The sequence below is a fragment of the Actinoplanes teichomyceticus ATCC 31121 genome (genome assembly GCF_003711105.1).
GTDB lineage: Bacteria > Actinomycetota > Actinomycetes > Mycobacteriales > Micromonosporaceae > Actinoplanes > Actinoplanes teichomyceticus.
Genome location: NZ_CP023865.1, coordinates 752258 through 809928 on the forward strand (window position 1 = coordinate 752258; position 57671 = coordinate 809928).

Consider the following 57671-nt stretch of genomic DNA (forward strand, 5'->3'; position numbering starts at 1 on the left):
GCCGGCCGCGGTGACCGTGCCGGCGTGCACCGCCTTGTACGGCGTGCCGTCCGGGGCGGCCAGGTCGATGCCGGCGTGCAGCTTGCCGAACCGCACGCCGAACGCCGAGGTGAACTCGTAGTCGTCGAGCGGCAGGAGGTAGACCTCGGAGGCGGCCACCGCTTCGTCGATCCGGGCGCCGGCCTTGGCGGCGGTGTCCCGGCTCTCGCTGCGCGACGCCCGGCCGGCGTCGTCCGAGCGGCTCTGCAGGGCGTCCGTGGCGACCTGGGAGGTCTTGTCCAGGCTCTGCAGGATGTCCGGGTTGACGGTCTTGGAGTCCGGGAGGTTCGACGCGGCGCCGAGGGCGACCACGCCGGCGCCGACGAAGGCGGAGGTGACGACTGCGGCGTAGCGGCTGCGCGGAGGGGTCGGTACGCGGCGTCGGCCGCGATAGCGATCGGGCTCAGACGACAAGCGCTGGCGCACGAAGGACCCTCCGTCGGTGGCATTGCGGCGGCAGGCGCGAGCTCCGCACAAAGCGGTTGACAGGTGCTGGCCGGGCGGTCGCTGGGGGGTGAACCTGTGCGACAGCCGTGGCCACGGTAACGAAACGGCAGCCGGGTCACAAGTCGCAGCGCCAATTCCGTGACAGTTCCGCGCCAGCATTGATCAGCTATTGTCCGAAATGGTGACGTTTCCAGGAAGGTGAGATATCAACGTTCTGTGATCGCTGATAAAGCGGAAAGTAATGTGACCGGCGCAACCATTCCGCGGCCGTGTCGCGGCGCGGGGACGCTACCCCGCGCCCGCCGCGGCGGGTTACCGTTCGTTCAGGTGGCCGGTCCGGAAGACCCGGGCCGGGCGCCCGGACACCGAGGTCCACAGCTCTAGAGGGGTCAGCATGCAAGCACGGATCAGGGTCGTCGTCGCGAAGCCCGGCCTGGACGGGCACGACCGAGGCGCCAAGGTGGTGGCCCGGGCGCTACGGGACGCCGGCATGGAGGTCATCTACACCGGACTGCACCAGACGCCCGAGCAGATCGTCGAGACGGCGATTCAGGAGGACGCCGACGCGGTCGGCCTCTCGGTTCTCTCCGGGGCGCACATGACGCTGTTCCGCCGGGTGCTGGAACTGCTCGCCGAGCGCGACGCGGCCGACATCGTGGTTTTCGGCGGCGGCATCATTCCGGAGGATGACATCGCGGAATTGGAATCACTCGGCGTAGCGAAGGTATTCACGCCGGGTGCGACCACCGCATCCATCATCGAATGGGTCCGCGCCAATGTAGCCACCCAGGTGGCCTGAGCATAGGGAAGGGCCGGACGCACCCCTCACACGTCCGGCCCTTCTATGCGCGATGCCCCGCCGCCACCCCTCGACCGACAGGGCATCGGCCGCTTCCTCGCCCGGCGCGCCCGGTAGCAGCGTGCCGACATCCCACTCAACGACGCCCTTCTCCGGCGGTTACGCGCGTCCGCGTGACTTTTTCGCCGGCGGTTGCGCGCGGCCCGCCCGGACATCGACGACCGGCGTCACCGGCGGTGCCGCCGGGCCCCGGCGGCCACCTGCGCCACACTCGTCCCGAGCGTCCCGGAGCTGCGTTTTCGTCCCTCTGGTGTGTGGTCTTGCACACCGTCTACCCGCGCGGGCGGGGATCCCGAATCGGTCGCTAGTCTGCGGGTGAGGGCCATTCGGCAGTTGCGGATGGCCGGACGATCCTCACGCTGGCGGCGCCACTGCGACGCGCCGCGCACACAACAGGTCGGGACGCAATGGTGCGGCTTGCCGGCGCTTGGCGTCGCGAGCGAAAGGAGACACGTGGACCTGTTCGAGTATCAGGGGCGCGACCTGTTCGAACGGCACGGGCTGCCCGTGCTGGGCGGCGGTGTCGCCGAGACCCCGCAGGAGGCCCGGGCGATCGCCGAGCGGCTGGGCGGCAAGGTTGTCGTCAAGGCGCAGGTCAAGGTCGGCGGCCGCGGCAAGGCCGGTGGCGTCAAGCTGGCCGACGGGCCGGACGAGGCGCAGGCCCGCGCGACCGACATCCTGGGTATGGACATCAAGGGCCACACGGTCGGCAAGGTGATGCTGGCCGAGACGGCCGACATCAAGGAGGAGTACTACTTCTCCTACCTGCTGGACCGGGCCAACCGGACGTTCCTCTGCATCGCCAGCGTCGCCGGCGGCATGGAGATCGAGACGGTCGCCGAGGAGGACCCGGAGCGGGTCGCCAAGATCGCGATCGACGCCAGCAAGGGCGTGGACGAGGCGAAGGCGCGCGAGATCGTCGCCGCCGCCAAGTTCCCGGCCGACGTCGCCGACCAGGTCGTCGACATCGCGGTCAAGCTGTGGCAGGCGTTCGTCGCCGAGGACGCCACGCTGGTCGAGGTCAACCCGCTGGCCAAGGTCGGCGACGGCCGGGTGCTGGCGCTGGACGCCAAGGTCACCCTGGACGAGAACGCGTCGTTCCGGCACCCCGACCACGAGGCGCTGGTCGACAAGTCCGCGGTCGACCCGATCGAGCAGGCCGCCAAGGCCAAGAACCTCAACTACGTCAAGCTCGACGGCGAGGTCGGCATCATCGGCAACGGCGCGGGCCTGGTCATGTCGACCCTCGACGTGGTGGCGTACGCCGGCGAGAAGCACGGCGCCGTCAAGCCGGCGAACTTCCTCGACATCGGTGGCGGCGCGAGCGCCCAGGTGATGGCCGACGGCCTGGAGATCGTCCTCGGCGACCCGTCGGTGAAGTCGGTCTTCGTGAACGTCTTCGGCGGCATCACCGCCTGCGACGCGGTGGCCAACGGCATCGTCCAGGCCCTCGCCCTGCTCGCCGAGCGCGGCGAGCAGGTCACCAAGCCGCTCGTGGTACGTCTCGACGGCAACAACGCCGAGGCCGGCCGTGCCATCCTCGACGGAGCGAACAACCCGCTGGTCGAGCGGGTGGACACGATGGACGGAGCGGCCGAGCGCGCCGCCGAGCTCGCGGCTGCGGGGAAGTGAACTAATGGCTATCTGGCTCACCAAGGACTCGAAGGTCATCGTCCAGGGCATCACCGGCTCGGAGGGCTCCAAGCACACCCGCCGGATGCTCGCCGCCGGCACCAACGTGGTCGGTGGCACCAACCCGCGCAAGGCCGGCACCAAGGTGGACTTCGACGGCACCGAGCTGCCGGTGTTCGCCACGGTCGGCGAGGCGATGAAGGAGACCGGCGCGGACGTCACGGTGATCTTCGTGCCGCCGGCCGGGACCAAGGCCGCGGTCATCGAGGCGATCGACGCCGGGATCCCGCTCGCCGTGGTGATCACCGAGGGCGTGCCGGTGCAGGACTCCGCCGCGTTCTGGGCGTACAACGTGGCCAAGGGCGGCAAGACCCGGATCATCGGCCCGAACTGCCCGGGCATCGCGTCGCCGGGCGCCTCCAACGCCGGGATCATCCCGGCCGACATCACCCCGCAGGGCCGGATCGGCCTGGTCAGCAAGAGCGGCACGCTGACCTACCAGCTCATGTACGAGCTGCGCGACTTCGGCTTCTCCACCTGCGTCGGCATCGGTGGCGACCCGGTCATCGGCACCACCCACATCGACGCGCTCAAGGCGTTCCAGGACGACCCGGACACCGACGCGATCGTGATGATCGGTGAGATCGGTGGCGACGCCGAGGAGCGGGCGGCCGAGTTCATCAAGGCCAACGTCACCAAGCCGGTGGTCGGTTACATCGCCGGCTTCACCGCCCCGCCCGGCAAGACCATGGGTCACGCCGGCGCGATCATCTCCGGCTCGGCCGGCACCGCCGACGCGAAGAAGGCGGCGCTGGAGGCGGCCGGCGTCAAGGTCGGCAAGACGCCGAGCGAGACCGCACGACTCATGCGCGAGGTCATGAGCTGAAGCAGCAACCGTACGAAACGGCGCGCCGCCGACCGGGTCACCGCGACCGATCGGCGGCGCGCCGCTGTTTCTGCATCGCCGTGAGCGCCGCGGCGTGACAAGGTAGTCGCGATGCCCAGCACAACCGACCGTCCCGGCGGCTCGGAGGACCCGTTCGCGGTCGCCGAGGCGCTGCAGTCCGTCGTGCGGGACACCGAGGCGCTGTCCGTCTCCGCCCCGCCACCCGCCGAGCCCGGCGAACCGGAGAACCGGGACACCGTCGTCGTCGACGACGCGGTGCTCGGCCGCCGGGAGACCGTCCAGGTTCCGGTCCAGCGCCGCCCGCCCGAGCGCCGAGGCGCGCCGCTGCCGGTGGCGGTGCTCTTCGCCACGCTCTGGGCGGCCCTGCTGACGTACCTTCCGGTCGCCGCGGTGCTCGGACTGGCCCGCACCCTGGAGGGCGCCGGCGGGCTGGCCGGGGCGGCGCGCGCCGGGGCGGCCGCGTGGCTGCTCGGCCACGGCGTGCCGATCGGCACCTCGATCGGCCCGCTCGCTCTGGCCCCGTTGCTGCTGACCGTGCTGGTGGTGAGCCGGCTGAACCGGGCCGGGCTGCACGTGACCCGGGCGATCGGCGCCCGGCGCTCCGGGTCGCTCGGTTCGGCGCTGCTCGTCGCGGTCTGCGTCGCGGTGGCGTACGCGATGGTCGGTGCCCTGACCGCCCACCTGACCGACGGTCGCGGCACCCAGGTCTCCACCGCCCGCGCCGCGTCGCACTTCCTGCTGCTGGGCCTGCTCGGCGCCGGGATCGGCGCGCTGCGCGGCAGCGACGCGGTGACCACGCTGGCCCGCCGGGTCCCGGCCGCGCTGCGGCACGGTGTCCGGACCGGCCTGGTCGCGGCGTTCCTGATGATCGGGGCCGGTGCGGCGGTCGGCGGGCTGTCGGTGGCGCTCGGCGGCGGTGACGCCGCGAAAATCATCTCCGCCTACCACACCGGGGTCGCCGGCCAGGCCGGGATCACCCTGATCAGCGTGGCCTACGCCGGAAACGCCGCGATCTGGGCCACCGCCTACCTGCTCGGGCCGGGTTTCGCGCTGGGCGCCGGCTCGGTGGTCCGGCTGACCGAGTTCTCGGTCGGCGACCTGCCCACCCTGCCGCTGCTCGCCGGCCTGCCGAACGGGCCGATGGGCGCGGCCGGCACGCTGCTGCTGGCGCTGCCGGTGCTCGCCGGTGGGGTGGCCGGCTGGGGGCTCACCCAGCGGCTGCGCTACGGCCGCGCGCACGCCTGGGGGCCGGGGCGCGGCTCCGGTGCGGACGGCCCGGAACCGCAGTGGCCGCTGCTGATCGGCGCGGGCCTGCTCGCCGGACCGGTGGCCGGCCTGGTCACCGCGGCGCTCGCCGGATTCTCCGGCGGGCCGGTCGGTGCCGGTCGGCTGGCCGAGATCGGCCCGGCGGCCGGCCCGGTGGGGCTGGTCGCGGCGCTGGTCGCGGCGATCTCGGTGATCGGTGGCGCGGCGGCGGCCCGCGCGTTCGGCGCCCCCCGCCGCCCGGCGAGCCGCAGACCGGCCGCCCGCAAGTAACCGGCCGCGCCGGAAGCGGGCCGTCCGAGGGAGCATCGCGCCCGGCAGGAGGCATCCCCGCCCGGCAGGGAGCATCGCGCCCGGCAGGAGGCATCCCCGCCCGGCAGGGAGCATCGCGCCCGGCAGGGAGCAGTCCGCCGGTTCGGGAGCATCCCGGCCCGTTCGGGTGAGCGCAGCCGGACGCCACCGCCCGCCGGTGCGGCAACCGCCCGATTTCGGTCAGCGTGGGCTGCCCGGATAGGGTGCGGAGGTGACTGACCCCGCGCCCGCCCGCCTGGTCGTCCTCATCTCCGGATCGGGCAGCAACCTGCAAGCTCTACTCGACGCGACCCGCGACCCGGCGTACGGCGCCGAGGTGGTCGCCGTCGGCGCGGACCGGGACGGCATCGCCGGTCTCGACCTCGCCGCCGCGGCCGGCGTCCCCACCTTCGTGGACTCGGTGAAGGCGTACGCGACCCGCGACGACTGGGACGCCGCGCTCACCGAGCACGTCGCCGCGTACCGCCCCGACCTGGTCATCTCGGCCGGCTTCCTGAAACTGGTCGGCAAGCAGTTCCTGGACGCCTTCGGCGACCGGTACATCAACACGCACAACGCGCTGCTGCCGTCGTTCCCGGGCATCCACGGGCCCCGCGACGCGCTCGACTACGGCGTGAAGATCGCCGGAGCGACGCTCTTCTTCGTCGACGCCGGCGTCGACACCGGACCGATCATCGCCCAGGTCAGCGTGCCCGTGCTCGACGACGACACGGAGCAGACGCTGACCGAGCGGATCAAGGTGGCCGAGCGGGCCCAGCTGGTCGAGTACGTCGGCCGCCTGGTCCGCGACGGCTGGACCATCGAGAACAGGAAGGTACGGATTCCGTGAGTAGCGAGGGTCGTCGTCCGATCAAGCGGGCGCTGCTGAGCGTGTGGGACAAGGCGGGGATCGTCGAGCTCGCCCAGGCGCTGCACGCCGCCGGGGTGGAGATCGTCTCGACCGGCTCCACCGCCACCACCGTGGAGAAGGCCGGTGTGCCGGTGACCCGGGTGGAGGATCTGACCGGCTTCCCGGAGATCCTCAGCGACCGGGTCAAGACGCTGCACCCGAAGGTGCACGGCGGCCTCCTCGCCGACCTGCGGCTGGACAGCCACGTGCGGGAGCTCGCCGAGCACGGCATCGAGCCGTTCGACCTGCTGGTCAGCAGCCTCTACCCGTTCAGCGAGACGGTGGCCTCCGGCGCCGGGGAGGAGGAGTGCATCGCCAAGATCGACATCGGTGGCCCGGCGATGGTCCGCGCGGCGGCCAAGAACCACGCCTCGGTCGCGGTGGTCGTGTCGACCGAGGGCTACCCGCTGATCCGCGAGGCGCTGGAGAACGGCGGCTTCACGCTCGCCCAGCGCAAACTGCTGGCGTCGAAGGCGTTCATCAACATCGCCGAGTACGACATCGCGGTCGCCAACTGGACCGCCACCACGCTGGTCTCGGAGAGCGACTGGCCGGAGTTCGCCGGTCTCGCCCTGCAGCGCGGGAACACCCTGCGGTACGGCGAGAACCCGCACCAGCGGGCCGCGCTCTACCTGGACCGGACCGCCCCCGCCGGGCTGGCCCAGGCGCGGCAGCTGCACGGCAAGGAGATGTCGTACAACAACTACGTCGACGCGGATGCCGCGTGGCGTACCGCGAACGACTTCGCCGAGCCGGCCGTGGCGATCATCAAGCACGCCAACCCCTGCGGTGTGGCGATCGGCGCCGATGTGGTGCAGGCGCACCGCCGGGCGCACGAGTGCGACCCGGTCTCCGCGTACGGCGGCGTGATCGCGGTCAACCAGGAGGTCTCGGTCGAGCTGGCCCGCCAGGTCGCGGAGATCTTCACCGAGGTGATCGTGGCCCCGGCGTTCGCGCCGGAGGCACTGGAGATCCTGCGCGAGAAGAAGAACCTGCGCGTGCTGGTCGCCCCGGCGTGGAACCCGCCGCCCACGGAGATCAAGCAGATCGGCGGCGGTGTGCTGGTGCAGACCGCCGACCGGATCGACGCCGACGGCGACGACCCGGCCGGCTGGACGCTGGCCACCGGCCCGGCGGCGTCCCCCGAGACCCTGCGTGACCTGGTCTTCGCCTGGCGGGCGGTGCGCGGCGTGAAGAGCAACGCGATCCTGCTGGCCCGTGACGGCGCCACGGTCGGCGTCGGGATGGGCCAGGTGAACCGGGTCGACTCGGCGAAGCTGGCGGTCGCCCGCGCCGGCGCCGAGCGGGCGGCCGGCAGTGTGGCCGCCTCGGACGCGTTCTTCCCGTTCCCGGACGGTCTGCAGGTGCTGATCGAGGCCGGGATCACGGCGGTGGTCCAGCCGGGCGGCTCGATCCGGGACAACCTGGTGATCGAGGCCGCGGAGAAGGCCGGTCTCACCGTCTACCTCACCGGGACCCGGCACTTCTACCACTGACGTACGCCAGGAACGGCCCCGGGTCCGCGGCCCGGGGCCGTTCGCGTTCGCGGGTTCGCAGCCGGTTCCCGGCCGCCGGGGGTTTCCGCCCGTGCGGTCACCGGCCGCCTGGGATGGTAGAGACAGATCACCAGTTCGGGGCCGCCCGGCGATCTTCAGCGGGCGGGCAGTACGCTCGTACTGCTAAGCGTGTGTTTCGGGAGAGGAGCGCCGGCCGATGGCGAAAATCAAGGTCAAGAACCCGGTCGTTGAGATCGACGGCGACGAGATGACCCGGATCATCTGGAAGCAGATCCGTGAGCAGCTGGTCCTGCCCTACCTCGACGTCAACCTCGAGTACTACGACCTGTCGATCCAGTACCGGGACGAGACCGACGACCAGGTGACGGTCGACGCCGCCAACGCCATCAAGCAGCACGGCGTGGGCGTCAAGTGCGCGACCATCACCCCGGACGAGGCCCGGGTCCAGGAGTTCGGCCTCAAGAAGATGTGGCGGTCGCCGAACGGCACCATCCGCAACATCCTGGGCGGCGTGGTCTTCCGTGAGCCGATCATCATGAAGAACGTGCCCCGCCTGGTGCCGGGCTGGACCAAGCCGATCATCATCGGCCGGCACGCGCACGGTGACCAGTACAAGGCCACCGACTTCGTCGTCCCGAAGGCCGGCAAGCTGACCGTCACCTTCACCCCGGAGGACGGCTCCGAGCCGATCGAGTTCCACGTCGCGGACTACCCCGAGGGTGGCGTGGCGATGGCGATGTACAACTTCGACGAGTCGATCCGGGACTTCGCCCGCGCCTCGTTCCGGTACGGCCTGGCCCGCAACTACCCGGTCTACCTGTCCACCAAGAACACCATCCTCAAGGCATACGACGGCCGGTTCAAGGACCTCTTCGCGGAGATCTTCGAGACCGAGTTCGCCGAGGAGTTCAAGGCGAAGGGCCTCACCTACGAGCACCGGCTGATCGACGACATGGTCGCCGCCGCGCTCAAGTGGGAGGGCGGCTACGTCTGGGCGTGCAAGAACTACGACGGTGACGTGCAGTCCGACACGGTCGCCCAGGGCTTCGGCTCGCTCGGCCTGATGACCTCGGTGCTGATGACCCCGGACGGCCGGACCGTCGAGGCCGAGGCCGCCCACGGCACCGTCACCCGGCACTACCGGCAGTGGCAGAAGGGCGAGAAGACCTCGACCAACCCGATCGCGTCGATCTTCGCGTGGACCGGCGGCCTCAAGCACCGCGGCAAGCTGGATGGGACGCCGGAGGTCACCCAGTTCGCCGAGACGCTGGAGCGGGTCTGCATCGAGACCGTCGAGAGCGGCCAGATGACCAAGGACCTCGCGCTGCTGATCAGCAAGGACTCGCCGTGGCTGTCCACCGACGAGTTCATGAACGCGCTGGACGAGAACCTGGCTCGTAAGCTGGCCTGATCCTCGTACCGGAAAGAGAAGCCCGTCGACCCGTGTCGGCGGGCTTCTCGCGTTTTCGGGACCTTCGGCCCGTACGACGGAGCCTTTGCGCCGCGTCCGCGGCGCGCCCCGCCCCGGAGGATGGACATGTCGGAGAGATCCGCCGACATACCCGAGGGGGAGATGACCGTGGGCGACATCCCGGCGATCGACGATCTGGTGCGAGGCGCGGAGAAGGCCCTGGCCGACTACGCGGACTTCACCCAGGAACAGGTCGATTACATCGTCGGCAAGGCTTCGGTGGCCGCGCTCGACAAGCATGGCGAGCTGGCTGCACTGGCGGTCGAGGAGACCGGCAGGGGCGTGTTCGAGGACAAAGCCGTCAAGAACATCTTTGCCTGTGAGCACGTCACGAACAGCATGGCCGGGATGAAGACGGTGGGCATCATCCACCGCGACGACGTCAACGGCATCACCGAGATCGCCGACCCGGTGGGCGTGGTCTGCGCCGTCACCCCGGTGACGAACCCGACCTCCACCACCATCTTCAAGGCGCTGCTCGCGCTGAAGACCCGTAACCCGATCGTCTTCGCCTTCCACCCGTCCGCACAGCGGTGCAGCTCGGAGGCGGCGCGGGTGGTCCGGGACGCGGCCATCGCGGCCGGCGCGCCGGAGAACTGCATCCAGTGGGTGGAGCAGCCGTCGATCGAGGCGACCGGCGCGCTGATGAACCACCCCGGTGTCGCCACCATCCTGGCGACCGGCGGCAACGCGATGGTGCGGGCCGCGTACTCGACCGGCAAGCCGGCGCTCGGCGTCGGCGCCGGCAACGTTCCGGCCTACGTGCACCCGACCGCGGACGTGGTCCGCGCCGCGCACGACATCGTGGTGTCGAAGACCTTCGACAACGGCATGATCTGCGCCTCCGAGCAGGCCGTCATCCTGGACAAGAAGATCGCCGGGCAGGCCATCCGGGAGTTCAAGCGGCTGCACGCCTACGTGGTGTCGGCCAAGGAGAAGAAGCTCCTGCAGGACTTCATCTTCCCGCCGGAGGGTGAGGGCAAGGACTGCGTCGGTGAGAAGCTGAACGCCGCGGTCGTCGGGCAGTCGCCCGCCTGGATCGCCGCGCAGGCCGGTTTCAGTGTGCCCGAGGACACCTCGATCCTGCTGGCCGAGATCACCGAGGTCGGCCCGAACGAGCCGCTGAGCCGGGAGAAGCTCTGCCCGGTGCTGGCCATGCTCAAGGCCGACGACGAGGAGCAGGGCATCCGGTACGCCGAGCAGATGGTCGAGTTCCACGGGCTCGGGCACAGCGCGGTCGTGCACGCCAAGGACGCGTCGCTCTCCGAGCGGTTCGGCAAGCGGATGAAGGCGGTCCGGATCATCTGGAACGCGCCCGCCTCGCAGGGCGGCATCGGCGACATCTACAACGGGTTCCGGCCCTCGCTGACCCTGGGCTGCGGCAGCTACGGGCACACCTCGGTCTCCGACAACGTGTCCGCCCTCAACCTGCTCAACATCAAGCGCATCGGCCGTAGGACTAACAACATGCAGTGGTTCAAGGTGCCGGCGAAGATGTACTTCGAGCCGCACGCCATCCGGTACTTCAAGGACATGCCGGACGTCTCGCGGATCACCATCGTCACCGACTCGACCATGACCCGTCTCGGCTACGTCGACCGGATCAGCAACGTGCTGCGCGAGCGGCCCGAGCCGGTGACCATCCAGGTGATCGACAGCGTGGAGCCGGAGCCCAGCATCGACACCGTGCAGAAGGGCGCGGCGCTGATGCGCTCGTTCCGCCCGGACACCATCATCGCGATCGGCGGCGGCTCGCCGATGGACGCGGCGAAGGTGATGTGGCTTCTCTACGAGCACCCGGACATCGAGTTCGGGGACATGAAGGAGAAGTTCTTCGACATCCGCAAGCGGGCCTTCAAGTTCCCGACCCTGGGCAAGCAGGCGAAGCTGGTCTGCGTGCCGACCACGTCCGGCACCGGCGCCGAGGTGACCCCGTTCGCGGTGATCACCGACACCGCCACCGGGCAGAAGTTCCCGCTGGCCGACTACGCGCTCACCCCGAGCGTGGCGATCATCGACCCGCACCTGACCAAGAACCTGCCCGCCGTGGTGACCGCGGACAGCGGCTTCGACGCGCTGACCCACGCCACCGAGGCATACGTCTCGGTCTACGCCAGCGACTACACCGACGGTCTGGCACTGCACGCGATCAAGCTGATCTTCAACAACCTCGAGCAGGCGGTCAAGGACGGCCCGAACAGCCCGCTCGCCCGGGAGAAGATGCACAACGCGGGCACCATCGCCGGCATGTCGTTCGGCAACGCGTTCCTGGGCATCGTGCACGCCATGGCCCACACCCTGGGCGCCACCTTCCACGTGGCGCACGGGCGGACCAACGCGATCCTGCTGCCGCACGTGATCCGGCACAACGGCACCGTGCCGGCCAAGCTGAACAGCTGGCCGAAGTACGAGCGCTACGTCGCGCCGGAGCGGTTCCAGGACATCGCGCGGCACCTCGGCCTGCCGGCCGAGACGCCGGAGGAGGGCGTGGAGTCCTACGCCCGGGCGGTCGAGCGCCTGCGGGAAGCGGTCGGGATCCCGTCCTCGTTCAAGGGCGCCGGCGTCGACGAGGCGGAGTTCGTGGCCGCGCTGCCGCAGCAGGCGATGAACGCCTACCTCGACCAGTGCGCCCCGGCCAACCCGCGGATGCCGATGCTCGCCGACCTCCGCCGGATCATGGAGAACGCTTACTACGGTCGCTGATCCGGTGCCCGCGCGGGTGTTCCCTCCACCCGCGCGGGCATCCCGGCAAACGGAAGCTCCGCCCCGTCGCCCCCAACGCGGCGGGGCTTCCGTTCGTCCCGGACCGGCGCGGGGCGGCGGTCGGCCCCGCCCAGAGACGGGTTGGGCGCTCGGTTCGTGCCGCACGCGGCGCTCCCGCCCGCCTCCGAGCCGGCTGCGCCCGTCCCCGCGATAACCGTCGTCAGCGCCGGCCGCACCGCCCCGGCCGGCGCCTGCCGTGGTCATCCAGCGCCTGCCGTGGTCATCGGCGCGCGATGGCCAGTGTCGTCACCAGCCGGGCGGCGGTTGGTGGCACGGTCGTCGGTCGCGGCGGATGCGCACGGGGAATCCTGCCGGAGCGCCGGTCGTGGAGTGGCGCGGTTCGGACCGGGGCGTTCGCCGAGGTACGGGGTCCGGGCGGCGCCTGTGGCCCGGTCCGGGCGCGAGCACGCTGCGGAGACACGCACGGGGCGTGGCGGCGGGCGGGAGGGGCAGGTCGTACCGGAAAGGGGGTGTTCGGGTTCGCCGCGCACGGCCTAACTTCGCAAAACGGATGTTTGGTACGTAACCGTCGTTATCCGGGGTCGTTTGACTCAGTGGTGCGGGTGGTGGGCTTGGGTACGCCGCTCGCCGTCCCCTTCAGCGGGGGCCTTGTCCCGGGCCCCCGCTGGTCCCCTTTCCGCCGCCCGCACCCTGACCAGGCGGGAGGTGCGCGGAGCCACCGCCCAGCCGGCCGGCGGTGTGCCTGTCCCGGCGGAACTCCTCGGCGGGATGGGCCCGGTGCTGCGCCCGGCGCGACGCCGCACAGCTGGGCCGGCACGGGCGGGTGCGCCTTTCCCGCCGGTGACGGCGGTGACGTACGCGTCGCTCACGCCGCCCGGCGCGGGTGCGTGCGTATATCGCTGCGCGGCGTGCGCTCGCTGCCGGGCGCTCCTCCTACCCGGCGTCCCGGAGCAGTTCCGCGGCCCTCTCCGGCACCACGTCGCTGACGAAGGCGCCCATCGCCGACTCCGAGCCCGCGAGGTACTTCAGCTTGTCCGCGGCGCGCCGGATGCTGAACAGTTGCAGGTGCAGATAGCCCAGCTCGCGGCCCTCGCCGACGACGGCCTGGTGCCAGGCCGAGATGTACGGCATCGGCTTGCCGAACAGGGCGTCGAACCGCCGCAGCACGTCGAGGTAGAGCGGGCCGAACGCGTCGCGCTCCTCGTCGCGGAGCGCGGGCAGGTCGGGAACCTGCCGGTGCGGCGCCAGCTGCACCTCGAACGGCCAGCGGGCGGCGGCCGGGACGTATGCCGTCCAGTGCTCGTTCGCCGCCACCACGCGCACCTTCGCGGACTGCTCGGCGGCCAGGACATCGGCGTACAGGTTGCGCCCGCCGGTCCGCTCGGCGTGCTTGGCGGCGGCCCGCAGCATCGCCGCGGTCCGCGGCGGCACCGTCGGGTACGCGTAGATCTGCCCGTGCGGGTGGTGCAGCGTCACGCCGATCTCGACGCCCCGGTTCTCGAACGGGAACACCTGGGCGACCCCAAGCAACCGCGACATCTCGGCGGTCCGGTCGGCGAGCGCGTCCACCACGGTGCGCACCCGGGAGGCCGGCAGCGCGCCGAACGAGCTGTTGTGGTCGCTGGTGAAGCAGACCACCTCGCACCGGCCGAGCCCCGGACGGACCGGAACCATGTCGGTGAGCTCGGTGATCTCGCCGCCCGGCACCTCGCGGTAGCTGAACGACGGGAACTGGTTCTCGAAGACCACCACGTCGTAGTCCGGCGCCGGGATCTCGCTGGCGAACCGCGACGTGGTCGGGCACAGCGGGCACGCGTCGGACGGCGGCAGGAAGGTGCGGGTCTGGCGGTGCGCGGCGACCGCGATCCACTCGTCGACCAGCGGGTCGTATCGCAGCTGGGAGGCCGGCGGGGGCGGCGGCAGTTCCCGGGTGTCCCGGTACGCCGCGCGGCCGGAGTCCGGCTTCTCGTCGAAGTAGATGAGTTCGCGGCCGTCGGAGAGCTGGACGGTGGAGCGAAGGGGTGTCACTGGGGATTCACCACCACGAGTTCGGGGACGGTTTCGGTGAGGAGGGTTCGCGTGGCGGTGTCCAGGCCGTCGTCGGTGATCAGCACGTCCGCGCGCTCCAGCGGCACGATCGAGGAGATGCCGACGGTGCCCCATTTGGTGCTGTCGGCGAGCACGACCAGACGTTCGGCCGCCTCCACCAGGGCGCGGTTGACGTCCGCCTCCATCAGGTTGGGCGTGGTGTAGCCGGCGCGCTCGCTCATCCCGTGCACGCCCAGGAAGAGCATGTCCAGGTGCAGGGTGCCGATCGCGGCCACCGCCACCGGCCCGACCAGCGCGTCCGACGGGGTGCGGGTGCCGCCGGTGAGCACCACGGTCTGATCCGGCCGGCCGGCGCGGTAGAACACGTCGGCGACCGGGATCGAGTTGGTCACCACGGTCAGCGACGGGACGTCGACCAGGCGCTGGGCCAGCACCGCCGTGGTGGTGCCGGCGGAGAGCGCGATGGCGTCGCCGGGGGAGACCAGGGCGGCCGCGCGGGCGGCGATCGCCGCCTTCTCGTCGCGCTGGCGCACCGACTTGGCGGCGAATCCGGGCTCGTGTGCGGAACCGGGGCTGACCGTGGTGGCGCCGCCGTGCACCTTCGCCAGCAGTCCGCGGTCGGCCAGCGCCTCCAGGTCGCGGCGGATGGTCATGTCGGAGACGCCGTACTCGGTGGCCAGCTCGCTGACCCGGACACCGCCGGTGGCCCGGACCCGGTCGAGGATCGCGGCCTGGCGCTGCTGCGCCAGCATCAGCAATGCACCGACTTCGGCCACTCTGCCAAAAACGATCGGGATTTCCGCACTATTTCGAACACACTTGAACACTACCGCCTGAGCTGGCATGCGCGGAAGAGTGACTTCAGATACCCCGCCCCCGCTTGTGCAGGGCCGACAGCACATTCTCCACCTTCACCGCGCCGGTCATCGCGGCCAGCGCGATCGCGGTGCGTGGCTCCCGCCAGTTCGCCCGCACCGCCTCCTTGCTGAACTGCCACGCCTGGCTACGGTTCCCGGACGCGGCCGACCAGCAGGCGAGCTGCCCGTACACCCGGGCGGCGCCGGGCCGGCAGCCACTGATCTCCGGGTGTCGCTGCATCATCCAGCGCAACGAGGAGATCTTGGTGGCGTACTCGTAGGCGTAGTGCGAGCTGCGCCCCCAGAGGACCTGCACCAGCGGCTCGTCCAGATGCACGATCGGCGCCCGGCGGGCCGCCCTGAGCAGAAGGTCCCAGTCCTCGTTCTGGCTGCCCGGCGCGTCCTCGGCGACCAGGCCGATGGCGTCCTCGGCGAGCGCCTCCCGCCGGATGAGGAACGACGACGAGTGCAGCATCGCCATCCGGGACCGGGCCAGATCCTCAACGGTCACCCGGCTGCGGCCGGCCAGCCGGGGCGTGGTGCGCCCCTCGAACTCCACCTCGATCGCGCACGTGGCGAACTCGGCCTCCGGCTCGGCCAGCAGCGCGGCCACCTGGCGGCGCAGCTTGTCCGGCAGCCAGCGGTCGTCGTCGTCGCAGAACGCCACCAGCTCGGTGTCCAGCGCCAGGATCCCGGTGTTGCGGGCGCCGGCCAGGCCGGCGGCCCGCCAGTTGGTCAGCACCCGCACCGGTACGTCGTCGGTGCGGGCGAGCAGGTCGTCCGGCTCGGCCTGGTCGTACACCACCACGATCTTGAGCTCGCCGGGGTAACGCTGGTTGCGCACCGCGGCGATCGATCGGCGAAGCAGTTCCGGGCGGTTGCGGGTGGGGATGACGACCCCGACGGTCGGCCAGTTCATCGCGCCTCCTGTGGGTTCAGCGGGTAGCCGTATGCCCGCAGCATCGGCCCGCACATCGCCCCGACCAGGCGGCGTTGCGCCGGCGGCAGCGCCCGCATCCAGGCGTCGTCGTGGCGCAGCGGCAGGCGGCCCACGGTGAAACGCATCGGGTTGCCGGCCGCGCTGTGCCCGACCCGCAGGTCGGCGTATCCGGGCCGGAGGAACTCCAGATCCTCCGGGCGCGGGGCGAGACCGGCGAAATCGGCGAGCCGGATGATCGCGGCGCGCGGGTCGGCCAGGAACTCCTCGTAGCGGATCCGGCGCACCGGCACACCGCGGCGGGCCAGCAGCCCGAACGCGGCGTTGTGCGCGTTCCACAGCAGCGCCGAGCGGCCGGGGGAGTAGCGGGTCATCTCGTCGGCGCCGTCGGTCTCCGGGCGGGCCACCCGCTTGGTCCAGGAGTACGCGACGCCGCGCGCGTCCCGGACCACGTGCACTACCCGCAGATCGATGTCACCGGCCGCACGCAGCACGTGGGCCAGCGCGGAATGCTTGGACGAGTCGACGACCAGTTTCGCGCCGGAGACCTCGGCGGCGGCGGCGTAGACCCGGGAGTAGTAGGAGGCGTACTCGCGCACCTGGGCGGCGGGCTGGGCGGCGGAGGCGAGCCGCGGGATGTGCCGGGTCCGCTCGACCCCGTCACGCAGGGTGTGCACCCGGTCGACGTCGACGTTGGCCCAGCCGCCGAATGCCCGCTCACCCACCCGTTGCCAGAACGTGCACCCGGAGAACCGCGACCCGCACCCGCACCGCTCGTCGTCGCGCAGGTCGCGCTGCCACAGGTGGACGACCTCGCCGAGCGCGCAGATCCCGGGCAGTTCGCCGAGCAGACGTTCGACGAGCGTGGTGCCGCTTCGCCCCAATCCGCCGAGAAATAGCACTTGTGCCACTTTGGCCCGCCTTCGATCGTTTCGCTCTGGTAACGAGTGAAGCAGGCAAAAGGAGGCGTCAGGTGGTTATCGAGGCTTTCGATCGCGTGCATCTGGACGGTACGGGCATCGACCGGATCACCGAGGACGAGGTGGTCGCGGTCGTCCGGGACGCCCTCGCGCACGGCCGAGGCGGCCGGATCATCACCCCGAACGTCGACATCCTGCGCCGTGCCGCCACCGACCCGTCGGCCCGCCGCCACCTCGACGACGCCGACCTGATCGTCGCCGACGGCATGCCGCTGATCTGGGCCAGCCGGCTGGGCGGCGCCCCGCTGCCGGAACGGGTCGCCGGAAGCAGCCTGATCTGGAGCCTCTCCGCGGGGCTCGGCCGCGACGCCCGGTCCATCTTCATCATCGGCGGTACCCCCGCCCCGCGCGCCATCGCCGCTGGCAGCGATTCCCGGGCGACTGCGGGCGGCGGGTCCGGAGGGTCCCGGGCGGCTGCGGGCGGCGGGGCCGGAGGATCCCGGGTGACTACGGGTGGCGAGCCCGGGGTGGTATCCGGCGGCGGACCTCGGGAGGCCGCCGTACCGGCCGGGCCGACCGCCGAGGTTCCGATCGTCGGTCGCGCGCTCCGCTCCGCCGCTGCCGCCGAAGGCACGGTCACCGTGCGCGAGGTGCGCGCGTCCGGCGCGGTGCGCGCCGCGGTGCGGCTCGCGGCGGCGAGCCCGGGCCTGCGCATCGCGGGCGCGGTCAGCCCGCCGTTCGGCTTCGAGCGCGACGAGACGGCGTACGCCGAAGTCTGCGCCCAGGTCGCCGCCGCCCAGCCGGACCTGGTCTTCGTCGGTCTCGGCTTCCCCAAGCAGGAGCTCGTGATCGAACGCCTCCGCCGCGACCTGTCGGCCACCTGGTTCGTCGGCTGCGGCGCCGCGGTCAACTTCGTGGCCGGTGACGTGCACCGCGCCCCGCGGTGGATGCAGCGCACCGGCCTGGAATGGGCGCACCGGCTGGGCACCGAGCCGCGCCGCCTGGCCCGCCGCTACCTGCGCCACGACGCCCCCTACGCCCTTCGCCTCCTGGCCCGCGCCCCGCGCCGCTCGGGCCGCTCCTGACCGACGGCGGGGGCGTGTGCGCCGGGGTGGGAGGTGGTCAGGCGGTGGGGTGTGTGTCATGGGGTGGGGCGGTCGCGGCCGGTGCCCGTGCGTCGGGGATGCGGGCCGGCCAGGCGGCGGGGCGCGCGGCAGTGGGCCGGCGCCGCGGATCGGGCGTTGATCAGGGGCTGGCGGTAATCATCCGCGTCATAGGCCGTCTGCCAGGGAAAGTGGTTGCCGGGATCGGGCCAGACCAGTTGCTGCAGGCGGAGGCGGGACCGGCCGTAGCGCGCCAGCGCGGCGCCCGGCCACAGGTCGGCGGTCGGCGCGCCGGAGACGATCACCACGTCCTGGTCGATGATCAAGTCGGACACCCGGCGGCCGTGGCGGAACCGGGCGCCTTCCTCATGGACCCGGCCGGCCAGCTCATTGAGCAGCTGGTGGCCGAGATCCGGCGGGAGCCCGGCGATGATCAGCTCCGGGCGGTCGCCCGCGGTCAGGCCGACCGTGTAGGCGAACGGGACGGCGTCGGCCGGGTCCTCGTCGGACGGGAGCACATGCACCACGGCCCAACCGAACTGCTGGATGATCTCGGTCTGCTCACGGAAGAAGTCGGACATCGGGTGACCCCTCGGGCTCGATCGGCAAGACTGCGGCCCACTATGGAACAGGTGTACGACACTTTTCGGGACCGGGAAGCAGTACGTGCGTACTGTTAAGGTCCCGGCATGGCGTTCCGCATCGATGATCTGCACCATGTCCAGCTCCTGATCCCGGGTGGCGGCGAAGCCGTCGCGCGGGCCTTCTACGCCGGCGTCCTCGGCATGGCCGAGGTGCGGAAGCCGCCGGCGCTGGCCGCCCGGGGCGGCTGCTGGTTCCGGGCCGGCGGCTGGGAGGTGCACCTCGGTCCGGTCCCGGACTTCACGCCCGCCGCCAAGGCTCACCCCGGCGTGCTCGTCGAGGACCTCGACGCGCTGGCGGGGGTGCTGCGGGCGGCCGGCCACCCGGTCGAGTGGGATCCGCATTTCCCGGGCCACCGGCGGCTCTACTCGGCCGACGGCCACGGCAACCGCCTGGAGTTCCTGGAGCCGATCGTGGGTCGGATCGCCGGGGAGTAATTCATGATCCGCTTATTGAAATTGATCAACGACATTGTGTGAACCTGATCAACGATTGTGTGGTGTACGTTGGCAGCGCATCGAGCGAAGTGGAGATGTCGCGTGACGTTGCCCTGATCAAGGGGTGTCCGGTCCGGTGCACGGGGAGCGGGAATGGCGGAGAATCCGAATCTTGGCGTTGATCTGTACAACCTGTGGACGGCCGGAAAGGACAACTATCCGTCCGTGGCCTACCAGTACACCGAGGCGCTCCGGTCGATCGACGCGACCGAGCCTGGCCTCGCCTACGCGTTCCGGCGGCCGGAGGTCTTCGGCGGCGGCGCCTGCGGCCCGGTCTACCAGCCCTGGCGTGACCTGCGCGACGGTCTGGCCGCCGTCCTCGGCGAGACCAGGGCCAATCTCCTGGGCGTCGCCGACGTGCTGTGCATGGCGGTACGGACCTATCAGGAGACCGATGACGAGGCGGCCGCCGCCTTCCGCGCGGTGCTGGGCGAGCGCGGCGAGCCCTTGCCGAAGCTGTTCGACTGACTCCGGGAGCGGCCATGAGTTTCGACCAGCTGATGCAGCACGCTCACGATATTCAAACCACCGCGATCGCCAAGGCGATGGAGCAGCGCGGCGTGCGCCAAGCGTCGAAGCCCGGCGACCCGCCGTACACTCCGCGTCCCGGCGAGGATGCCGTGCGAGCGAAGATTTCCGCTGACTTCGCCGACATCGCCTCGCTGTTCGAGCCCTTCTCAGCGATGCCCGACCCCGCCGCGTTCGACGGTCTCATCAGTTATCTCGACCAGGCGATGGGCTACCTGTCCACCGGCTTCATGCCGGACGACCCCATCACCGGCCAGGTGTATCCCGCCAATGAGACTCTGACCCGGATCGGCGCCTCGGAGAGCTACCTGGAGGAATGGACCGGGCACGCGGCCGATCGCTTCAGGACGGATTTCGTCAACACCTTCCCGCCCATCGTGGTGAACCAGTTCGTCGGCTGCGCCGTGCTGCACAGTGCCCTGATGGCTCAGCAGGCGCTCTGGGCCAGTGCGCGGGACGACATCGACAAGGTCGCGCACCACACGCTCAACGCTCTCGACAACATGGACCACTGCGGGCAGAACCGTTGGACGATGAGCTGGACCATCGTGGCCTCGGTCGCGGCGGTGGCGGCGGTGCCGGTGTCGGCCGGCACCTCGGTGCTGGGTGGCGGGCTCGCGCTCGGGACGGCGACCGCGGTGACCGCGGTGGGCGCCACCGGACAGGTAGTCGCGGCGCACCAGGTCACGCCACCCAAGGAGACGGAGTACCACGGCGAAACCGCCGAGGCCGTCATCGAGCAGATGCGCCACGGGGTGGCCGAGGCGATCAGCGAGATCCAGCACGGCGAGCAGATGATCGCCACCGCGCTCCGGCAGACGCACGCCTCCATGAGCGAGCACCGGGGGCTGTTCGTCGCCCCGCGGCCGAAGCTGCTCGACGCCACCCCGGGCAGCGTCTTCGACGACCGATATCTGGGGCGCGAGCGATGAGACTGCGGGAGTCCCTGGACCGGATGCGGGTGCACGCCTCCGTCGCGGGCGGCGCGATCACCGGCGAGCTGCACGACGCCGACCAGGTCGAGCTGACGTTCACGCCGGGTTACTACGACCGTGTCGCCGAGCCGGTGCTGATCGACCACCTGGTGGCGCTCGCGCGGGTGATGCACGCCGAGTACGTCCGGCAGTACCTCCGGGCCGTCAGCGAGGCGTCCGGGCGGACGATCACGAAAGAGCCGGCCGGGGACGGCCGCCGGGACCGGGCATACGCCGAGCAGCGGCAGGAGCTGATCGCGGAGGGGCGCTCCGCCGACGGCCGGATCACCGTCACGGTCCGGGGAATGCGGTCCTGGTGGGTGCGGATCGCCCCGGGCACGCTGCGGGTGCTCGACGAACGGCAGTTCGCCGCCCGTTTCGGCGAGGCCGCCCATGCCCTGATCCGCGATCAGTTCGCCGGAATTCGTGCCCTGAAGAACCATGTCTACGGCTGAGACGAGAGGTGCCATGACCCGGCAGGTTTCCTGGGCTGTTGTGCTCGGCCTGGCTCTTGTGGCGGCGACGGTTGGATGCGACCGCGGCTCGCCGTCGGCGCAGCCGTCGGTGTGCGCGGTTCCCACGAGTGCTCCGGCTGGTACCTATGGGCTTGCCGGACATGCGCCGGGTGGCGGCGGACTTGAGCTTGTCGACCATGGGTTCACGCAATTCACCGGCACGAGACGGGTGAGCCTGGGCGCCGTGGTACGCAACACGAGCGGCCTGATCGCTTACCGGACGGGCGTCAAGCTGCGCATCAGGGACGCGCAGGGGCGGGACGCGGTGCATCCCGTGAACGCGCGGGAACTGGTCATGGAGATTCCCGTCGTCCGGCCCGGTGAGCGGGTCGCGGTGGGGGCGAGGGTCGGTACCCGTGACGACGTGAGTCTCAACGGCGCTGCCGACAAGGTCGTCCGGTTCGATGTGGAGCTGGGATCGGCGACCTGGCTGCCGGCGGACGACGCGGCGTTGTTCCCGACCTTCACCGCCACCTTCCGTGGCATTGGACGCAACAGCACAGACCCGGTCAGGGGCGGTATCCGGTACTCGGTGACCTCGATGTCCTGCCGCCAGATGGCCTCTCGAGGCACCGCGGCGGTCTTTTTCGACTCGTCCGGCGCCGTGGTCGGCGGCACGATCGACGGAATCGGGGACCCGAGGCGATGCGGCACCGACGGATACGAGAAGACGTCTCTGGAGACCTACGTCCCCAAAGGCATCGACGAGGCGAGGACGCTGCTGACCGAGTACTGCGACGTGTCGCGGCCGGAGGGCGGAGTCTTCCGGCCCTCCGGAGCGCCGTTCAACTAGTCGGTGACATTGAAGTACGGGTCCTTGACGAGGGAGTGGAACGCCTTGAACGCCGCCTCGTCGCCGGACAGCTGGAACTGCTGGTTGGGCCCGTTCCCCTCGGGGTCCGACTCGAAGTACGCGACCGCCTTGATCTGCCGGTTGGCCTTGAAGGTCCGTTCCGCGTCGCGCAGCCACGCGGCCCGGTTCGCCGATCCCCACGCCTTCGCCACCCCGAATTCGCCGATCACGATCGGTTTCGGTCGCTGCGCCGCCCACCGCAGGAACGGCTCCATCAGTTCGCCGATCGGCTGGAAGCTGGCGCCGGCGTACACGTCGACGCAGGTCCAGTCGACCTGGTCGTCGCCGGGGTAGAAGTCCGGGGCGTCGCCGCGCATGAAGCCCTCCGCGGTCGGGCACCACACCCAGGACACGTTCTCGACGTGCTCGCGCCGGAAGATGTCCCGGACGTACTTCCAGGCGGCGATGTAGTCGGCCCCGGACCACATGGTGGCCCGCAGGTTGGGCCGGTCCATCTCCCAGCGCATCCGCAGCAGCACCGGGCGTTTGATCCGCCGGATCGCCCGGGCCTGCGCGCGGATCAGCCGGTCGTGCTCGCCGTCCAGGATGGACCGGTTGTCGCCGGTCGCCCAGCTGATCATCAGGGACTGGCCCTGGGCCAGGAACTCCTGATCCGATTCGGTCCCGACGAGCTGTTCGAAGCGGCGGTAGGTGTTCAGGATGTCCAGTCGCCGTCCCAGCGAGCTCTCCAGCGAGCCGACCGCGGCCAGCCGCCCCACGTGGGTGAGCTCGTCCGGTTTGATCCAGGCTCCGACGTACGCGCCCCGTGCCGGAGGCGTGAACGGGCCGGCGGCGAACGGGCCGTCCTGCACCGCGATGGCCCGCGGCCGCCCGAACAGGTCGGGCGCGGGCGGCGGGGCCGGTTGCGGGCGCTCGTCGTCGCCGCCGCAACCGGACAGCATCAGTACCGCGACGAGCGCCGCCGCCCACGCCCTACGCATGGACACGCCGGGCGGTGTAGAGGACGTTCACCGCGTACCCGTCGGTGCCGGGCAGCCGCCGCGCCGCCGCGTCCGCCAGCCGGGCGACCCGGTGGCCGTGCAGCGACGGGGTGAGCATCGAGAACCCGCGCCGTTCCACGATCTCGAAGCCGTGCCGGTCGAGCAGCGCCGCCACCTCCTCGTGGGACAGCTCGGCGAACCAGCGCTCGCCGCGGTGCCGGCGGGCCCGCAGGTGCCGCAGCGATCCGGCGTTGCCGTGGTTCTCCACCACGAGCAGCCCGGAGCCGCGGTGCGGCAGCGCCTTGGCGGCGAACGCGATGGCCCGGTCCCGGACCGGGTCGGGCACGTTCAGCAGCAGCCGGAACACCGTCACGATGGCCGGGAAGCCGGCCGCCACCGGGGTGGGCACCGGCCCGTCGGTCGACACCCGGTGCCAGTACGCCCGGGAGCCCACCTCGGCCGCCTTCGCCATCATCTCGGCCGACGTGTCGTACCCGTGCGCCTCGCGGACCAGCCCGTGCAGAGTGCGGATGGCCCGCCCGGTGCCGCAGGCGAAGTCGTGCTGGACCGGCGGGTGCTGCCCCTCGAACTCGCGCCGCACCAGCGCGCGCAGGTAGTCGCGCTGCCGGTCGTTGATCCGGGACGCGTAACTGTCCGGCGCGTACGTCACGGACTCGTACTTCTCCACCGCCTCGGTGTCCTGGAACACCTCGGTGTAATCGCTGGTCAACTCGCCTCCTGGAGGTTTCGTCGGGTGAACGCGCCGAGCTCGAGCCGGCCGCGCAGCAGCCAGGCGCCGAGGCCGAAGGCCGGTGCCGCGACCGCGACGGCCAGCGCCAGGCCGGCCGGGCCGTCCCCGGCGAGCCCGGTCACCGCCCGGGGCAGCAGGCCGAAGCAGCCGATCGCGAGCAGGGCGGCGGCCCGGGTGCCCGGGCCGAACGGGTGCAGACGGGCGCCGCGGAACACCTGGATCAGCGGCAGAAGGTTGTTGGCGACGATCGCCCCGGCCAGCCCGGCGGCCGCGCCCATCGCGCCCCAGCGCGGGATCAGCAGCACGTCGAGCCCGATCGTGACGGCCAGCGCGATCAGCACGTTGGCCAGGTTCAGCGAGGTCCGGCCGGCCATCGCCAGCACCATGTCGACCATGCCGCAACCGGTGGCGACCAGCATCGCCAGCGCCAGCAGCCGCACCACGGGGGTGCCGGCGACGTACTCGCCGCCGAAGATACGCAGGTAGTACGGGGCGCACAGGATCACCAGCAGGTTGACCGGCCAGGTCACCAGCACCAGCCAGCCGGTGGCGACCTGGTAGAGGCGGTTCGCGGTGGCCCGGTCACCGGTGCTCAGCGCCTCGGCCAGGCGCGGCTGGAACGACTGGGAGATGCCCTGGTTGGCGAACTGGATCAGGATCACGAAGCGGCCGGCCACCGCGTAGACCGCGGCCGCGCCGAGCCCGCCGAACGCGGCCACCAGCAGCACGTCCACCCGCTGCAGCGCGAGCTGGGCCACCGCCGCGAGCGCGCGCGGGCCGGTGAACCGCCAGAAATCCCGCCGCAGCCGGCGGCGTTCGGCCGGCTCGCTGGTCGCGCCGCGCGGGCGCCCGGCCAGGTAGGCGCGGCGGGCGGCATACCCGGCCAGCAGGGTGACCGGGAGGTACGGGGCGGCCCAGGCCAGCGCGAAGACCGGCAGCGAGGCCGCCACCCACAGCGTGGACACCGCGGCGGCGGCCACCGCGAGCAGTTGCAGCGCGCTGCGCAGCACCCGGTCCAGCAGCACGGTCGGGCGCATCCAGCGGTACCCGCGGGTGACCGTGAGCAGCGCGTCGGTCAGCGCCTGCAGCGGGATGAAGGCGGCCAGCACGCGCAGGCCCTCGGTGTGCGCGGCGACCACGGCGGGGGAGTCGTGCGCGGTGATCCGGGCGACGCCGGGCGCGGTCGTCCACACCGCGGCGGCCAGCAGCAGCGAGAACCCGACGACCGGGCCCAGCCCGGCGCGCAGGCAGGGGCCGAGCAGGTGGCTGCGGCCGGTGGCCCGCAGCCGGGCCGGCCAGTACACCAGGCCGGTGCCGGTGCCCAGCTTGGCCAGGCCGCCGGCCAGCACGAACGCGGCGGTGGCGGAGAAGAAGGCGCCGGCCTCGGCGCGGCCGAGGCTGCGGGCGACGATCCAGGTGACGGCCACGCCGGTCGCCCCGGCCAGGGCGGATCCGGCCATGTTGGCCAGCCCGCCGCGGGCCGCGCCACGCGCGCCGGGGCCCGGGCCGGCCGCGGGCGGGGCCGGGTCGGTCAGCGGGCCGGCCGTCACCCGCGGCGCCAGATCGGGGTGTGCCCCAGCCAGCCGGCCAGCGCCTCGTCGTGCGGCCGGTAGTAGGCGCTCAGCTCACCTCGCAGCCCCGGGTCCATGTCGGCCTGCCGGGGGCGGGCGTTGTGCTGCTCGAACGCCGGCCGGTCCAGGTCGGTCGGCAGCCCGAGGAACTCGCAGACCTCGTCGTAGACCGGTTCCGGCTCGGTGAAGAAGCGCTCGCTCTCCACCACGTGGATGCGTTCCCGGCCGACGTGCTGGGCCATCACGCTGAGGTAGCGGGCGTACTCGCCGCGGGCGCGGTAGGCGTGGTGCTGATGGGCGAAGCTGTAGTACATCGGGTCGGCGGCGAGCCGTTCCTCCCGGCGGTGCAGGCGGGCCGGCTCCAGGGCGAGCGCCGCGCCGAAGTCGCGTTCGCTCTCGAAGGCCCGGGCCACCTCGTGGTGGTGCTGCGAGTAGGCCCGCTCCACCGGGTCGCGGACGAGGACCAGCAGCTTCGCGTTCGGCAGGTCGCGGGCGATCCGGGCCGCCGCCTGCGGGTGGTACATGTAGTACGGGGCGGATTCGAAGGTCTGCGCGGGCACGCCGTACCGCTCGGCCACCTTCTGCGCCGACCGGCGCGACGGGAAGTGCGCCCGGTACCAGTCCAGCCCGCGGTGGTACGACGTGTCGAAGTAGTGCACGCCCTTGTGCAGCACCGCCTTGAGCACCACCGGGTGCGCGGCCAGTGCCCGGTACAACGAGGTGGTGCCGCACCGCTGGCCGCCGCAGATCAGGAAGGACGGCAGCATCCGGTGCTCGCTGGTGAGCCGGCCGTACGAGCGGGAGCCGAGGTGCACCACCCGTTTCACCGGGGCGGGCAGGTTGCGTACGTTCATCACAGCTCCTCAACACGCCGGATCAGCACCGGCAGCAGCCAGGTGCCGAGCACACCGAGCCGGGCGCCGGCCTCGGCCTGGCGGTCGGTCAGGTAGCGCACGGCCAGGTCGACCAGGTAGAGCAGGGCGGTGGTCTCGCGGGCCACCGGCGCCACCCCGAACGGGGTGAGCAGCTCGTCGGCGCGGCGTACGGTGGCTTCCACCGCGCCCCGGGCGTCCCCGCTGGTCTGGATGCGTTTCTGCAGCTCGTGGTGGATCGCGTCGAAGCCCGTCGGCACGCCGGTGGCGAACCGCTCCCAGTCCCAGACCAGCAGCGCGTCGGCGAGGTTGGCCATGTTCCAGGGCGCCCAGTCGCCGTGCCAGGCGCCGTAGCGCAGCGCGATCTCCCCGCTGTGCGCGGCGAGCAGGTCGACCGCGGCGGACAGCGCCGCGCCCTCGGCCCGTTCGGTGACCGCGGCCAGCCGGCCCCGCAGCTCGTGCCAGTACGCGCTCTGGGCCAGCGGCCCGGTGGTGTATCCGCAACATCCGGCGATGTCGAGCATCGCCGCGGCGAGCCGGCGCGGGGTCAGCGGCGCCCGCGGCAACCAGACCGGTAGCGCCGACTGGACCAGCACCTGCAGGCCGCGCCACTGGCCGGCGTGCAGCACGCGGGGGACGGTCAGCTTGGTCAGCCCGCTGGTGCCCAGCGCCTGGAGGGCGGTGGTCTCGGCGCGGACCAGGCGCTGGGTCAGCGGCCCGGTGCCGATCTTGCCGAAGCCGAACGTCTCGCCGTCCGGGGTGAGCAGCTGAAGCACCGGCTTGCGGTTGGCGCGAGCCGGACCGATGTGCACACTCACTGACAAATCGCGCCGGAGCGCGTCGCTCAGGTAGCCGTCGATGCTGGCCGAGACCGGCCCGGTGACCCGGATCCGGTCGCGGAACACCAGCCGGTCGGCCCGGGACCGTACCGCCGCCACCACCGCGTCGCGCTTGAGGCGGGCCAGGCGGGACTGCGGCTCGGCGTACCGGCGGACCGCGGCCGCGGCGACCGGGCGCGACGGTGTCGGGACCAGCAGGCGCGGGCGGTGCGCGTTCGGCACCACGAGGTATTCCACGACGGTGTTGTCCCCGGCGCCGTCGGTGCGGCAGGGCGCCGGGTAGAGCAGCCGCAGCACCTCGGTCAGGTACTGCGTGCGCAGCGCCGCGTCGCCCGCCGTGAGCTCGGCCGGAGCGGTCTTCACTGGGCTCAATTAATCGTTCCCCTCGATCCAGTTGCGCCAGAGCAGCGCGTACGCCAGAACCATGAAGGCCAGAGGGGTGACCAGGGAGTTGTACCAGAGCATCGCGGAGAACGAGCTGACCAGCGCGGCGCTGCCGGCCACCCCGATCGCGGTCCGGTCGCGGCGGAAGCGCCACAGGCCGTACCCGAAGAAGCCGAGGTAGCCGGCCGTGCCCACGGCGCCGTGGGCGTAGAGCAGCTGCCAGAGCTGGCCGTTGCCGCCGACGGTGAAGTTGCCGCAGCGCTCGCACTCGGAGCTCTCGCCGACCGTGATCGAGTTGCGTCCGCCCACGGTGTTGCGGGTGCCGCCGTAGCCGATCACCGGCGAGGCGGCGAAACCGTCCAGGGCACGCTCGATCAGGAACGAGCGCACCCCGTTCGACTTGCCGTTGTCCAGCCGGGCCTGCACGGTGTCGCCGAGCGGGGTGGCGACCAGCGACACCGTGATCGCGGCGGCGGTCAGCGCCAGCGCGCCCAGCACCCACAGCTTGCCGGCCAGCACGTAGCGGGCCGCGACGTACAGGACGAGCACGCCGAGGCCGATCCACAGGCCCCGGTTCAGCGAGACCACGGCCGGCGCGATCGAGGCCAGCAGGCACAGCCACGCCAGGGCCCGGCGGCCGCCGTGCGGACTGGCCGCCACGGCCACCAGCAGCCAGCCGACCAGCAGGCAGAAGTTGTTGCCCCAGGTGTTGGTGTACCCCCAGGGCGCGGCCGGGCGGGGCCGCTCCCCGCCGACCAGGTCCATGATCTGCGCCGCGTACGGGTGCACCAGCGACCGGACGAACCCCTTGCTGCGGACCCCGTGCGGCAGCAGCCACTCCACCGGCGAGGTGAACTCGAACGTGCCGGCGACCATGCCGAGCAGGCCGCCCAGCACGGTCAGCACGAACATGCCGGCCAGCAGCCGGACCAGGCGGTAGCGCGGCAGCTCCCGCTCGGCCAGGTTCCCGGCGTAGAGCAGCAGGACGGTGAGCGAGCCGTACATGGTGAGTTTGTAGAGGACCGCCGGGAGCCGCCCGGATGCCTTCTCGACCACGGTCTGCGCCGGGTCCGCGCCCAGCGCGGCGATGCTCACCACGACCGCGGCCAGGAAGATCACCCACCAGGCGAAACCGGGTGGCAGGTGCAGCGGGCGGCCCGCCGCCCGGCGGCGGATCAGCAGGAACAGCATCGGTGCGGCCATCAGCGGGAAGATCAGCACGCCCAGGCCGAGCGCCCACCAGAGCGGGTAGAACAGCAGGATGCCGGTCACCGGCCAGGCGGGCAGGGAGAGGTTCCGGCCGGCGCGGCGGTGCGCCGGACCGGTGGGCGGCGCCGCCGGGGCGACCGCGATCATTTCTCGTCGCCGTCCGTGGCGCCCGCGCCGGTGATGTCGATGATCGAGGTGTCGTCGTCCCGGCCGCCGTCCGCCGGGCGGGACCGGACCGCGGCCGGCACCGGCTCGCCCCGCTCCGGCAGGGGCGGCAACTGCTGGGTCGATTCGTCGATCACCGGCTCCTTGCCGGGCGATGGCAGGGTCACGGCGGGCGTCGGCGAGCTGTCCGACCGGCGGGCGGCCAGGCGGGGCAGCACCACCGCGCCGAGCAGCCGGGTGCCCACCCGGCGCAGCTGTTCGGTGGCGTCCACCAGGGCCGGGCGCCGGGTGCGGCGCAGCTCCACCGCGAGGATCGCCGCGTCGGCGAAGCTGGCCAGGCTCTGCGCGTCGGCGCTGCTGCTGGTCGACGGCGCCTCGATGATCACGTATCCGCCCTGCCGGCGCAGCGCCTCCAGGGTGTCGCGCAGCCGCTGCGACTGCATCAGCCCGGCCGCGGTCGCCGCGCCGCCGGTGGCGATCACCCGCAGCGACGGGATCCGCGGCGTGCGCTGCAGCGTGCGGTCCAGGGTGACCCGGCCGGCGAGCAGCTCGGACAGGCCGGGCACGGCGGCGACCCCGAGCATCCGCGCGAGCGGCGCGGTGTCGATCACGCTGTCCGGCAGGTGCGCGCCGATCAGGACGACGTCGCTTCCGGTACGGGCCAGCGCCGCCGCCAGGTTCGCCGCGACCAGGGTGCTGGCCGATCCCCGGCTGGTGCCGGTCACCACGATGATCCGGTCGCCGGGCGCCAGGCTGGCCAGCACCTCGTTGCGCAGCCGGTTGAACACCCGGCCGCCCGGTCCGTAGGGCTGCAGCACGTCGTCGAAGTGCGGGGTGGTCCGCTCGTCCAGGGCGGCCAGCACCGGCACCCGGCCCCGGTCGCGTACGTCCACCGCGGTGACCAGCCGCCGGTCGAAGCGCTCCCGCAGGTACGCCAGCGCCAGTCCGGCCAGCAGCCCGATCATCGCGCCGGTGGCGATGTCCAGCAGCGTGTTCGGGCTGGACGGCTCGTCCGGCATCCGCGCGTCGCTGATGATGCTGCCGCCGCCGACCGTGGTGGTGGTCAGCTCGTTGAGCCGGCCGGTCAGGCTGTTCAGCTGGTTCTGCGAGTTGTTCCGCAGGCTCTGCAGGTTGCTCTCGGTGGAGCTGCCCCGGGGGGCGACGGCCAGCCGGGCGTTGATCCCGGTGAGCGTGCCGGTGAGCTGCTTGACCTTGAGGTTCAGTGAGGCGATCTGCTTGTCCAGCTGGGCCCGCGCGGTCTCCTCCCGGTTGCGCAGGTAGGCCTCGGCGAACGCGTGCGAGCCGGCCTGGGCCTTCACCGGGGTGTCCGCCCGAAAGGTGATCACCAGGACCGTGGTGTTCGCCGGGACCTGCACCGACACGGCGTGCGCCAGCTCCAGCGGCGGCGCGTCGGTGCGCAGCAGCGCGGCGGCCTTCGCGGCGACCGCGCCGGAGCCGACCAGCTGCGCCTCGGTGTCCAGGTTGACCGCGCCCTTGGTGCGGCCGCCCTGGGCGTTGACGTCCTGATCGACCGCCTGCACCAGGACCGACGAGGAGGACTCGTAGATCCGCGGCCGGGAGTGCGTCACCATGGCGCCCACGCCCAGGCCCGCCGCCGTGGCGACCAGGGCGATCCACCAGTGCCGGCGAACCGCGCCCAGGTAGTGCGCGACTTCGGAGGACGGTGGGCGAGACGCTTCCATCGGTGTCCGCGGCCTTTCGAGGAGGAGTGTCAGCTTTGGGCGTTTCGCCCCAGAGGGGTAACGCCCGACTCCCGCCGCGAGTGATGGGTCGACGACTCTCCTACGTCAATTTGGGTTCCACCCAGCCGTTCTCCACCAGGTATCCGAGCACCGTCTCGACCGCCTCGGCGACCGACATCGTGGTGGTGTCGACGGTCAGCTCGGCGTCCAGCGGCTCCTCGTACGGGTCGTCGATGCCGGTCATCCCGCGCAGCTGGCCGGCCCGGGCGCGGGCGTACAGGCCCTTGCGGTCGCGGCGCTCGCAGACCTCCAGCGGGGTGGCCACGTGCACCAGGACGAACCCGGCGCCGGCCTCCACCGCCATCCGGCGCACCGCCGCGCGGGCCGCCTCGTACGGCGCGATCGGGCAGGCCACCGCCATGCCGCGGTGCCGGCCGACCTCGGCGGCCACCCAGCCGATCCGGCGTACGTTGCGGTCCCGGTCGGCCTTGCTGAAGCCCAGCCCGGCGGTCAGCTCCCGGCGCACCACGTCGCCGTCGAGCAGCGTGACCGTCCGGTCGCCGGTCTCCCGCAGCGCGTCGGCCAGGTTCCGGGCGATGGTCGACTTGCCGGAACCGGACAGGCCGGTGAAGAACACCACCAGGCCGCGGTGCCGGCGTGGCGGGCGCACCCGGGACAGCTCCTTGGCCACCGCCGGCGGGGTGTGCCACTCGGGCAGCGGGAAGCCGCGGTCCAGCAGGTCATCGATCTCCGCGGGACTCATCGCCACCCGACGGTTGCGCGGCGGGATGTCCTCGCGCCAGCGCCACTGGCCGTCCCGGTTGTCGTAGGCCAGCTCGCGCGGGACGAGCACGCGCAGCCCGGCACCGGACAGCGCCTCGCCGGTGGAGAGCACGTGGGTCACGCCGTAGGCGGCGGCGACCCGGGAGCGCAGCAGCGCGTCGCGCATCTCGTCGCCGTGCGGCATCAGCGGGACGGCGACCACGGTGGCCGGGGGCAGCCGGTCCCGGGCCGCGAAGATCGCTCGGACCAGTGCCTCCGGCGGCAGGCCGTCCGGCCCGTGGCCGCTCACCGGGACCAGGATCAGCAGGTGCGCGGCGAGGGTACGGGCGGCGTGCGCGATCTGTGCCAGCTGCGGCCGGTGCAGCGGGCGGTCGGCGATCACGCCGAGCACCCGGCCCGGTGGCAGCAGCGCCCGGACCTCCGCCGGCGCTCGGCGCAGGCGCTGGAACGGGCCGTGCCCGCCGTCGCCCATCGGCCGCGCCGGGCCGCCCAGGCCGTACCGGTTGTCGGCGATCCGCCACACGTCGGTCGCCTCGATCGCGGCGATCGGGGCGCCCTCCAGGTCGGTCAGCACCACGGTGCGCCGGGCCGGGTCGGCCGGGTCGAGCCGCTCGGCCAGCTCGGCCGGGATCTCGCATGTCACCGGCACCGGCCAGGGCGTGCCGTCGGCGAGCCGGCCGCTGCGCGCCAGCGACACCAGGTCGGCGCGGGTCAGGAACCCGTCCAGCGGAGCGTACGCCCCGGAGAGCAGCAGCTCGAGATCTGCCAGCTCGAACGGGCGTGGGGCGAACGACGGGGCGTCCCGGAGGACGTCTTCGGGCAATACCGAGCCACTCACCTTGTTATCCCCTTGCCGCGGCCGACTTGGGTGACAGTTTCGCAGCCCGATGCCATCCGGTCGAGACGGCCCGGCGATCTCGGTGTGCCGCTGACAAAATCATCCGTTCGCCCGATACCGGGCTATTAAGGCATATTGCTGGACAAATGCTGATGATCCTTTAATACTGGGCGATTGTGAGACAGACCTTACGCGTCGCCACGGTCACCGCCTTCGCGATGTCCGTGGTGACCACCCTCGCCTGGGCGTGGACCGGGGGCGTCGAACAGATCGGGCTGGTGCCGTCCGGCGATCCGGTGATGACCGCGATGCCGGGCGCCAGCCGGTCGGCGGCGTACCGGGAAACGCCGCCCGCGCGGACCGCCGCGCCGCCCATGACCCTGCCGGCGGACCCGGACCGGGCCGACCGGCTCCGGCCCACCGTGCTCAGCGCCGCCGCCCGCCCGCTGCGGCCCGGCGTGCCGGCCCGGGCCGCCTCCGGGCTCGGTGTCGCCGCCGGTCCGCGGCGGGCCGTGGTGCCGGGCCGGGCCGCCTCCGGGCTCGGTGTCGCCGCCGGTCCGCGGCGGGCCGTGGTGCCGGGCCGGGCCGCCTCCGGGCTCGGTGTCGCCGCCGGTCCGCGGCGGGCCGTGGTGCCGGCCCGGACCGCCTCCGGGCTGGGCGTCGCCGCCGGCCCCGTCCGGGCCGGCGGGCCGGCCCGGACCGCCCCGGCGCGCAAGCCCTGCCGCACCGGGCGCAAGCTGGTGCCCACCTGCGGTGTGCTGTGGGGTGTGGCGCCCGGCGCGCGGACCGAGGAGCGCGGCTCCCCGGCGCTCGCCGACTTCGAGCGCAAGACCGGCCGGCACCAGGACATCTACCACGGCTACCACCACGGCATCCGGCAGGTGTTCCCGACGCCGCAGGAGATCGCCATCGCCCGGCAGCCCGGCCGCAAGCGGATCCTGCTGCTCAACTGGAAGCCGGAGAGCACCACCTGGGCGCGGATCGCCAAGGGTGACCGGAGGACCGACGAGTTCCTCGACCGGATGGCCCGGCACCTGCGGCACAACTTCCGGGAGCCGTTCTTCTTCGCGATCCACCACGAGGCCGAGGACCAGGTACGCGAGCGCGCCGGCTCGGGGTACACCGCACGCGACTACGCGGCGATGTTCCGGCACGTGGTCGAGCGGCTGCGCCGGCACGGGGCGGACCACCTGGTCACCGTGCTGGTGCACATGGCGTACGTCCCGCACACCACGAAGAGCTGGTTCAGCGACATGTACCCGGGCGACGACGTGGTCGACTGGATCGGGTTCGACACGTACTCGTACAGCGACCCCGGATACGGGCACGGGGACTTCGCCGAGCTGCTCAACCGGCGGTCCGCGCGCAAGCCGGGATGGCCGGGCTTCTACAACTGGGTACGCGCGCACCACCCCCGCAAACCGCTGATGGTCGCCGAGTGGGGCGTCTGGTTCAGCAAGCGCAACCCCGGGCACATGGCGGAGTTCTACCGCGAGGTGGGGCGGCAGATCGGACGCTTCCCGGCGATCAAGGCGATGGTGCACTTCGAGACACCGGCCAACCGGAAGGGGCAGGATTCCTCGGTGGACTCCACCCCGGCCGCCCTGCGCGAGTACCGTCGCCTGGGCAGACTCCCGGTCTTCCAGGTGGTGATCGGCTGAGCGCCACGGGCGGCGCTCCGCGAACCTGTGAAAACGCTGAGGGACCCTGAGTACGCCTCAGGGTCCTTCCCTATTCGCCGGCGTGCACGGGCTTCCTAGGCTGAGGCCGTGAACATCATCGCTACTCAGGCGCTCACCAAGACGTACGGGGGCGGGGTGACCGCCCTGGCCGACCTCACCGTCGCGGTCGAGCCCGGCGTCATCGGGCTCGTCGGCGCCAACGGCGCCGGCAAGAGTACGTTCATCAAGATCCTGCTCGGCCTGCTCGCCCCCAGCTCCGGGTCGGTCCGGGTCTTCGATCTGGACCCGGTCACCGAGACCGACAAGGTGCGGGCGCGGGTCGGATACATGCCGGAGAACGACTGCCTGCCGCCCGACGTGTCGGCCGCCGAATTCGTCACCCACCTGGCCCGGATGAGCGGCCTGCCGCGCACCGCGGCCCGCGAGCGCGCCTCCGAGGCGCTGCGCCACGTCGGCCTCTACGAGGAGCGGTACCGCCAGATCGGCGGCTACTCCACCGGCATGAAGCAGCGCGTCAAGCTCGCCCAGGCGCTGGTGCACGACCCCGATCTGCTGCTGCTCGACGAGCCCACCAACGGCCTCGATCCGGCCGGCCGGGACGCCATGCTCGCCCTGATCCACCGGATCGGCACCGAGTTCGGCATCTCCGTGGTGGTCTGCTCGCACCTGCTCGGCGAGGTCGAGCGGATCTGCGACTCGCTGATCGCGATCCAGGGCGGCCGGCTGCTGCGTGCCGACCGCATCTCCACCATGACGGCCGCCTCCGACGTGCTGGCGGTCGAGGTCAGCGACGGTACGGACGAGCTCGCCGCCCGCCTCGCCGAGGTGGGCCTGCCGGTCACCCGGGACGGTCGGCTGCTGCTCGTGCCGATGGAGTCGGACACGGCGTACGACCGGATCCTGCGCGCGGTCACCGACCTCGACCTCAACCTGCACCGCCTGGACCAGCGCCGGCACCGTGTCGCCGAGCTCTTCACCGCGAAGGAGACCGCCGATGTCTGAGACCGGCGTCATCCATGACATCGGCTACCAGCGGTACGAAGGCCCCCGCCTGGGCCGCGCCGCCACCATCACCGCGCTCTACGGGCACGGGGTGCGCGCCGCGTTCGGCTTCGGCCGGTCCGCCAAAGCCAAGATCTTCCCCTGGCTGGTCGCCGGGATCACCGTGCTCGTCGCGGTGATCATCGCCGCGGTGAAGTCGCAGGTGCCCGACTTCGAATTCGGCTACGTCGAATTCGACGACTCGCTGAGCTGGCTGATCATCTTCTTCGTCGCGATCCTCGCGCCGACGCTGGTCTCCCGGGACATCCGCGCGGGCACCCTGCCGCTCTACTTCAGCCGCCCGCTGCGCGCCGCCGACTACGTGATCGCCAAGTTCCTGGCCATGGTCACCGCCGTCTGGCTGCTGCTCGGCGTGCCGCAGCTGATCATGTTCCTGGGCGCCGCGTTCACCACCGAGAAGGGGCTGAGCGGGGTCTGGGACGAGGTGCGCGAGCTGGTGCCCGGCTGGACCTACAGCCTGCTCTGGGCGCTGCTGTTCACCAGTATCGGCCTGCTGGTCGCGTCGCTGACCGGCAAGCAGGCGTTCGCCGCCGGCGGCATCGTGGCGATCTTCCTGGTCACCACCCCGGTGGTCGGCGTGCTCACCCAGCTGCCGTCCAGCGCCGCCAACCAGATGGCCGGCCTGGCCAGTCCGATGACCCTGATCAGCGGCGTCGGCTCCTGGGCGCTCGGCAGCGACATCGGGATGGACCTCGGCCGGTACGGCCCGATCTACGGCATCGAGGCGTTCTGCCTGATCGCCGCCTGCCTCCTGCTCCTTCTCGCCCGCTACCGGAAGGTGGCCGCGCTGTGACGACCCAGACCCAGCCCACCGCACCCGCCGTGCCGGCCGGCGCCACGCCCGGCGTGGTCGAGCTGCGCAACGTCTCCCGCTGGTACGGCAACGTCGTCGCGGTCAACGACATCACCATGTCGCTGGGCGCCGGCGTGACCGGCCTGCTCGGCCCGAACGGCGCCGGCAAGACCACCATCCTGCACATGATGGCCGGCTTCCTCAGCCCCTCCAAGGGCACCGTGACCGTCGACGGCAAGCCCACCTGGCGCCACCCGGCCGTCTACCGCGACCTGGGCCTGGTCACCGAACGCGAGTCGGTGCACGGCTTCCTCACCGCCGAGCAGTTCGTGCTGGCCTGCGCCCGGATGCAGAAGCTGCCGGACCCGGCCGGGGCGACCCGCCGGGCGCTGGAGCTGGTCGAGATGACCGACGCCGCGCACCGCCGGATCGGCACCTTCTCCAAGGGCATGCGCCAGCGCACCCGGGTGGCCGCGGCGCTGGTGCACGAGCCGCGGGTGCTGCTGCTCGACGAACCGTTCAACGGCATGGACCCGCGGCAGCGGATGCACATGATGCAGCTGCTGCACACCCTCGGCGACAACGGGCACACCATCCTGTTCAGCTCGCACATCCTGGAGGAGGTCGAGCAGGTCGCCGGCCTGGTCCAGGTGATCGTGGCGGGCCGGCTCGCCGCCTCCGGCGACTACCGTAAGATCCGCCGGCTGATGACCAACCGGCCGCACGTGTTCGCCGTGCGCAGCTCCGACGACCGGCGGCTGGCGGTCGCGCTGATCGCCGAGAAATCGGTGAGCGGCATCGAGATCGAGGCCGGCGGGCTCACCGTCCGCGCCTCGGACTACGGCGACTTCACCCGCACCCTGCCCCGCATCGCCCTCGACCAGGGGATCCGGCTGCACCAGCTGGTGCCGTCCGACGAGTCCCTGGAGAGCGTCTTCTCCTACCTGCTGGAGGCCTGATGTCCACCGTCGCCATGATCACGGCACGTGGTCTCTTCGGCCGGCGCCGGGCGCTCATGCTCCTGCCGCTGCCCGTGCTGCTCATCGGCCTGGCCGCGATCTGCCGGGCGTACGACCTGGAACCGAACCGGTGGGGCGCCGCGGTCATCGTCGGTCTCGGCTGCGCGGTGCTCCTGCCGGTGATCGCCCTGATCGTCGGCACCGGGGTGCTCGGCTCCGAGGTGGACGACGGCACGCTGGTGCACATCCTCACCAAGCCGCTGGCCCGCCGGGACATCATCCTGGCCAAGTACGCCGTCGCGGTGGCCGCCACCGCGGTCACCACGGCGATCCCGCTGTTCGTCGCCGGCCTGCTCGCCGACTCGGCCGGTTTCGGGGGCGCCCTGGCGCTGGCCGCGGTGGTCGGCTCGTTCGCCTACACCGCGCTGTTCCTGCTGCTCAGCCTGGTCACCCGGCGTCCGGTGCTGCTCGGTCTGGTCTACATCCTGATCTGGGAGGGCCTGCTGGGCCGCTGGGTCAGCGGCACCCGGGTGCTCTCCATCGAGCAGTACGTCATCACCATCGCCGACAAGCTGCAGCCCACCGCCATCCTGGACGCCCGGGTGGGCATCACGACGGCGGCGGTGATGAGCCTGCTGTTCGTGGTGGGGTGCACGGTGTTCGCGATCAACCGCCTGGGCTCGTTCAGCCTCGCCGGCGAGACCAGCTGACCCCGGACAGCAGCAGGCCCGGAAGCCGGAAGGCTTCCGGGCCTGCTGAAGGGCCGGATCAGCCGGTGTTGCGCATACCGGCGGCGATGCCGTTCACCGTCGTCAGCAGGGCACGCTCCAGCGCCGTCGAGTCCGACGGGCCGCGCCGGGCGCCCGGCGCCGACGGCGCCTGACGGGCGGTCTCGCCCAGGTCGCGGTACTGCCGCAGCAGCGCCACCTGCAGGTGGTGCAGCGGCTCCAGGTAGGTGTCCCGGACCCCCAGCGTGCGCGACAGCTCCGGCTGCGCCGCCAGCAGCTGCGAGCCGCCGGTGATGGCCAGGACCTCGCGGACGGTCCGCTCGTACTCCTCCTCGATCGTGGCGAAGATCGGGTGGAGGTTCTCCGGGACCAGGGTCTCGACGTACCGGCGGGCGATCGACAGGTCGGTCTTGGCCAGCATCATCTCCACGTTCGACAGGAACGTGCGGAAGAACTGCCAGTGCTCGTGCATCGCGTCCAGCTCGCCGCCCAGCCCGGCCTTGCGGACCGCGGCCAGGCCGGTGCCGACGCCGAACCAGCCGGGCACGATCTGCCGGGTCTGGGTCCAGCCGAACACCCACGGGATGGCCCGCAGGCCGCTCAGACCGGCGTCCGCGTTCGGCCGCTTGGCCGGGCGGGAGCCGATGTTCAGCGCGCCGAGCAGCTCGGTCGGGGTGGCCGCCCAGAAGTACGCGGGCAGGTCCGGGTTCTCCACCAGCGCGCGGTATGCCGCGAACGCCGCGTCCGAGGCGGTGTCCATGGTGGCGTCCCAGACCTCGAGCCGGACCGGGTCCACCGACAGCGTGGTGTGCAGCAGGGTGGCCTGCAGCACCGCCGCCACGGTCAGCTCCAGGTTCTCCCGGGCCAGCGCGGGCACGGTGTACTTGTCCGAGATGACCTCGCCCTGCTCGGTCACCTTGATCGCGCCGTCCAGCGTGCCGTACGGCTGGGCCAGGATCGCCTCGTGGGTGGGGCCGCCGCCCCGGCCGACGGTGCCGCCCCGGCCGTGGAACAGCCGCAGCCGCACCCCGTGCCGCAGGGCCACGTCGCGCAGCGACCGCTGTGCCTTGTGGATGCGCCACTGGCTGGTGGTGATCCCGGCCTCCTTGTTGGAGTCCGAGTAGCCGAGCATGACCTCCTGCACGTCGCCCCGGGCCCGGACGATCTCCCGGTACGCCGGCAGCGACAGCATCTCGTCCAGCAGGTCGCCACCGGCGTCCAGCTCGGCCGGGGTCTCCAGCAGCGGCACGATGCCGACCCGGGCCCGGCCGGTGTGGATGTCGATCAGGCCGGCCTCGCGGGCCAGCACCGCGGCGGCGAGCACGTCGTCGACGCCCAGCGTCATCGAGATGATGTACGACTCGATGACGTCCATGCCGAACCGGTCCTGCGCCTCCCGGATCGTGTTGAACACGTCGAACGTCTTGCGCGCCGAGTCGGTCAGCGGGGTGTCCGCGCTCGACAGCGGCCGGCGGCCGGTCAGCTCGGCGGCGAGCAGCTTGGTGCGGTCGGCCCGGTCCAGCACGGCGTAGTCGTCCACCTCGCCCACCTGGGTGTACATCTGCTGGAGCACCTCGTGGTGCTTCTCGGCGTGCTCGCGCACGTCGAGCGTGGCCAGCTGCAGGCCGAAGGCGGATGCCTGCCGGATCGCGGTGGCCACCACGCCGAGCGCGGGCAGCTGGCCCGAGTTGCGGGCCAGCGAGGCGCGCATCAGCTCCAGGTCGGCGATCAGCTCGTCGCTGCCCAGGTAGTCGCGGCCGGGCACGTGCGGGGTGCCGTGCTGCAGCCGGGACCGGGTGTTGGCCAGCTTCGCCTTGATCGCGCGGACCTTCAGCCGGTACGGCTCCTCGGCATTGGTCCGGCGGAACCGCTCCGGGATCTCGGGGAGGTTGTCCAGGTCCTGGGCGAGGCTGGCGGACAGGTCCAGGGAGACGCCGCGCAGCCGCCGGGACACGGACAGCTCGTCGATCAGCTTGTCCATCGCCCGCTCGGCGGCCTGGATGCCGTGCTCGTGCTGGATCAGCAGCACGTCGCGGGTGACCGCCGGGGTGACGAACGGGTTGCCGTCCCGGTCGCCGCCGATCCACGAGCCGAAGGTGAGCGGCCGGGAGGTCGGCGCGGTCTCCACGCCCAGCCGGCGCAGCGTCTCGGCCAGGTCGTCGAGCACCTGCGGGGCGGCCTCGGCGTACAGGTCCTTGAGGTAGTAGACCGCGTTGCGCGCCTCGTCGGTCGGGTCCGGCCGGTCCAGGCGCAGCTCGTCGGTCTGCCAGAGCAGGTCGATCAGCTCGGCGAAGCGCTTGGTGGAGAGCGTGGTGTCGGTGTCGCCGTACAGCGCGGCGGCGGCCGACTCGGCGTCCAGCGAGTCGGCGACCTGGCGCAGCTTCGACAGGATCGACCGGCGGGCGGCCTCGGTCGGGTGGGCGGTGAACACCGGGCGGACCGCGAGCCGGCGGGCGGCCGAGGCGATCTCGTCGGCCGGGACGCCCTTCTCGGCGATCCGCTTGGCCGCCTGGTCCAGCCAGCCGCCCTCCTTGGCGCGGCGGCGCCGCAGGTCCCGGGCGCGGTGCACCTGCTCGGTGATGTTGGCCAGGTGGAAGTAGGTGGAGAAGGCGCGGGCCAGCTTGGTGCCGGTGGTGATGTCCATCGCGGCGAGCCGCTCAGCGGCCGCCTGCACGTCCTGGCGGACCAGGGCACGGATCTCCTCGACCAGGTCGAGCAGCGGCCGGCCTTCCTGGCGGGCCAGAGTCTGCCCGAGCAACGTGCCGATACGGCGGATGTCGGCACGTAGCGCGGCGTCGGACCCCTCTCGCTCGTCGAGGTGGGCAGGGAGCTCTGTCATCGGGGGCGCTCCTTCGCTCGGATGGCTCCAGGACGGCGCTGTCCCGACTGCGCAGATCGTATCGGCGTACCCCGCCGAGGGGGCGAATTGAGTCAAGAGTCTCACGACCGCTCCGGCCGCCAACGGTCACCCGGCCAGTGCGAGCGCGTAGGCGGGATACCACTGACCTGCGGGGGGAGCTCCCGGGCGGCAGGCGCCGTCGGATTCGCCCGGGCGTTTCACCCACAGGTAGGCATCGACGGATGGATGCCCGGTCCGCAGCGTGGGCGGGTGGCCCAGCCGGCGGCCGGGCGGATTGCACCAGTGCCGGTCGCCGGTGCCCCGCCGCGCCGGCCCGTTGCCGTTGCGGCTGGTGTCGATCACGAAGGGGGAGCCGCCGAGGAGGCGGGACAGCCGCGCTCCGTACGTCAGGTTGTCCTCGGTCGTCTCGAAGTTGGCGACGTTGAGCGCGAAACCGCGGGCGCGCTGCGCCCCGGCGCGCAGCAGCGCCGGCGCCATCCGGTCGGCCGGCACCCAGGTGGGGTTCCCGGCGTCGAGATAGACGCGCACGCCGGGCAGCGCGGCCAGCGTCTCGATCGCGCCGGCGAGCAGCGCGAACCGCTCGGCGGCCGGTCCGCGCCCGAGGCACCCGGTCACCGCGTGCGCCACCGCGTCGGGTTCCAGGACCACCAGGGCGCTGCGCCCGCGCAGCGCCGCCGCCATCGAGGCGACCCATCTGCGGTACGACGGGGCGTCGCGCGCACCGCCGGCCGAGTGCCCCGAGCAGTCCCGGTACGGGATGTTGTAGAGCACCAGCACCGGCACCTTCCCGGCCCGGTCCGCGGTGGCGACCAGCCGGGCGGCCCGGTGCACGGTGTCCGGCCGGGAGTCGGTGAACCAGGTGGCGACCGGCTGCCCGGCGATCCGGCGCACGATGGCCGCCTCCGCGGTGCGCCCGGCCCGCTCGTACGCGCGTACCTGTGCGGCGGCCGCGCCGGTCGGATCGACGTAGAGCGGCCGGTCCTCCGGCGGTGTGGCCGCCGGCACCCGCACCGCGGGCGCGGCTTCCCGGTCGCGCAGTGCGACCGCCGTGGCGGCGAGCACGAGCACCCCGCCGAGCAGCACGCCCCGGCGCAGCCGGCCGGGTCGGTAGACGTGCCGGCCCATCGGTTCAGCGCACCCGCACCCAGCGCCCGGCCGACGGCACGCCGCGGTCGTCGGTCACGAAGAGCATGTACCAGCCGGACGGGACCAGGCCGGCGCCGTGCGGTACGACGACGTCGACGGCGCCGGCGGCGGGCCGGACGGTCAGCGACACGGACCGCTGGTCGGTGTCGGTGACGTGGGTCACCGCGCTGGGCCGGATCAGGCGCGCGGCGGTGATCCGCCCGGCGTCCGGGGTGGTGAACCGGGCGGTGCCGCCCCGGGACACCTCGGCCGGCCCGTCGGTGATCGCCGGGCGGGCGCCACGGAACAGGTACGGCGGGCTGTAGATCTCGATCCGCTGCTCGAACGTGCCGGCGTTCTTCCCGGACTCGTCGTAGAGCGGATCGCTGCCCAGGGTGATCACCCGGCCGTCCGGCAGCAGGATCGCCTCGGCGTGGTAGTTGCGGCCCACGGCCGACTCGGCCGCGGTGCGGAAGGTGTCGCGCCGGGCGTCGTAGAACTGCGCGTTGTGCAGGTCGCTGCGCGGTTCGCCGCGGTACGGCCCACCCCGGTAGCCCGACGAGCCGCCGGTGGTGAAGACGGTGTCGTCCGGCATCAGCACGGTGGACAGGTAGCGGGCCGGCTTCGGCAGGTCCGGTCCCGGCCGGTACTCCGGCCGCGCGGCGGTGAGGTCGGCCACGGCGGTGCGCGCGGTGGACACCGGTGACTCGCCCACGCCGCCACCCCCGAAGATCATCACCTTCTGGTCCTGGGCCGGCGGGAGCAGCACCGACGAGCTGGTCTCGGTCAGCCGCGGGTCACGCAGCCCGGGCACCGGCTGGAAGCTGTTGCGCCGCAGGTCCCACACCCCCGGGGTACGCCCCTCGGTGTCCGAGCCGTAGCCCGCGTTGGAGCCGGAATAGAAGATCCGCCCGTCGGCCATCAGGTGCAGGCCCGGATAGGTCGGGAAGTAGCGCTTCCACTGCGGGGCGGCGACCCAGCGGTGCCGGGCGTACAGGTACCGCTCGTTGCGCCCGGGCAGCACCCGGCCGAACTGGTCCAGGCCGGAGACGGCCAGCACGTCGCCACCGGGCAGCCCGACCAGCGTGGGGTACCAGCGGGCGTCGGTCAGGCTGCCGGTACGCACGTACCGCTCGGTGACCGGGTCGAACTCGTAGGAGGTACGGTCGCCGCCGTACTCCTGCTTCTCCCGGGTGATCTTCTCGGCGACGCCGTACAGGTTGCGGGCGTCCGCGCCGGTGAGCCCGGCCACGGAGTACTGGGCCGGCGCCTTCACCACCGGGCCGTCACCCTTGTCCACCGCGTCCACCCAGACCTCGGCCTCACCGGCCAGCACCGTCACGTGCGGTCCGTGCACCGTCTTGCGGGCGGCCGGCACCTGCACCCGGCTGCGGGTCCGGTACTGCCGGCCGCTCGCCGAGACCAGCCGGGTGCCCTTGGGCAGGACCCGCGGGCCGCCGTCCGGCGACTCGTTCTTGAGTTTCATCACCCCGGCCGCGCGCTCCACCTCGGACTCCAGCACCTCGTACGATCTGGTGCCGCCGGCGACGAGCAGCTTGCCGTCGGGCAGGAAGGTGTGCCCGGCGCAGAACACGTCGGTCGGGGTGTGCACCTCGCTGAACTCGTCGGTCGCCGGGTCGTACAGCACGGTCCGGAACGACTTGGCCTCGAACTCCTCCCGGTCGTTGCCGCTGCCCGCGATGATCAGCACCTTGCCGGTGTGCAGCAGGGCGGCGTGGATGGCGTTGACCCGGAAGTCGCGCGGCACCGGCAGGCGCGACCAATGTCCGTACCGTTCCTTGTAGGACTGCCGGTTGATCTGGAAGGTGTGCAGCGCCTCCGCGCCGGCCGCCACCATCGGACGGTTGGCCACCACCACCCCGGCGGTCACCAGCAGCGTGGCCAGCACACTGAGCAGGCGGCGGGCCAGGGTGGGCCGGGTGCGCGGCTTCATGCGCGGGTTTCCTTCCGGGTACGGGCGCGGCCGATCAGCCACAGCGCGACGGGGGTCAGGCAGATGAGCAGGTTGAGCGCGGGCCAGGCGTACATCGCCGGGTCCACGTGGTCGACGATCGGGGAGACGGCCAGCAGGACGGCGTAGAACGCGGCCCAGCGCAGCCCGGGTCGGAAGGTGGCGAGCCGGTCCGGGCTGGTCGAGTCGCCCTTCGGGGTGACCACGAAGCCGGCCGTGCGCCGCAGCGCCGCGCCGATCAGCGAGGACACGTAGATCGGCGTGCAGAGCGTGGACGCCAGCATCCCGCGCAGCCCGGTCGAGCCGGACTCCTCGTGCGGGCTGACGTTGTGCCGCCGGTTGAACAGGTAGAGGCCGACCTGGAACAGCGCGGCATCCACGTAGAGCATCAGCCAGACCTGCTGCGGCACCTGCACGCCCTTGGCGCCCAGCAGCAGGAAGCAGGCGGCGTTCACCGCGCCCAGCAGCCAGGCCAGCGCGGTCAGCGGGTAGTACGACATCAGCAGCGCGTAGTGCAGCGCCCGGCCCGGCCCGAGCCGCCGCAGCAGCCCGGCGAAACTGCGGACCACCACCTCGTCGGTGCCGCGCGACCAGCGGTGCTGCTGGGTGAAGAAGTCGGTCCAGGAGGACGGGCCCTCACCGACCGCGAGCACGTCCGGGGTGTAGACCGAGCGCCAGCGCCGGCCGGTCGCCGGGTTGCGGGCCGCGTGCACGGCCAGGCTGGTCGCCATGTCCTCGGTGATCGAGTCCTGGAGCCCGCCGATGCTCTTGAGGGCCGCGATCCGGACCGCGTTGTTGGTGCCGACCAGCATGGCGATGCCCCGCCGGTTGCCGGCCCGCTGCAGCAGCGAGTGGAACAGGTACTGCTGCGACTCGGCCCAGCGGGTGATCAGGTTGTCGTAGTTGCCGTAGATCTGCGGGCCGACCACGAACGCCACATCGGGGTCGCGGAAGTAGCCGAGCAGCCGTTCGCAGAAGTTGGGCAGCGGCACGTGGTCCGGATCGACCGAGACGAACACGTCGTACTCGTCGCCGTGCGCGTCCAGCCAGGCGTTGTAGTTGCCGTGCTTGGTGCGGGCCTTGAAGGCGCCGGCCGGCTGGTTGTACTCCGCGCGGCCGCGCCGGCTGAAGTGCCGTACGCCCAGCCGCTTGCACATCAGCTTGACCAGCGGGTCGTCGCCCTCGTCGAGCAGCCACACCTGGTAGTGCCCGGCGTAGCGGATCCGCCGCGCCGCGCGCAGCGTCTTCTCCACCATCTCGATCGGCTCCTTGCCGGGCACGATGGTGGTCAGGAAGGCCACCCGGGTGCCGGTGTCCGGCACGACCGGGCGCGGATCCCGGGCCCACAGCGTGGCCAGGCTCAGCGTCACCACGTTGACCAGTCGGAACAGCTCGATCGCCGTGGTCGCCACCAGCATGAACGTGGTCGCCACGAAGAGCACCGGGTGCAGCCGCTGGTCGGGCACCTCGATCGCGGCGATCAGCCAGCCGAGGAAGGTGCTCTCGAAGGCGAAGGCGAAGAGCGTGATCAGCAGGGTGCGGATCGGCCGGCGCGGCGTCATCCGGTGCATCGCCACCCGGTACCCGCCGTCCGGGGCGGGCGGCGGGTCGGCGGGACCGGCCAGGACGCTGTACGCGCTGTAGTTGTAGCGGGACGGCAGGATCAGCGTGGCGGCGGCCGACTCGGCCTCCATCGGCGCGCGGCCGGCCGGCGCCCGCTGCCCCGGGATGGGCGGGGTCTCGCGGGCAGGCGGGGAAGCCCCGGGGTCCGGGGTGTGCAGAAGACTCATCGAGGTTCAGGCCGGTACCGCCGGGCGCGGGACCGGGCCCGGTCGAGGGTCCGGCACGGCGGCGGCTCGCGCGGGCCTGGTCCGGGCGCCGGGCGTGCGGTGCGCAGGCCGCGCGCTGCCGGCCCACCGGCGCACGCCGTCGGACGCGCTGACGAGCAGCAGGATACGCACGATGCCCTCCCCGGCCTTGCTGAGCGTATGGTCGAGCACCCTGCACGACGGCGCCGATCGCATGTCGGACATGCTGTCCGATAAGGCGCACGCGGCCGGACTGTCGCCGGGTCGGACTAAGCTGTTCGCACACCCCCGCCCCCCGTGGGCGACCGGGGTCGTTCGTCGTGCCTGCTGGGGGTCCTCGCCATGCAACTCGCCGGTCTGATCCCGGCCGCCCTGCGCGACCGTGGCCTCGCCCGAGCCCGCGACCTGGCCCGTAAGGGCTTCGTCGACTCGGACTCGCTCGACCTCACCGCGCCGGTCTCGCTGCGCCCGTTCGTGGTCGCCACGGTGGCCGGCCCGAGCGGCATCGGCGGCGCCCAGCGCCCGGTGCTCGCCGTCACCGCGACCTCCCGGGAGGCGGACGACCTGGCCGACGCGCTGGGCTGCCTGATCGAGGCGGACCGGGTGGCGGTCTACCCGTCCTGGGAGACGCTGCCGCACGAGCGGCTGTCGCCGCGCTCCGACACGGTGGGGCGCCGGCTGGCCGTGTTGCGCCGGCTGGCCCACCCCGGCGAGAAGCCGCTGCAGGTGGTCGTCGCGCCGGTGCGGTCGCTGCTGCAACCGCAGCTCAAAGGGCTCGGCGACCTGGAGCCGGTGGAGCTGGTCACCGGCCGGGAGGCGGAGCTGGAGGCGATCGCCCGGCGACTGTCCGACATGGCGTACGCGCGGGTCGACCTGGTCACCAAGCGCGGCGAGTTCGCGGTGCGCGGCGGCATCCTGGACGTCTTCCCGCCCACCGACGAGCACCCGTCCCGGGTCGAGTTCTGGGGCGACGAGGTGGAGGAGATCCGCACCTTCGCGGTCGCCGACCAGCGGACCATCGAGCAGGTCCAGCGGCTGTGGGCGCCGCCGTGCCGGGAGCTGCTGCTGACCCCGGCGGTCCGCGCGAAAGCCGCCGCGCTCTCGGCCCGGCATCCGGAGCTGGCCGAGATCCTGGACCGGCTGGCCGAGGGCATCCCGGTCGAGGGGATGGAGTCGCTGGCGCCCGCCCTGCTCGACGGCACCGACAGCATGGAGCTGCTGCTGGACTGCATGCCGGCCGGGACCCACGTGCTGCTCTGCGATCCGGAGCGGATCCGGACGCGGGCGCACGACCTGACCCGTACCTCCGACGAGTTCCTCGAAGCGTCCTGGGCCGCGGCCGCCACCGGCGGCCAGGCGCCGATCGACGTCGGCGCGGTCGCCTTCCGCAGCCTCGCGGACGTGCGGTCGCACGCGGCGACCCTGCGCCAGCCGTGGTGGACCATCTCGCCGTTCGGCCTGGCCGACACCCCGGCGGCGGAGGCCCTGCCGTGGGAGGACGCCGCGACGGTGCAGGTCGCCCCGGACACCGGCGACGCCGTCGCGCTGGCCGCGCAGCCGGTGCCGCTCTACCACGGCGACACCGCCAAGCTGGCCGGCGACCTGTCCGGGTGGGCCGCGGCCGGGTGGGCGATCGCGCTGGTCTTCGAGGGCAAGGGCACCGCGCAGCGGGCCACCGAGCTGCTGCGCGACGCGGGCATCGGGGTCACCCCGGTCGACGCGATCACGGCGCCGATCGCCGACGGCCAGCTGCTGGTCACCTGCGGCGGGCTGAACCACGGCTTCGTCGACGAGGCGTCCCGGCTCGCGGTGATCACCGGCAACGACATCTCCGGCGGCCGGGGCGCGTCCACCAGGGACATGCGCAAGATGCCGGCCCGCCGGCGCAACACCATCGACCCGCTGGAGCTCAAGGCCGGCGACTTCGTGGTGCACGAGCAGCACGGCATCGGGCGGTACGTGGAGCTGGTGCAGCGCACCGTCAACGGCGCCGACCGGGAATACCTGGTGATCGAGTACGCCCCGTCCAAGCGGGGCCAGCCCGGTGACCGGCTCTACGTCCCCACCGACCAGCTCGACCAGCTCTCCCGCTACGTCGGCGGCGAGCAGCCGGCATTGCACAAGATGGGCGGCGCCGACTGGCAGAAGAGCAAGGCGCGGGCCCGGAAGGCGGTCCGGGAGATCGCCGCGCAGCTGATCCAGCTGTACGCGGCGCGCCAGGCCTCCAAGGGGCACTCGTTCGGGCCGGACACCCCGTGGCAGCGCGAGCTGGAGGACGCCTTCCCGTACACCGAGACCCCGGATCAGCTGGCCGCCATTCACGAGGTCAAGCACGACATGGAACTGGCCGTCCCGATGGACAGGCTGATCTGCGGCGACGTCGGGTACGGCAAGACCGAGATCGCGGTGCGCGCGGCGTTCAAGGCGGTGCAGGACGGCAAGCAGGTGGCCGTGCTGGTGCCCACCACGCTGCTCGCCCAGCAGCACTTCAACACGTTCACCGAGCGGATGAGCCAGTTCCCGGTGCAGATCCGGCAGCTGTCCCGGTTCCAGACGCCGAGCCAGGCCGCGCTCGCCCTGGAGCAGGCCGCCGACGGCACCGCGGACATCGTGATCGGCACGCACCGGCTGCTGGCCAAGTCCACCCGCTTCAAGAACCTTGGACTGATCATCGTGGACGAGGAGCAGCGGTTCGGCGTCGAACACAAGGAGCAGCTCAAGGCCCTGCGGGCGTCGGTGGACGTGCTGACCATGTCGGCCACCCCGATCCCGCGGACCCTGGAGATGGCGATCACCGGCATCCGGGAGATGTCGACGATCGCCACCCCGCCGGAGGAGCGGCACCCCGTCCTGACCTACGTCGGGGCGTACGACGACAAGCAGGTCGCCGCCGCCATCCACCGCGAGCTGCTCCGCGACGGGCAGGTCTTCTACCTGCACAACCGGGTCGAGTCGATCGACCGGGCGGCGCGCAAACTGCGCGAGCTGGTGCCCGAGGCGCGGATCGCGGTGGCGCACGGCCAGATGAGCGAGGAGCAGCTGGAGAAGGTGATGGTCGGCTTCTGGGAGAAGGAGTTCGACGTGCTGGTCTGCACCACGATCGTCGAGTCCGGCATCGACATCCCGAACGCCAACACCCTGATCCTGGAGCGCGCCGACCTGCTCGGCCTGGCCCAGCTGCACCAGATCCGCGGCCGGGTGGGCCGGGGGCGGGAGCGGGCGTACGCGTACTTCCTCTACCCCCGGGACAAGCCGCTCACCGAGCACGCGCACGAGCGGCTGGCCACCATCGCCCAGCACACCGAGCTCGGCGCCGGCATGTACGTCGCGATGAAGGACCTGGAGATCCGGGGCGCCGGCAACCTGCTCGGCGGCGAGCAGTCCGGCCACATCGAGGGCGTCGGCTTCGACCTGTACGTCCGGATGGTCGGCGAGGCGGTGCAGGCGTTCAAGGGCGAGCGCCCCGAGGAGGAGGCCGAGGTCAAGATCGATCTGCCGGTCGACGCGCACCTGCCCACCGAGTACATCGCGGTCGAGCGGCTGCGCCTGGAGATGTACCGCAAACTCGCCGAGGCCCGTGACAACGCCCGGCTGGAAGAGGTCGTCGCCGAGATGACCGACCGCTACGGCGAGCCGCCGGCCCAGGTGGTCAACCTGATCGCGGTCGCCCGGTTCCGCCAGCTGGCCCGGGCGTACGGCCTGACCGACGTCTCCATGCAGGGCAAGCACATCCGCTTCTCGCCGCTCGCGCTGATGGACTCCAAGCAGATGCGGCTCAAGCGCTACCACCCGGATTCGGTCTACAAACCGGCGAACGAGCAGGTCAGCGTCCCGCGGCCGATGACCCGCCGGCTCGGGGGCGAGCCGCTGCGCGACCAGGAGTTGCTCCAGTGGTGCGCCCAGCTGCTCTCCGACGTCCTCGGCCCGGCGCCGGCTCCGGCCGCGGCCGCGACGCGCGGGTGATCGGGGGTGGGCGACGTAGATCACATTACGCGTGAGACAGTGTTGACCATGCAGCGTAACCGCCGACTCGCATCCATGGTCGTCGTCGCGTCCCTTGCGCTCGCCGGCCTGTCCGCCTGCCGTTCCGAACCGGCCGTGGCCGCCTACGTCGGCGACACCCGGATCACCGAGAAACGGGTCCAGGACATCTGGGACGACGCGCGTGCCGCGTTCACCCGGAACCCGGCGGCGAGCGCCCCGGCCACCGACCCGGAGACCGGGGCACTCAACGCCCCGGCGAGCGGCACGGACCCGGCCGCCCTGCCGATCACCCGCGCCGACATCGTCAACGTCCTGGTCAGCCGCGAGCTGCTGAACCGGGTCGCGGCCCGGCACAACGTCACGGTGCCCGCCGACCTCGCCTACGACCAGATCGCCGGCAAGCTCCGGCTGCCGGAGAACGCCGAGTACGTCCGGCTGTACACCCAGTACATCGCCCTGCTGAGCGTCGTCGAGCAGTCGGTGCAGCGCCCGGCCCCGCTCACCGACGACGACCTGCGCGACATCTACCAGCGGTTCGGCGCCAACGGGGCGCTGGACGCCGGGACCACCTTCGAGAGCTTCCGCAGCACCCTGCCCGAGCAGGCGGTGCAGCAGCTGCAGGCGGCGGTCACCGTCCGCACCGAGGTACGCGAGATCGCCGAGCCGCTGGACGTCACGATCAACCCGCGTTACCAGCCGCTGGAGATCGGCCTGTACGGCATCCAGAACAGCCAGGTCAGCCCGATCTACCAGCTCGTCGCCGCCGAGCTGGGCGACGAGTCGGCCGTCCCGGTCACCGACGTCAGTTGAGCACCCGGATCGTTCTGCTGGTCACCTCGCCGCGCCTGCCGGCGGGGCTGCTGACCGCGGAGGCGTGGGACACGGTGCGCTCCGGGCCGGTCTTCGCCGCCGCCGAGAGCGAGCAGGCGGCGGCGCTGCGGGCGGCCGGCGTGCCGGTCACCGTGCTGGACACCGACGCGCAGGGGCTGCTCGACGCGATCGGCGGCGCGCCGCTGGCGGTCTGGCTGGCCGGTCCGCACGGCGACCAGCCGTTCGCCCGGCAGCTCGGCCTGCGGCTGGCCCGTGAGCCCGGCCTGGCCGAGCTGGAGCTGATGTACGGCTCCTGGGATCCGCCCGGCGCCCGGCTGCTGGACGCCGTCGCGGTGATGGACCGGCTGGTCTCGCCCGGCGGGGACCCGTGGAAGCGGGCGCAGACCCACCGCACGCTCGCGCCGTACCTGCTGGAGGAGAGCTACGAGGCGTACGACGCGATCGACCGGGACGACCTGGACGAGCTGCGCGAGGAGCTGGGCGACGTGCTGCTGCAGATCGTGCTGCACGCCCGGCTCGCCGAGGAGCTGCCGGACGGCCGGGCCTGGAACGTCGACGACGTGGCCGGGACGCTGGTCGACAAGATGGTGCGGCGCAACCCGCACGTGTTCGCCGGACAGCGGGTCGAGGACCTGGAGGAGATCACCGCCAACTGGGAGCGGATCAAGCGCGAGGAGAAGGCGCGGGAGTCCGTACTGGACGGGGTGGCGCTGAGTCAGCCGGCGCTGGCGCTGGCCGCCAAGATCCTGCAGCGGGCGCGGCGGGGCGCGGTGGACGTGCCCCTCCCGGCCGGCGACGACCTCGGCGCGGTGCTGTTGCGGCTGGTCGCCGAGGCCCGCGCCGCCGGCCTCGATCCCGAGGCCGCGCTGCGGCAGACCGCCCTGGCGTACGCACAAGCCGTGCGAGCAGCGGAAAACGCCGGAGCCGCCGAGTAGTTTTCTGGACATGCCGGAGTTCGCGCCGCTCGCCGAACGCATCGTCGACGCTCTCCTGGAGAGCGATCCCGTCACCGCCCTGCACGCGGGCGATCACCGCTTCGACGATCGCCTGCCCGACCTCTCCGCCACCGGCGTCACGGCCCGGGCCGCCATGCTGCGCGACGCGGCCGACACGCTCACCGGGGTCGACGCCGACGTGCTCGACCCCGAGGAGCAGGTCGACCACGCCATCCTGGCCGCCGCGGTCGAGCGCGGGCTGTTCGAGCTGACCGCGGTCCGCGAGCACGAGTGGAACCCGCTGGAGCACAACCCCGGCCCGCTGCTGCACGCTCTGCTGGCCCGGCCGTTCGCGCCCGCGCAGGAGCGTCTGGTGAGCCTGCGTGGCCGGCTCGCCGCCCTGCCGGACGCGCTGGCCGGCGCCCGCGCGGTGCTGCGCGACGTGCCCCGCGTCCACGCCGAGACCGCGGCCGGGCAGTTCGCCGGCACGGCCGGGCTGATCCGTGACCAGCTGCCCGCCCTGCTGGCGCAGGAGCCGGGCCTGCGCGTGACGGTCGAGCGGGCCGCCGCGGCCGCGCTGGCGGCGCTCGACGAGTTCGGCGGCTGGCTGCGGCAGCTGCTGGACAGCGGCGAGCCGGGCCGCGATCCGCGACTGGGCCGCCGGCTGTGGGAGGCGCGCCTGTGGCACACGCTGGACACCGAGCTCTCCGCGGCCGAGGTGCTCGCCCGCGCCCGGGCGAACCTGGACCGGGTCGGTGACGTGCTGCGGGAGCTCGCCGCCGAGCTGGTCGGCGGCCCGGCCGACGACGGCACCGTACGCCGCGCCCTCGACACCATCGCCGAGCGGCACCCGGACAACTCCTCGATCCTCGGCCTGGCCCGGGCGTCGATGGACGAGGCGGTCGAGTTCGTCCGCCGGCACGACGTCGTGTCGCTGGTCGACGACCCGTGCGTGGTCGAGGAGATGCCGGAGTTCGCCCGGGGCGTCGCGGTGGCCTACTGCGACCCGCCCGGCCCGCTGGAGACCGCCGACGTGCCGACGTTCTACTGCATCGCCCCGGCCCCGTCCGGCTGGTCACCGGAGCGGGTCCGCAGCTTCTACCGCGAGTACAACAACGAGATGATCCGCAACCTCACGGTGCACGAGGCCATGCCCGGGCATTTCCTGCAGCTGGCGCACGCCCGCCGGTTCCGGGCCGGCACCCGGGTCCGCGCGCTGGGCTGGTCCGGCCCGTTCGTGGAGGGGTGGGCGGCCTACGCCGAGGAGCTGATGGCCGGCCTCGGGTTCGGCGGCCGCACGGTCCGGATGCAGCAGCTCAAGATGCAGTTGCGGATGAGCCTCAACGCCATCATCGACCAGCTGGTGCACTGCGAGCAGCTGCCGGAGCCGGAGGCGATGGCCCTGATGACCGGCCGCGGCTTCCAGGAGGAGGGCGAGGCCGCCGGCAAGTGGCGCCGGGCCCTGCTCACCTCGACCCAGCTCTCGACGTATTTCGTCGGCTACACCGAGGTCGCCGCCCTCGCCGCGGCCCGTCCGTTCGGCGCCACCCCGAAAGCCTGGCACGACGCCATGCTGGCGCACGGCTCGCCACCCCCGCGGCACCTGCGCACCCTGCTGGACGTCTGAGCCCCGCCGCGGGCCGGGTCGAATCTTCGCCGGGCGGCGACCCGGTTCCGGTGGCCGGGGGAGACGGCCGGCGATCCGGTTCCGGGGGCCGGGGGGAGAGGGCCGGCGATCCGGTTCCGGTGGCCGGGGGGAGACGGGACCTTGGGAACCCCGGCGCGGGGCCAGCGGCAGTGGCCCGCCCCGCCCGCGGACGGAAGGCTGTGGTGCGGGGAAACAACAGCGAACACCCGGGAATGTCAGTCCCGAACGGGAGGTGGTCGAGAGCGAGACGACCAGGACGGGAAGGATCACCTGGGCCGGCGGTCTGTCACGTCGGCGCCGGGCGGGATCCGGAAGTCACCGTCGCCGGCGGCCGAGGTCAGGTCGGTGAGGGTCATTTCCAGCTCCGTCCCGGCGACCGTGCCGGTGAAGGCCGCCAGGATCCCGTCCCCGGTCACGCACACCTCGAACGACCAGCGCACCCGCAGACAGGCCACATGCCGCGCCGCGAGCGTGGTGTCGCGTTGCGAGATGTCCAGGGCCGGTTGCGTCTCCGCGGCCCGCAGCATCGCCTGCGCGGCGCCGGAGGTGATCACCCCGCTGCTCGCCGGCGGCGCCGCGACCGGTCCGCCGGGCGCGGTGATGGTGCAGGTCCGGGTGCCCGTGCACCGGATCGGCCCGTCCGGCGTGACGATCAGGCGGCCGTCCGGCCACCGGTACGCCACCCGTGGCGGGTCCTGCGCCCGGGTGACCGTGGCGGTGCCCCCGCCGGCCACCCGGTACGTCGCGGTGTACGTCAGCGCGGCGGAGTCGGCCAGTTGCCCGGCGAGCTGGGCGACCGCGTCGGCCGTCCCGACCCCGGAGGCGCTGGCCTGGTCGACACCGGTGCAGGCCGCCCCGGCGAGCAGCACGCCCGCGGCCAGTAATCCATTCACAAAACGAAGGCGGGCCACGATCACCACCCTGGCCCACCCGGCCACCGCCCGCAAACGATATCCGCCGATCAATTGGCCGGCGGAATCCGCAATTGCGTATTCCGCTTTGCTCAGGCCGACTCCGCGGCTTTGGCACGCATCAGGAGCTGGTAACGCATGACATAACGTCTAATGATCTTCGCCTGTGACTCACCCGGGTCGTAGAGCGCCACCATCTCCACGGAGAGCGGGCCGCGCACCGGCACCTGCTGGCGTACGGCGCTGGCCTTGGTGACGGTGGCGTGCAGGTCGATCGCATCCGGCCCGAGCTGTACCCGCAGCGTCACCTCGTGTCCCGGCCGCACCTCGACATCGGTGAAGTGCGCCCGCACCGAGCGCTCGCTGATGTCGTGCACCCAGCCGATCGCGTCCGGATGTTCCGGGCGGCTCATCACGATCGGCTCGCCCCCGCCGCCACGCACGTACAGCCGGTTCTGGGTGATCTGCGGCTCCCCGTCCAGGCGCAGCTGGACCCGGTTCTCGTCGATCCCGGCGACCGCGGCGGATACCTCGTACCGGCCGCGCGGCGCGGCGGACCAGCGCAGAATCACCGTGGAGCCGATCAGCGGCACCTGGGAGCGGGCGAGCGAGACCGTCACGACCGTGGTGGAGGCGGCCACCACGCGGACGCCGGTGTGGCTCTCGCCCCCGGCCTCCATCTCGACGCGTGCGCCGTCGGGAAACAGGCTGCTGCTCATAGTGCCCCCTGTTTCGGCAGGCGGGCCGCTGTTTTGAGGTATACCGGGCGGTGAAGTTGACCGGCCGGGCGAACGCGCGGCACACGGGCTCGATACGCTCTTGCGGGTGTGGTCGGCCCGCAGGGTCGCGGACCGAAACTGTATCCGTACAAACCATTAGGGAGCGACACCACAAATGGCCACCATTGAAGCGATCGTCGCGCGCGAGATCCTGGATTCCCGGGGCAACCCGACCGTCGAGGTCGAGGTCGGCCTGGACGACGGCACGGTCGGCCGCGCCGCGGTGCCCTCCGGCGCCTCCACCGGCGCGTTCGAGGCGCTCGAGCTGCGTGACGGCGACAAGGGCCGGTACCTCGGCAAGGGCGTCGAGAAGGCGGTCGTCAACATCGAGGACAAGATCGCCGACGAGCTGCTCGGGTACGAGGCGAGCGAGCAGCGCCTGATCGACCAGAAGATGCTCGACCTGGACGGCACCGACGGCAAGTCCGAGCTGGGCGCCAACGCGATCCTGGGCGTGTCCCTGGCGGTCGCCAAGGCCGCCGCGCTCTCCGCCGAGCTTCCGCTGTTCCGCTACCTCGGTGGCCCGAACGCCGCGCTGCTTCCGGTCCCGATGATGAACATCCTGAACGGTGGCGCGCACGCCGACTCCAACGTCGACGTGCAGGAGTTCATGATCGCCCCGATCGGCGCCCCGACCTTCCGCGAGGCGCTGCGCACCGGCGCCGAGGTCTACCACGCGCTCAAGGCGGTGCTGAAGAAGAAGGGCCTGTCCACCGGCCTGGGCGACGAGGGCGGCTTCGCGCCGAGCCTGCCGGCCAACGCCGCCGCGCTGGACCTGATCGCCGAGGCCGTCCAGGCCGCCGGTTTCTCCCTGGGCAGCGACATCGTGCTGGCCATGGACGTCGCCGCGACCGAGTTCTACTCCGACGGGTCGTACGTCTTCGAGGGCGCCCCGAAGTCGACCGACGAGATGATCGCCTACTACGCGAAGCTCGCCGACGAGTACCCGATCGTCTCGATCGAGGACCCGCTGGCCGAGGAGGACTGGGCCGGCTGGAGCGCGATGACCGCGCAGCTCGGCAACAAGATCCAGATCGTCGGCGACGACCTGTTCGTCACCAACCCGCAGCGCATCGCCCGCGGCATCGCCGAGGCGGCCGGCAACGCGGTCCTGGTCAAGGTGAACCAGATCGGTTCGCTGACCGAGACGCTGGACGCCGTGGACCTGGCCCACCGGGCCGGCTTCAAGACCATGATGTCGCACCGGTCCGGCGAGACCGAGGACGTCACCATCGCCGACCTGGCGGTGGCGGTCGGCTCCGGCCAGATCAAGACCGGCGCCCCGGCGCGTTCCGACCGGGTCGCCAAGTACAACCAGCTGCTGCGCATCGAGGAGCAGCTGGAGAGCGCCGCCCGGTACGCCGGCGCCGGCGCGTTCCCGCGTTACCGCGTCGGGTAATACCGGACCGGCAGATCATGGAGTTGTGGCACCCGCGTTCGGCGGCATAGGTTTCCGAGCGGGTGCCACGATCCGTGCCGGGTCGCCGGAGCGCCACGGGGAGGGGTGGAGATGACACAGCGTCGCATGCCGAGCGGTCAGGGCCCGTCCCGCCGGTCGAGCGCGAGCGGCCGCCCCGGCACCGGACGCACCCGGGGCGCCGGCCCGCTGCGGGTCGAGGCCCGCCCCACCGTCCGGGTCGCCACGGCGCGCGCGGCTCGTCCGGCCGGCTCACGGCGTACGTCGCAGTCCGGCGGCCCGGCCGCCAAGCGCACCGCCGCGCCGCGCCCTCGCGCGCTGACCAGCCGGGCCACCATCCTCCTCGCGGTCTTCGTGGTCCTCGCCCTGGCCTACACCTATCCGGTCCGGGTCTACCTGCAGCAGGAGTCGCAGATCGCCCAGATGGAGCGGGCGCAGGCGCAGCAGCGGGCCCAGATCGCCGAGACGGCGAAGGAGCTGGAGAAGTGGAAGGACAAGGAGTACATCCGGATCCAGGCCCGGAAAGAGCTGTATTACGTACGCCCGGGTGAGGCGCCGCTGCTGGTGATCAACGACCCGGATGGCGCCGCCCGCGACGCCGACCAGAAAGCCCCGGCGGCCGCCCCGGACCGCTGGTACGACACGCTGTGGCACAGCGTCCGAGCCGCCAACGCGGAGCCCTCGAACTGATGGAAGCACCGACCCCCGCCGACCTCGACATCGTGGCGGCCCAGCTCGGCCGCCGGCCCCGCGGCACCCGGGCGATCGCGCACCGCTGCCCGTGCGGCAACCCGGACGTGGTGGAGACCGCGCCCCGGCTCGACGACGGCACGCCGTTCCCCACGATGTACTACCTGACCTGTCCACACGCCACCGCGGCGTGCAGCCGGCTGGAGTCCGCCGGCGTGATGCGCGACATGCAGCAACGGCTGAGCACCGATCCGGAGCTGGCCGCCCGCTACGCCGCCGCGCATCAGGACTATCTGGACCGTCGCCGGGCGATCGACGACGTCCCGGAGATCCACGACGTCTCGGCCGGCGGGATGCCGGACCGGGTGAAGTGCCTGCACGTCCATCTCGGACACGCGCTGGCCGCCGGGCGCGGGGTGAACCCGTTCGGGGACGAGGTGCGCGACGCGGTGGAGCCCTGGTGGGCGGACGGCCCGTGCGTGCGGCCCGAGCGGGACGAATGCTGATCCGGCGCGCCCGGACCGGGGACGTCAAGGCGATCCGGTCGCTGGTCGACACGTACACCACCGACCGGCGGCTGCTGAGCAAGGCGACGGTCACCCTCTACGAGTCCGTCCAGGAGTTCTGGGTGGCCGAGGACGACGACGGCACGGTGGTCGGCTGCGGGGCCCTGCACGTGATGTGGGAGGACCTGGCGGAGATCCGTACCGTCGCGGTGCATCCGGAGCGGCGGGGCCGCAGGATCGGTCACCGGATCGTCGGCGTGCTCCTGGAGCAGGCGCGGGAGCTCGGCGTACGCCGGGTCTTCTGCCTGACCTTCGAGACCCGGTTCTTCGGCTCGTTCGGGTTCACCGAGATCGACGGCGCACCGGTGCCGCACGCCGTCTACGAGCAGCTGCTGCGCTCCTACGACGAGGGCGTCGCCGAGTTCCTGGACCTGGAGCGGGTCAAGCCGAACACCCTGGGGAACAAGAGAATGCTGCTGCACCTATGAGCGCCGCCGCACCCGTGCGGGTCGCCGCGATCGACTGCGGTACCAACGCGATCCGCCTGCTGATCGCCGACGTGGCCGGGGACCGGCTGACCGACGTCTCCCGGCGGATGGAGATCGTCCGCCTGGGGGAGGGTGTGGACCGCACCGGGATGCTGTCCGCCGCGGCGCTCGACCGGACCCGGGCCGCGCTGGCCGGTTACGCCACCGAGATCGAGGAGTCCGGGGCGGTCGCGGTACGGATGTGCGCCACCTCGGCCTCCCGGGACGCCTCGAACGCGCAGGACTTCCGCGACATGGTGCGCGGCGTGCTGGGTGTCGAGCCCGAGGTGATCACCGGTGAGGAGGAGGCCGCCCTGTCCTTCCTCGGCGCGGTCCGGGGGTTGCGCGCCCCGGGGCCGTACCTGGTGTTCGACCTGGGTGGCGGCTCCACCGAGTTCGTCACCGGCACGGACGGCGTCCGGCAGGCGATCTCGGTGGACATCGGCTGCGTCCGGATGACCGA

Annotated in this window: 48 protein-coding genes (2 of these 48 running past the window's edge); 28 read left to right on the forward strand and 20 right to left on the reverse strand. The window is 72.3% G+C overall.

Translation table 11 applies throughout. The annotated features are described in order from the left end of the window. A protein-coding gene (locus ACTEI_RS03510; protein WP_122976317.1) for a M23 family metallopeptidase crosses the window boundary here: on the reverse strand, positions 1–465 show its 5' portion. The gene continues 291 nt to the left of window position 1, outside the view; the window shows 465 of its 756 coding nt (coding positions 1–465); its start codon is at positions 463–465; its stop codon lies beyond the left edge, outside the window. A 415-nt stretch (positions 466–880) separates the two neighbouring features. Between ACTEI_RS03510 and icmB the strand changes: the two genes are divergently transcribed. The 8 genes from icmB (at position 881) to adhE (ending at position 12039) form a co-directional block, all read left to right on the forward strand. After that, the gene (gene icmB / locus ACTEI_RS03515; protein ID WP_122976318.1) at positions 881–1285 is read left to right on the forward strand and encodes a coenzyme B12-dependent isobutyryl CoA mutase small subunit; all 405 of its coding nucleotides are present in this window, start codon (positions 881–883) and stop codon (positions 1283–1285) included. A gap of 513 nt (positions 1286–1798) precedes the next feature. Next, entirely contained in the window at positions 1799–2977 is a 1179-nt protein-coding gene (sucC, locus tag ACTEI_RS03520) for an ADP-forming succinate--CoA ligase subunit beta (protein ID WP_122976319.1), read from the forward strand. Between the two features lie 4 nt (positions 2978–2981). Further along, positions 2982–3863, forward strand: coding sequence for a succinate--CoA ligase subunit alpha (gene sucD / locus ACTEI_RS03525; RefSeq protein WP_122976320.1), 882 nt, complete (start codon positions 2982–2984; stop codon positions 3861–3863). 111 nt (positions 3864–3974) lie between these two features. Then, the gene (locus ACTEI_RS03530) at positions 3975–5420 is read left to right on the forward strand and encodes a cell division protein PerM (RefSeq protein WP_122976321.1); all 1446 of its coding nucleotides are present in this window, start codon (positions 3975–3977) and stop codon (positions 5418–5420) included. A 250-nt stretch (positions 5421–5670) separates the two neighbouring features. Further along, positions 5671–6288, forward strand: a complete 618-nt coding sequence (gene purN, locus ACTEI_RS03535; RefSeq protein WP_122976322.1) for a phosphoribosylglycinamide formyltransferase — start codon at positions 5671–5673, stop codon at positions 6286–6288. Continuing rightward, complete coding sequence (gene purH, locus ACTEI_RS03540; protein ID WP_122976323.1) at positions 6285–7844, forward strand: bifunctional phosphoribosylaminoimidazolecarboxamide formyltransferase/IMP cyclohydrolase; 1560 nt, start codon at positions 6285–6287, stop codon at positions 7842–7844. Before purN ends, purH begins: the two co-directional genes overlap by 4 nt. 217 nt (positions 7845–8061) lie before the next feature. Next, on the forward strand, positions 8062–9276 hold the full coding sequence (locus ACTEI_RS03545; RefSeq protein ID WP_122976324.1) for an NADP-dependent isocitrate dehydrogenase: 1215 nt from the start codon (positions 8062–8064) through the stop codon (positions 9274–9276). A gap of 126 nt (positions 9277–9402) precedes the next feature. Next, a complete protein-coding gene (adhE, locus tag ACTEI_RS03550; protein WP_122981893.1) occupies positions 9403–12039 on the forward strand; it encodes a bifunctional acetaldehyde-CoA/alcohol dehydrogenase in 2637 nt (878 codons plus the stop codon). Between the two features lie 954 nt (positions 12040–12993). Here adhE and galT read toward each other — a convergent pair. The 4 genes from galT to ACTEI_RS03570 all read right to left on the reverse strand — a co-directional run bounded on the left by galT (position 12994) and on the right by ACTEI_RS03570 (position 16814). Continuing rightward, positions 12994–14088: a galactose-1-phosphate uridylyltransferase gene (galT, locus tag ACTEI_RS03555; protein WP_122976325.1), complete on the reverse strand. Its 1095-nt coding sequence runs from the start codon at positions 14086–14088 to the stop codon at positions 12994–12996. Further along, positions 14085–14861, reverse strand: a complete 777-nt coding sequence (locus ACTEI_RS03560; protein WP_122981894.1) for a DeoR/GlpR family DNA-binding transcription regulator — start codon at positions 14859–14861, stop codon at positions 14085–14087. Before ACTEI_RS03560 ends, galT begins: the two co-directional genes overlap by 4 nt. A 109-nt stretch (positions 14862–14970) precedes the next feature. Beyond that, entirely contained in the window at positions 14971–15885 is a 915-nt protein-coding gene (locus ACTEI_RS03565) for a glycosyltransferase family 2 protein (protein WP_122976326.1), read from the reverse strand. Beyond that, positions 15882–16814, reverse strand: coding sequence for a sulfotransferase (locus ACTEI_RS03570; RefSeq protein ID WP_122976327.1), 933 nt, complete (start codon positions 16812–16814; stop codon positions 15882–15884). The genes ACTEI_RS03565 and ACTEI_RS03570 overlap by 4 nt, the downstream gene beginning before the upstream one ends. Positions 16815–16876: 62 nt before the next feature. On the opposite strand from ACTEI_RS03570, the gene ACTEI_RS38030 reads away from it, so the two are divergent. After that, positions 16877–17908: a WecB/TagA/CpsF family glycosyltransferase gene (locus ACTEI_RS38030; protein ID WP_239082283.1), complete on the forward strand. Its 1032-nt coding sequence runs from the start codon at positions 16877–16879 to the stop codon at positions 17906–17908. Positions 17909–17964: 56 nt separating this feature from the next. Here the strand turns inward: ACTEI_RS38030 and ACTEI_RS03585 are convergent, their stop codons facing one another. Further along, positions 17965–18645 carry a DUF4262 domain-containing protein gene (locus tag ACTEI_RS03585; RefSeq protein WP_239082284.1) on the reverse strand — a complete coding sequence of 227 codons (681 nt, stop codon included), beginning with the start codon at positions 18643–18645 and terminating at the stop codon, positions 17965–17967. On the opposite strand from ACTEI_RS03585, the gene ACTEI_RS03590 reads away from it, so the two are divergent. The 5 genes from ACTEI_RS03590 (at position 18616) to ACTEI_RS03610 (ending at position 21875) form a co-directional block, all read left to right on the forward strand. Continuing rightward, positions 18616–19005 (forward strand): VOC family protein, encoded by a 390-nt coding sequence (locus ACTEI_RS03590; RefSeq protein WP_122976329.1) that lies wholly within the window; start codon positions 18616–18618, stop codon positions 19003–19005. The genes ACTEI_RS03585 and ACTEI_RS03590 overlap by 30 nt on opposite strands. A 153-nt stretch (positions 19006–19158) precedes the next feature. Next, a complete protein-coding gene (locus tag ACTEI_RS03595) occupies positions 19159–19533 on the forward strand; it encodes a hypothetical protein (RefSeq protein ID WP_122976330.1) in 375 nt (124 codons plus the stop codon). A 14-nt stretch (positions 19534–19547) separates the two neighbouring features. Continuing rightward, the gene (locus ACTEI_RS03600) at positions 19548–20525 is read left to right on the forward strand and encodes a hypothetical protein (RefSeq protein ID WP_122976331.1); all 978 of its coding nucleotides are present in this window, start codon (positions 19548–19550) and stop codon (positions 20523–20525) included. Then, positions 20522–21022: a hypothetical protein gene (locus tag ACTEI_RS03605; protein ID WP_122976332.1), complete on the forward strand. Its 501-nt coding sequence runs from the start codon at positions 20522–20524 to the stop codon at positions 21020–21022. Before ACTEI_RS03600 ends, ACTEI_RS03605 begins: the two co-directional genes overlap by 4 nt. 13 nt (positions 21023–21035) lie before the next feature. Next, positions 21036–21875 (forward strand): hypothetical protein, encoded by an 840-nt coding sequence (locus tag ACTEI_RS03610; RefSeq protein ID WP_145830958.1) that lies wholly within the window; start codon positions 21036–21038, stop codon positions 21873–21875. Here the strand turns inward: ACTEI_RS03610 and ACTEI_RS03615 are convergent. The 8 genes from ACTEI_RS03615 to cysC form a co-directional block, all read right to left on the reverse strand. Beyond that, positions 21872–22876 carry a glycoside hydrolase family 26 protein gene (locus ACTEI_RS03615; RefSeq protein ID WP_122976334.1) on the reverse strand — a complete coding sequence of 335 codons (1005 nt, stop codon included), beginning with the start codon at positions 22874–22876 and terminating at the stop codon, positions 21872–21874. The two genes, ACTEI_RS03610 and ACTEI_RS03615, sit on opposite strands and share 4 nt — an antisense overlap. Then, positions 22869–23606, reverse strand: a complete 738-nt coding sequence (locus ACTEI_RS03620; RefSeq protein WP_122976335.1) for a methyltransferase domain-containing protein — start codon at positions 23604–23606, stop codon at positions 22869–22871. Before ACTEI_RS03620 ends, ACTEI_RS03615 begins: the two co-directional genes overlap by 8 nt. Beyond that, positions 23603–25177, reverse strand: coding sequence for a lipopolysaccharide biosynthesis protein (locus ACTEI_RS03625; protein ID WP_239082285.1), 1575 nt, complete (start codon positions 25175–25177; stop codon positions 23603–23605). The genes ACTEI_RS03620 and ACTEI_RS03625 overlap by 4 nt, the downstream gene beginning before the upstream one ends. Then, positions 25174–26052: a sulfotransferase domain-containing protein gene (locus ACTEI_RS03630; protein WP_122976336.1), complete on the reverse strand. Its 879-nt coding sequence runs from the start codon at positions 26050–26052 to the stop codon at positions 25174–25176. The genes ACTEI_RS03625 and ACTEI_RS03630 overlap by 4 nt, the downstream gene beginning before the upstream one ends. Beyond that, positions 26052–27281: a hypothetical protein gene (locus ACTEI_RS03635; protein WP_122976337.1), complete on the reverse strand. Its 1230-nt coding sequence runs from the start codon at positions 27279–27281 to the stop codon at positions 26052–26054. Before ACTEI_RS03635 ends, ACTEI_RS03630 begins: the two co-directional genes overlap by 1 nt. Continuing rightward, positions 27282–28649 carry an O-antigen ligase family protein gene (locus ACTEI_RS03640; RefSeq protein WP_122976338.1) on the reverse strand — a complete coding sequence of 456 codons (1368 nt, stop codon included), beginning with the start codon at positions 28647–28649 and terminating at the stop codon, positions 27282–27284. Next, positions 28646–30370, reverse strand: a complete 1725-nt coding sequence (locus tag ACTEI_RS03645) for a lipopolysaccharide biosynthesis protein (protein ID WP_122976339.1) — start codon at positions 30368–30370, stop codon at positions 28646–28648. Before ACTEI_RS03645 ends, ACTEI_RS03640 begins: the two co-directional genes overlap by 4 nt. 100 nt (positions 30371–30470) lie before the next feature. Further along, complete coding sequence (gene cysC, locus ACTEI_RS03650) at positions 30471–31991, reverse strand: adenylyl-sulfate kinase (protein WP_122976340.1); 1521 nt, start codon at positions 31989–31991, stop codon at positions 30471–30473. 176 nt (positions 31992–32167) lie between these two features. Here cysC and ACTEI_RS03655 point away from each other — a divergent pair, with 176 nt between their 5' ends. The 5 genes from ACTEI_RS03655 to ACTEI_RS03675 all read left to right on the forward strand — a co-directional run bounded on the left by ACTEI_RS03655 (position 32168) and on the right by ACTEI_RS03675 (position 37197). Beyond that, positions 32168–33652 carry a glycosyl hydrolase gene (locus tag ACTEI_RS03655; RefSeq protein ID WP_244940666.1) on the forward strand — a complete coding sequence of 495 codons (1485 nt, stop codon included), beginning with the start codon at positions 32168–32170 and terminating at the stop codon, positions 33650–33652. Between the two features lie 108 nt (positions 33653–33760). Beyond that, a complete protein-coding gene (locus ACTEI_RS03660) occupies positions 33761–34675 on the forward strand; it encodes an ABC transporter ATP-binding protein (protein WP_122976341.1) in 915 nt (304 codons plus the stop codon). Further along, complete coding sequence (locus tag ACTEI_RS03665) at positions 34668–35528, forward strand: ABC transporter permease (RefSeq protein WP_122976342.1); 861 nt, start codon at positions 34668–34670, stop codon at positions 35526–35528. Before ACTEI_RS03660 ends, ACTEI_RS03665 begins: the two co-directional genes overlap by 8 nt. A gap of 29 nt (positions 35529–35557) precedes the next feature. Then, positions 35558–36487: an ABC transporter ATP-binding protein gene (locus tag ACTEI_RS03670; protein ID WP_187645925.1), complete on the forward strand. Its 930-nt coding sequence runs from the start codon at positions 35558–35560 to the stop codon at positions 36485–36487. Further along, positions 36487–37197 carry an ABC transporter permease gene (locus tag ACTEI_RS03675; protein WP_122976344.1) on the forward strand — a complete coding sequence of 237 codons (711 nt, stop codon included), beginning with the start codon at positions 36487–36489 and terminating at the stop codon, positions 37195–37197. Before ACTEI_RS03670 ends, ACTEI_RS03675 begins: the two co-directional genes overlap by 1 nt. A 58-nt stretch (positions 37198–37255) precedes the next feature. Here the strand turns inward: ACTEI_RS03675 and ppc are convergent, their stop codons facing one another. The 4 genes from ppc to ACTEI_RS03695 all read right to left on the reverse strand — a co-directional run bounded on the left by ppc (position 37256) and on the right by ACTEI_RS03695 (position 44962). Further along, the gene (gene ppc / locus ACTEI_RS03680) at positions 37256–40054 is read right to left on the reverse strand and encodes a phosphoenolpyruvate carboxylase (protein ID WP_122976345.1); all 2799 of its coding nucleotides are present in this window, start codon (positions 40052–40054) and stop codon (positions 37256–37258) included. A gap of 126 nt (positions 40055–40180) precedes the next feature. Continuing rightward, entirely contained in the window at positions 40181–41200 is a 1020-nt protein-coding gene (locus tag ACTEI_RS03685; RefSeq protein ID WP_122976346.1) for a glycoside hydrolase family 6 protein, read from the reverse strand. 4 nt (positions 41201–41204) lie between these two features. After that, a complete protein-coding gene (gene glxA, locus ACTEI_RS03690; protein WP_122976347.1) occupies positions 41205–43154 on the reverse strand; it encodes a radical copper oxidase GlxA in 1950 nt (649 codons plus the stop codon). Then, positions 43151–44962, reverse strand: a complete 1812-nt coding sequence (locus tag ACTEI_RS03695; RefSeq protein WP_239082287.1) for a glycosyltransferase family 2 protein — start codon at positions 44960–44962, stop codon at positions 43151–43153. The genes glxA and ACTEI_RS03695 overlap by 4 nt, the downstream gene beginning before the upstream one ends. A gap of 360 nt (positions 44963–45322) precedes the next feature. Between ACTEI_RS03695 and mfd the strand changes: the two genes are divergently transcribed. The 4 genes from mfd to ACTEI_RS03715 are packed head-to-tail and all read left to right on the forward strand — an operon-like array spanning position 45323 to position 52357. Then, positions 45323–48943 carry a transcription-repair coupling factor gene (mfd, locus tag ACTEI_RS03700; protein WP_122976349.1) on the forward strand — a complete coding sequence of 1207 codons (3621 nt, stop codon included), beginning with the start codon at positions 45323–45325 and terminating at the stop codon, positions 48941–48943. A gap of 48 nt (positions 48944–48991) precedes the next feature. Further along, positions 48992–49774 (forward strand): hypothetical protein, encoded by a 783-nt coding sequence (locus ACTEI_RS03705; protein ID WP_145830957.1) that lies wholly within the window; start codon positions 48992–48994, stop codon positions 49772–49774. Then, positions 49771–50730: a nucleoside triphosphate pyrophosphohydrolase gene (locus ACTEI_RS03710; protein ID WP_122976351.1), complete on the forward strand. Its 960-nt coding sequence runs from the start codon at positions 49771–49773 to the stop codon at positions 50728–50730. Before ACTEI_RS03705 ends, ACTEI_RS03710 begins: the two co-directional genes overlap by 4 nt. A 10-nt stretch (positions 50731–50740) precedes the next feature. Then, a complete protein-coding gene (locus ACTEI_RS03715) occupies positions 50741–52357 on the forward strand; it encodes a DUF885 domain-containing protein (RefSeq protein ID WP_122976352.1) in 1617 nt (538 codons plus the stop codon). A gap of 287 nt (positions 52358–52644) precedes the next feature. On the opposite strand, the gene ACTEI_RS03720 is transcribed toward ACTEI_RS03715, so the two are convergent. Together ACTEI_RS03720 and ACTEI_RS03725 are read right to left on the reverse strand one after the other, a co-directional pair. Continuing rightward, on the reverse strand, positions 52645–53271 hold the full coding sequence (locus tag ACTEI_RS03720; RefSeq protein ID WP_145830956.1) for a hypothetical protein: 627 nt from the start codon (positions 53269–53271) through the stop codon (positions 52645–52647). A 110-nt stretch (positions 53272–53381) separates the two neighbouring features. Next, the gene (locus ACTEI_RS03725) at positions 53382–54008 is read right to left on the reverse strand and encodes a hypothetical protein (protein ID WP_122976354.1); all 627 of its coding nucleotides are present in this window, start codon (positions 54006–54008) and stop codon (positions 53382–53384) included. A gap of 175 nt (positions 54009–54183) precedes the next feature. Between ACTEI_RS03725 and eno the strand changes: the two genes are divergently transcribed. The 5 genes from eno to ACTEI_RS03750 all read left to right on the forward strand — a co-directional run. Further along, positions 54184–55467, forward strand: coding sequence for a phosphopyruvate hydratase (eno, locus tag ACTEI_RS03730; protein WP_122976355.1), 1284 nt, complete (start codon positions 54184–54186; stop codon positions 55465–55467). A 111-nt stretch (positions 55468–55578) separates the two neighbouring features. Then, positions 55579–56175, forward strand: a complete 597-nt coding sequence (locus tag ACTEI_RS03735; protein WP_122981897.1) for an FtsB family cell division protein — start codon at positions 55579–55581, stop codon at positions 56173–56175. Beyond that, the gene (locus tag ACTEI_RS03740) at positions 56175–56681 is read left to right on the forward strand and encodes a DUF501 domain-containing protein (RefSeq protein ID WP_122976356.1); all 507 of its coding nucleotides are present in this window, start codon (positions 56175–56177) and stop codon (positions 56679–56681) included. Before ACTEI_RS03735 ends, ACTEI_RS03740 begins: the two co-directional genes overlap by 1 nt. Then, complete coding sequence (locus tag ACTEI_RS03745) at positions 56675–57169, forward strand: amino-acid N-acetyltransferase (RefSeq protein WP_122976357.1); 495 nt, start codon at positions 56675–56677, stop codon at positions 57167–57169. Before ACTEI_RS03740 ends, ACTEI_RS03745 begins: the two co-directional genes overlap by 7 nt. Continuing rightward, on the forward strand, positions 57166–57671 hold the 5' portion of the coding sequence (locus ACTEI_RS03750; RefSeq protein ID WP_122976358.1) for a Ppx/GppA phosphatase family protein. Its footprint extends 424 nt past the window's final position; only the first 506 of its 930 coding nucleotides appear in the window; the start codon lies at positions 57166–57168; the stop codon falls past the right edge of the window. Before ACTEI_RS03745 ends, ACTEI_RS03750 begins: the two co-directional genes overlap by 4 nt.

What these genes read in the sequence shown, in the direction of transcription:
- icmB (WP_122976318.1), top strand. Translation starts at nt 881, where the DNA reads ATGCAAGCACGGATCAGGGTCGTCGTCGCGAAGCCCGGCCTGGACGGG.
- sucD (WP_122976320.1), top strand. Translation starts at nt 2,982, where the DNA reads ATGGCTATCTGGCTCACCAAGGACTCGAAGGTCATCGTCCAGGGCATC.
- ACTEI_RS03530 (WP_122976321.1), top strand. Translation starts at nt 3,975, where the DNA reads ATGCCCAGCACAACCGACCGTCCCGGCGGCTCGGAGGACCCGTTCGCG.
- ACTEI_RS03545 (WP_122976324.1), top strand. Translation starts at nt 8,062, where the DNA reads ATGGCGAAAATCAAGGTCAAGAACCCGGTCGTTGAGATCGACGGCGAC.
- adhE (WP_122981893.1), top strand. Translation starts at nt 9,403, where the DNA reads ATGTCGGAGAGATCCGCCGACATACCCGAGGGGGAGATGACCGTGGGC.
- ACTEI_RS03560 (WP_122981894.1), bottom strand. Translation starts at nt 14,861, where the DNA reads ATGCTGGCGCAGCAGCGCCAGGCCGCGATCCTCGACCGGGTCCGGGCC.
- ACTEI_RS03565 (WP_122976326.1), bottom strand. Translation starts at nt 15,885, where the DNA reads ATGAACTGGCCGACCGTCGGGGTCGTCATCCCCACCCGCAACCGCCCG.
- ACTEI_RS03590 (WP_122976329.1), top strand. Translation starts at nt 18,616, where the DNA reads ATGGCGTTCCGCATCGATGATCTGCACCATGTCCAGCTCCTGATCCCG.
- ACTEI_RS03585 (WP_239082284.1), bottom strand. Translation starts at nt 18,645, where the DNA reads ATGGTGCAGATCATCGATGCGGAACGCCATGCCGGGACCTTAACAGTA.
- ACTEI_RS03595 (WP_122976330.1), top strand. Translation starts at nt 19,159, where the DNA reads ATGGCGGAGAATCCGAATCTTGGCGTTGATCTGTACAACCTGTGGACG.
- ACTEI_RS03600 (WP_122976331.1), top strand. Translation starts at nt 19,548, where the DNA reads ATGAGTTTCGACCAGCTGATGCAGCACGCTCACGATATTCAAACCACC.
- ACTEI_RS03605 (WP_122976332.1), top strand. Translation starts at nt 20,522, where the DNA reads ATGAGACTGCGGGAGTCCCTGGACCGGATGCGGGTGCACGCCTCCGTC.
- ACTEI_RS03610 (WP_145830958.1), top strand. Translation starts at nt 21,036, where the DNA reads ATGACCCGGCAGGTTTCCTGGGCTGTTGTGCTCGGCCTGGCTCTTGTG.
- ACTEI_RS03615 (WP_122976334.1), bottom strand. Translation starts at nt 22,876, where the DNA reads ATGCGTAGGGCGTGGGCGGCGGCGCTCGTCGCGGTACTGATGCTGTCC.
- ACTEI_RS03630 (WP_122976336.1), bottom strand. Translation starts at nt 26,052, where the DNA reads ATGAACGTACGCAACCTGCCCGCCCCGGTGAAACGGGTGGTGCACCTC.
- ACTEI_RS03640 (WP_122976338.1), bottom strand. Translation starts at nt 28,649, where the DNA reads ATGATCGCGGTCGCCCCGGCGGCGCCGCCCACCGGTCCGGCGCACCGC.
- ACTEI_RS03645 (WP_122976339.1), bottom strand. Translation starts at nt 30,370, where the DNA reads ATGGAAGCGTCTCGCCCACCGTCCTCCGAAGTCGCGCACTACCTGGGC.
- ACTEI_RS03665 (WP_122976342.1), top strand. Translation starts at nt 34,668, where the DNA reads ATGTCTGAGACCGGCGTCATCCATGACATCGGCTACCAGCGGTACGAA.
- ACTEI_RS03675 (WP_122976344.1), top strand. Translation starts at nt 36,487, where the DNA reads ATGTCCACCGTCGCCATGATCACGGCACGTGGTCTCTTCGGCCGGCGC.
- ppc (WP_122976345.1), bottom strand. Translation starts at nt 40,054, where the DNA reads ATGACAGAGCTCCCTGCCCACCTCGACGAGCGAGAGGGGTCCGACGCC.
- ACTEI_RS03685 (WP_122976346.1), bottom strand. Translation starts at nt 41,200, where the DNA reads ATGGGCCGGCACGTCTACCGACCCGGCCGGCTGCGCCGGGGCGTGCTG.
- glxA (WP_122976347.1), bottom strand. Translation starts at nt 43,154, where the DNA reads ATGAAGCCGCGCACCCGGCCCACCCTGGCCCGCCGCCTGCTCAGTGTG.
- ACTEI_RS03695 (WP_239082287.1), bottom strand. Translation starts at nt 44,962, where the DNA reads ATGAGTCTTCTGCACACCCCGGACCCCGGGGCTTCCCCGCCTGCCCGC.
- mfd (WP_122976349.1), top strand. Translation starts at nt 45,323, where the DNA reads ATGCAACTCGCCGGTCTGATCCCGGCCGCCCTGCGCGACCGTGGCCTC.
- ACTEI_RS03705 (WP_145830957.1), top strand. Translation starts at nt 48,992, where the DNA reads ATGCAGCGTAACCGCCGACTCGCATCCATGGTCGTCGTCGCGTCCCTT.
- ACTEI_RS03715 (WP_122976352.1), top strand. Translation starts at nt 50,741, where the DNA reads ATGCCGGAGTTCGCGCCGCTCGCCGAACGCATCGTCGACGCTCTCCTG.
- ACTEI_RS03725 (WP_122976354.1), bottom strand. Translation starts at nt 54,008, where the DNA reads ATGAGCAGCAGCCTGTTTCCCGACGGCGCACGCGTCGAGATGGAGGCC.
- eno (WP_122976355.1), top strand. Translation starts at nt 54,184, where the DNA reads ATGGCCACCATTGAAGCGATCGTCGCGCGCGAGATCCTGGATTCCCGG.
- ACTEI_RS03735 (WP_122981897.1), top strand. Translation starts at nt 55,579, where the DNA reads ATGACACAGCGTCGCATGCCGAGCGGTCAGGGCCCGTCCCGCCGGTCG.
- ACTEI_RS03740 (WP_122976356.1), top strand. Translation starts at nt 56,175, where the DNA reads ATGGAAGCACCGACCCCCGCCGACCTCGACATCGTGGCGGCCCAGCTC.
- ACTEI_RS03745 (WP_122976357.1), top strand. Translation starts at nt 56,675, where the DNA reads ATGCTGATCCGGCGCGCCCGGACCGGGGACGTCAAGGCGATCCGGTCG.